Raw genomic sequence first — 57,671 nt, 5'->3', positions numbered from 1 at the left:
TGCACTTAATAAACATATCGACGAAGCTGAAAAGCTTGGCTTAACTTCATTCTATGTAGAGATCGTCGTAAAAGAAGGTTTCCGTTCAGTAAAACCGCTTGGTGAAGACGAAGACTTCGACGAACTTGACGAAGAATAACTTCAAAGCCGATTTAATTAAATAATGAAAATACCTAAAAGACTACAACCCCTGGTTGACGATGGACTGGTTGACGAAGTAATCAGTCAATTAATGAGTGGCAAAGAAGCAACTGTATATATGGTACGTTGTGGCGATGATATTCGCTGTGCCAAAGTATATAAAGAAGCCAATAAACGCAGTTTCAAAAAAGCCGCTCAATACCAAGAAGGTCGAAAAAGCCGTAATAGCCGTCGCGCACGCGCGATGGAAAAAGGCTCAAAGTATGGCAGAAAACAACAAGAAGATGCTTGGCAGAATGCCGAAGTTGAAGCCCTTTATACATTAGCTGCTGCTGGTGTACGAGTGCCTCAGCCATTTGGTTGTTTTGAAAGTGTGCTGTTAATGGAACTGATCACCGACGGTGAAGGCGATGTTGCACCGCGCTTAAATGACATAATATTGCCACGTGAACACGCCATTGAAGACCACCTTATCATGATGAATTATGTAAAGATCATGCTTTGCGAGGGTATCATTCATGGTGATTTATCAGAATTTAATGTCCTAGTTGACGAATACGGTCCTGTTATTATTGACCTACCACAGGCTGTAGATGCCTCAGCCAACAATAATGCTAAAAGCATGTTACTGCGCGATGTTGAAAATATTACTGATTATTATGCTCAATTTGCCCCAGAATTAGCAAAAAGTAAATATGCTCAAGAAATGTGGGCCTTATATGAAAAAGCAGAATTAACACCAGAAACCGAGTTAACGGGCCTATTTAAGGAAGACACAAAATCGGCTGATGTTGATACAATATTAGAAGAAATAAAAGCAGCATTTGCTGAAGAACAGGAACGATTAGAGCGTATTAGTGACGCTGATGAGTTAGATTAATCTATTATTATCAGTTAGTAACAGTCGTTGTAAAAATACCAAGTACTTCATCATCCGTTAAAAATCGACTTTGACCTACAGGTAGATTTTCATCCAAGAATAAGTTTCCGATGGCTTGTCGATGCAAGCCTATAACGGGATTACGAAACCGACCAAACATCCGCTTAATTTGGTGATAACGCCCTTCAATTAACTTAACTTCAGCAATATATTGATTAGTTTGTTGGCCTACAGTATTAGTGATAATTGTTAATTTTGCTGGCTTAGTGGTGATATTTTCAAATTCAAAATACATCCCTTGTGCAAAAGCTGACTGATAGTCATCTGTTAACGGGTTTTGTAAAGTGACTTGATAGCACTTTTCTACTTTATGCTCTGGGGACATAAGTCGTTCAGACCAACGACTGTCGTTGGTCAGTAACAGTAACCCGGAAGTATTTAAATCGAGTCGACCAACAATATGTAAGTTGTCTTTTTCTTCGTTACCACTGTCGCTAAATAAGTTTTGCTCGACAAGTAGGTCTATGACCGTTTTGTGTTGTTTATCTATCGTTGCACTGACTACACCAATAGGTTTATTAAGCATTATATAGAGCGCACGATTATCTTGTAAAATGTGACCATCTAGAGTGATTTTTGAGAACTTATCAATTCGTTGGCCAATATCATCTGCAATAATAGTATCTACCGCTATACGCTTTTTCGCTAACATTAAGCGCACAGCTCTGCGACTAACGCTGCAATTTTCACTAATGAAACGGTCGAGACGAGCAGTACTTAATGACATAAATAGGCATTCATTTTATCTGGGGATTAGAATTATTGATATTTTAGCCGCTTTTGATTCAAAAAATAGCGCAAACCTGTAGATAAGATTAACGAACCAGTTTAAGTATTGTTGTCTGCTTAACCGCTTCAGCTTCAACTTTAATCGGTTTAATATCAACACGTTCAGCAATGAGTTTGTTATTTTTAAAGCGATCGAAATGAGCTTGTTTAACTTGCATTTGCTGACAAAATTTATGGAAAGCTGCGTAATCTTTTCGATTAAATTTTTCATTCTCTCGTGTTAACAAACCATCTATGTAGGCGTTATCTCCATTTACTGTTAAATTGGCGATCGCCGTGTAGGGTTTACCATATTCATCAACACGTATAGCTCGTACGGTTTTTATTTCAAAAATCCAATCATCAACTTGTACAAATCGAGGCATTGATTCTATAGGGACACCGTCAGTGGGTTTATTGCTCATAATAGTTTTCGACTGCGTATTAACTAATAAAAATTCCAACTGTTTATTATCTACAGTTGGAAATTAGGGACTATAATTCTAGAGAGATATGGCTTATTTTTCAACCATTAATTGTTAATTTTTACAGCCGCAAGGTAGGTTTTTAGCTCGCTAGCACTGATTTCAGCGTCGGCATTTTTATCGATGTCTTTAAAATGCTTAACTAATTTTTCATCTTTGCTCGCAATAACTTCTGCTTCATTAAGCAAACCATTTTTATCTTCATCGAACTGAGTCAGTATGGCCGGTGTACTTTTTGCTACATTGTCTACCGACAACATTTTAGTTGCCACAGGTTTAGTTGCTGCTTGTTCAGCAATAGGAATATCTAGGCTTGCAACTTTATCTCCTGCGTTGACAAAATACGAAGCTAAGGCACAAGTACCAACAAGTAGAGTCACTTTTGTTAAGCTAATAGAATTCATTTTAATTCCTTTATTTATAGAGTTCATCGGGTTATTTTAATGATTGTAATAATATCATTAACGACATTGCAGGAATCGAACCAAAAATATAAAGCACTGATTTAATTCAATTAATGATAAAACCAAAATAACTAAGCCGCCTAAAGTGTCGCCATTAAGCAACAGATAAAACAGCCCAAAAAAAAGTAAAAAAACAAAATCGTTAATAATTCAGAAAATAACCGATGTAAAACAGTGACTAACTTATAAAAGTCATAACAAAAAACATTCTAGTATCATCTAAAGTACTGTCTCAAATAAGCGACACGCTTGTTTTTTATCTTAATAAAACTAAAATACACTCCTGATTAATACTTGTGATATCTATGAAAAAACTTAGCTTGTCCGAACTTTTTGCAATAAATTTGTATTCGATTAGAAAACTAAGCATTTTAGGTTTTACTTTTGTTGCGTTTCCGCTAGTCATAGCGTTAATTTATAGCGCAAATCAAGTCACTGAGCTTTCTCAACAAAGTACATCGGCTATCTTTAATGTTGCTGAACTCGTTAAAACAAACCGTCAAATTAACTTTACCTTAGCTAAAATGGAACGCAGTGCTGGGCAATTTATCATTCTAAAAGATCAAGACTTATTGAGTGCTTATTTAAAAGACGAACAAGTTATCTTAAAAGCAATGGCAAGTAATAACCTCTTTAAAAGCAACCCAAGCTTACGCTTACTCAGCACAGAGTTTTCTCAAGCGATTGAGTACCTGCATAGCTACTTAACGCGGCACCCTCTAGAAGAATCGTCATTAACATCGTTACAAGAACAATTTACCCAACTAGTTTCGATACGAAAAACAATAGCCGAACAAAGTAATAACTTACTCATTTTACAAGTAGAACAGGTTAAAGATTCTGCCAACGGTGTTAGACACGATATGCTAAAAAGCTTACTTATCATTCCCTTTACTTTACTTATCGCCGCAATTTTTATCTATTTAATCACTAAACCGCTCAAGCAGTTACTCAGTAAAATACATCATTTAGCATTAGGAGACTTTGAAAAAAAGGTCACTTTACATGGCTCACCTGAGATGACAGAAATTGCTGACGCCTTGGAAGTGATGCGTAAGCGCTTGCATGCTCTGGAATTACAAAAATCGAGTTTTATTCGTCATATTTCCCATGAACTAAAAACGCCACTTGCCGCCATTAGAGAGGGAACAGAATTACTGTACGATAACAGTGTTGGTGAGTTAAACGCTGAGCAGCAAGAAATATCTAACATTATCCGTAGCAGTGTTACCCGCTTGCAACGTTTAATTGAAGACTTACTTGACTTTAATATTGTGCTCGACTCAACCAGTTTGCAAGATACTGAAATTGTTGATTTATCATTGTTAGTTACTCAGGTATTACAGCAAAGAACTTTAGATATTAAACAGAAAAACTTAACCATTGACTATAAAAACCACGCAATACAACTCAAGGTCAATGCCAAACAATTAAGTGTTATTTTAGATAACCTCTTATCCAATGCGATAAAATACTCGCACGACAATAATGTTATTAACATTAACTGTTCACTTGATAATAGTCTGTTGTCGATAACCGTTATTGACCAAGGTCGCGGAATAGCCAGTAGCCAAAAAGAAAAAATATTTGATGCTTTTTATCAAGGAACACCGGCAAAGAATGCCAAAATAAAAGGTAGTGGTTTAGGTTTAACCATAGTAAAGGAGTTACTGATGCGCTTAAATGGCACCATTAATATAACCAGTAACACAGGTAAAAATAGTGGCACTGCCATGACAATAACCTTGCCTAATGCTTTTCTAACAAAAAAAATGAGTGGAGTATCAGTGTAATGTTATATTTATTTTATAGAATACTCACTGTTAGTTTTTTACTGTTATTACTGCCCGTGTTAACGGGTTGTCAGTTACTAAACAGCGACAATAAAAGCCATCACATTAACAGTGGCCCCCTTGATTATACAGAATATTATTTGTCTTTAGTCGAGTTAAACCAAGCACAAATTGCCGATAAAATACACCAACATCAATTAGTTTCGTTAGCCGAGAGCATGTTAATCAAACAAGATAAAAATAACAGTGCTGAAACTATTGAATGGCAATTAAAATCAGCACTATTTTTTGCTCTACCTCATTCACCGGTTCACAATCCGTTTACCGCAAAAAGTAAATTAAATCAGCTGTCGCTTATTACCCTGAGTAAAAACAATCTAAGCCAAAGCGACTTTGCCTTTTTTAGTATGTTAAAAACACAACTCAACCAGCAGATATTACAACTGAATGAACTATCGCAAGAAAAAAAGGCGCGACAGCTCATTAAGCAAGCCTATCAAGATCAACAACAACAATTAGAAGTGTTAAAGCAGCAAATAAATCAGCTGAGAAAAATAGAACATAATATTAATGAGCATGGGCAGTAAAAATGATGGTTTCAACAAACAGCAAAAAATTCGATCAGCAAAAAAGTGAAAAAATACTACTTGTTGATGACGATCCCAGTTTATTAAGATTACTTGGTATCCGCTTATCTGCTGCGGGTTATCAAATAGAGTCAGCAAACAGTGCTAAAATGGCTTTAGGTATTTTAGAAACATTTCATCCGCAATTAGTGATCAGCGATTTACGTATGGAAGGTATGGACGGTATGGCATTATTTGAAAAAATCCGTCAGCAACAGCCTAATTTGCCCGTCATCATTATGACCGCACACGGCACGATACCCGATGCTATTAGTGCGACTAAGCAAGGCGTATTTAGTTTTTTAACCAAACCTTTTGAAAGCCAAGAATTACTCTCTACTGTGCAAGAAGCCATTCGCTTACAACCACAAAGTAGCGCTCATAATACCGACAAAAAAGCCGATATTTGGCGCAAGAAAATAATTAGCCGAAGTGCCGTTATGTCTTCGTTGTTACAGCAAACTTATCAAGTTGCCCAAAGTGACTTTAGTTTATTGATCCATAGTCCCAGTGGTACAGGTAAAGAACTCCTGGCAAAAGCCGTGCATTTAGCAAGTAAGCGTCATGATAAAAAATTTACGGCGATTAATTGTGCGGCAATACCTGAACAATTACTCGAGTCGGAGTTATTTGGACACTGTAAAGGTGCTTTTACTGGCGCAGATAAAAATCATCAAGGGCTTTTCCAATCAACCCATGGCGGTACGTTATTTCTTGATGAAGTCGGCGACATGCCGATGAGCTTTCAAGTTAAATTATTACGCGCCTTACAAGAAAAAGAAGTGCGCCCAGTCGGCAGTGCCCAGTCAGTAAAAGTCGATGTCCGTATTATTGCCGCTACCCATAAAAATTTACAACAAGCCATCATAGATAAAAGCTTTCGTGAAGATCTTTACTACCGCTTAAATGTTGTGGAACTCACTTTACCAGCCCTGTCTGAACGACGTGAAGATATTCCTTTGCTTGCCCAGCACTTTTTAACAGTCGCGATTAAAAGTACCAGTCATAAAATAAACGGCTTTAGCCAAGCCGCGATGGAGATTTTAATTAGGGCTGAATGGCCCGGTAATATTAGACAATTACAAAATGTTGTTGAGCAATGCGTCGCTTTATCTACCGAGCCATTAATTAGTGAGAGTTTAATTAATAATGCTTTACGTAATGAAAGTGCACAGCTGCCTTCTTTTCAAGAAGCGAGAGAGCAATTCGAGCGTGACTACTTAGCAAAATTACTAAAAACCACCGAAGGTAATGTTTCACAAGCCGCAAAAATAGCGCAGCGAAACCGAACAGAATTCTATAAACTATTGAAAAAGCATCACTTAAATGCTGAATCATTTAGAGTAGACAACAACATGATTTCACAAGCATAGCCGAGCATAACTAAACGATGAAAAGCTTACACTTAACCAACTTTTTTCCTTATCAGCTGACGCAACTACAAGTAAAAGTGAGTGATAACATTGCTGATATTTACACAGGAAGATTTGAGCTTTCTCGTCAAGAATGGCGAGTGCTAGCCAGCTTAGGTAACGGAGAGTTATTATCCGCAAAGCAGGTAGGTGAACAAACTAACTTAGAAAAAATGCCGGCGAGCCGCGCAATAACAAGGATGCAAGCTCAGGGATTATTGGTTAAAAACACAGATAAATCCGATAAACGCTCTTCGCTATTAAAACTAACCACGCAAGGTTTGGCTATATATCAACAGTTAATACCTATGGTGCTAGCTCGTGAGCAAGAACTATTATCGGTATTAAGTGCTGAAGAAAAAAATCAGCTAGCTAATATTATTGAAAAATTAACTTTAAAATCAGTGGATATAGCGAATCAATAACAATGACAATTGTCGCTGATAATGACTAGCCAAACTCTCCATTAAACAGCCTAGGTGAAATTGGCAGACAATAAATACCTACCGTAGAGCTTAGGTTTTATCGGCTGTTATTGAACGACTCATTATTAATTAAAAAGAAGAAATTGCCGTCACTAAAGTGTCAGTAACTTCAAAAAATGCCTCACCAGATCATCGTTAATACCATCAGATAAAATAGTCTGGCAACAAAATTTTTCTGATAATACGACATGTTTTACCTCTGAACTCAAAGGGCTGGGTCAAAATAAAGAGTAAATGACGTTGCGTTAAACCCGTAGAACGATTAAAGCTAACTAGCCATGAACTATAGATTTAATACTCTAACTGTTGACAAGCTATATTAATAGTCTCAAAATAACGACCATAATTGATTAGGTGCTCAATATTTATATTTTAACAAGGTATGAATTAGAGATAATCGGGAAGTTAGTACATGCTATGCATAATTCTAACGCTGCCCCCGCAACGGTAATACTTTACGCTATGTAAAGTTAAGCCCGGAGACCGGCCTAAATGATATCGAATGACTTGCAGTGCGGTGGGCGCTACGGAATTTAATGACATTAGCAATAGCTAGTTGTCATGATCCTTCCGTACCTCCCTCAAAATTTTTTGAGGTTATTATTTTTTCTTATTTACGAAATATCTTTGTTCTTTTACTCATAGCTATGCCTGTATTTGCGCAAGTAGAAGACGTGTCAACTGACGATATAGAAGTCATTGAAGTTGTTAATGATCAGTCATTTAATACACCTAATTATCAAGTATTACATCGCGAAAGCTTTATATACTCATCGCAAACGCTTGCCGATATTTTACAGTCGATAAATGGCATTCAAATTCGCCAAATAAGTGGAATTGGTAATCCTGTCTCTGTTTCAATTAGAGGGTCGAGTAGTAAGCAGGTCCAACTTTATATTGATGGTCAACTGATTAACGATAGCCAATTTGGTGGTTTTGATTTAAACCAGATACCCACAGAACAAATTGAAAGTATTGAAATCAGTAAAAATCAAGCGATTGGTACCGGCGCTACCCCTATAGGTGGTGTTATTCGCATTAACACTTACAACCCCACTGAAGACTCCAGTAAATTAACCTTGGCCACGGGCTCATTTGGCTATCAAGAAGTTAATGCGCTTTATAATAAAGCATTTAAAACTCACAGTCTGTCTTTTGGTGGTCATTATATTAACAGTGACAACGATTACGATTTTATCGTTCCTGCGGGCTTTAGTAGTAGTGATACGTCTGACAGACAAGCATTAAGAAATAATGAGTTTACAAAGAAGTCTTTTTTTATAAACGACATATTCCAATTTAATCAACATCAGATCAGAGTCAATGTACAATATAACGATCAAGAAAAAGCCCTGCCTAATTACCAAAACAACTCCCCTGAAAACAATTCGACGTTAAACTCTGACAACTTACGCTATAGCTATCAACATCAATGGTTAAGCAAATCCCCTTGGCTAAATTCAATTGAATTTGAAGCCTACGCTGAAAATAAAGATGAGCGTTATATTTCAAGTCCCGACTCGATAAAACTTGATATCAATGATTATGAAACAACAAAAAAACATATCGGCTTTAAACCTTACCTTACATGGAACGAGTTTAATCTAGTGCCATTTGTCAGTTTTAATAAACAAAATTTCAGCTCTGTTAGCGAACACAACGGAAAACCAACGCAATGTAATGGTATAGCGTCATGTGATATTTCAGCAAAACAAGAACAACTCAACATAGGCTCTCGCATTGAGTGGCAACCCGAGTCACTCCCCATAGAAGTGTATGCATTGTTGAGTAACCTACAAGAGAAAAATTCAAACATAGCGATTAATCAATCCAGTGCAGCTAAGTTTGTAGCCAATGATAATTATCAAACAACTGAAGTCGGGTTAAGCTTTAAGCAAGGTAATTTAAAAGTTACCAGTAACTTAAGTAATGGTGTGAGAACACCGACATTATACGAATTATTTGGTGATAGAGGCTCCTTTAAGGGTAATGATAATTTATTGCCAGAAGAAGCAAAAACACTCTCAATGGGGGGGCAGTACCTTTACAAAAGTTTGTCTATATCTTCATCTATTTACCAACAAAAATTAGAAAATTCAATTGTTGCCATTTTTAACTCAAGTAATGTCGGTAGCTATAGAAATGTCAGTAATGCAGACTTGTTAGGCATTGAAATTCAAACAAATTATCAATTATTAACACAATTATCTTTCGCACTACAAGCCAATATTATAGACAGTGAAACCACATCAAAATTTGTCGCATTTAATAAGAAGAAACTACCTGGTATATATCATCAACAGTACAGCGTAGCGTTGAAATACAAGGTGAATTCCGCATGGAACATGTCATTTAAAGTAAGTAAAGATAAAGACTTGTACTTCAATCTCATTAACAGAATTCAAAATAATAACGGTCATGTAGGTAATGGTAATCCAGCCAACCGCACCGTATCAGATTTTTCAGTCAACTGGAAAAAAGGCAAACATAGAATATCTTTTGCCGCCAATAATTTATTTAACGACAAATACCAAGATCTTGCGAATAGAACATCGCAGGGTCGTAGCTTAAAAATAAAATACACAATTAAGGGATTTTAAATGTTAACTAGCTTTAAAAAACACATATTACCATTAAGTTTAGTACTGAGCACTGTTGCTCTTGCAGGCTGTGGCGGAAGTTCAAAAAGTAATGTCGCACCAATAGTTACCGGCGCAAGTAGCCCAACGATAGAAGAAAACACAACATCAGTTGGCACCTATAATGCTACTGATGCCGATGGAGACGCTATCGTACTTTCACTTACGGGTAATTCAAGTGGTTTATTTAGCATCACACAAAGTGGTGAATTAAGCTTTATAGATGCTCCTGATTTTGACAGCGGTGAAGTCGGTCCTTTCGCTGTCACAATTGTTGCAACGGATGACAGTAAAAAGAACTTAACCGGTGAATTGGCTATTCAAGTGAGTGTCGGTGATGTGAAAGACACACCATCATTCGCGGTTGTTCAAACAGTTGCACCTGATTTTTCAGGCTCTGAAGTTGTGACCTTAGACCCAATTACAGAGCAAGTCACCAAAGGCTATTATATTAAAGATGCCTCTGACTATACTGTTCGTAGCTACAATAAAGACGTTTTTCACATTGGCCGTTATAACATTGATTCTATTTCAAAATATAATGCTGATGCCCTTGATACAGAAGTTTGGTCATATACAACCCAAGATACCGGCGATTCAAATACTCGTAATCCCTATGACTTAGTGTCGGTCAATGAAAGCAAAGCTTATCTTTTACGTTACGGTTCAGACAAAGTTTGGATTGTTAATCCTCAGGCAACACAATTTGAAGATTTCAAATTGGGTCAATTAGATCTATCTAGCTACATCGCTGATAACAATAGTAATGGCACACCAAACCCTGCCTCAGCGACAATTGCCGACGGTAAACTGTTTATTGCTATGCAACGTTTATCAGACTCTTTTTCACCAAACACAGCTTATGTAGCCGTTTTTGATACAGCGACAGACCAAGAGATTGAAACAAATGCTGATGAAAATGATAATCTTAAAGGTATTCCGCTTCAAGGCTTAAACCCACTGGGTCATAGTATAGTGAGTCAAGGCGATACGGTATATGTTACAACACGTAACTCATATAGCAGTGCTGACTTAACCTCTAGTCGCATCGAAGCGATAGCGACAAGTGATTATAACTTGAGCAGTGTTTTGTCTGCTGCAGATATTGAAAATAATACCGGTGCTTATATTGGTTCAAGCGTTGTCGTATCCGAAACAAAAGGCTATTTTGTTGCCAGTGAAACATTTTTTACGCCAAGTTATTATGAGCTTTCAACGGTTTATACCTTCAATCCAACAACGGGTGTTATTGCTAATGAAAAGGTAGCGGCTACGGGTACTGAACAAATTAGCTATATTGCTTTAGATGCTGCAAACTTTCTTTGGCTTAGCGTAAGCAATCCAGAGAAGCCAGGCGTTGATGTTATAAATACTGAAACTAACCTTAAAGCATTTCCAAGACTTGCAACAGAATTAAACCCATCTGCCATTGCCTTTATTGAATAAGATTCGCTTAAAGGTAAGACATTAAGAAGTAATTTGATTTAGGGCACATATTTATGTGCCCTTTTTTATTTTTACTCAGTGCTATATTAAGTGTTAGTTAACGCACAATATTAACGGGTTTAATTGCATTCACCCGTATGACTACGAGAACGACCTTATTTAACGTTATATCAAGTGTCTCTTGCTGTTAACCTGCCAATAACCTGTTGAACCTTATAATACAGTCATAGCAATCACGTCTGCAGAACTAATGCAGTAGCGAAACTCAGCAGGTATTTTTTGTTGTATCACTGTGCCATTTAAGATGAATAACCTGCGGTGCTATTAATCGGTAGCTCGATGAATATGAAAAGTGTAATTTATCAAGGCCTGGTCGTGTAAGACAGCATAGTGGACTTAAATTAAGGTCAGTAATAAGCATTACTTTCCCTGCTAATTACCATGGCAGGGGCTGCGCAAAATTATCATTAGCTTAGCCTTTAATTTACTGAGCTGATAGATAAATCATCAATCAGCTCAGTAAATTGAACCGCTATCTTTGCTGATCAATTTTTTCACACATATCTGCAACACCACTTAACATTCTGGTACTGAATCTATGTAATAAATCTGCATCAACGTGAATAAACTTATTGTTTTTCACCGCGGGTATTTCTGGCCATTTTTGCCAGTCAATAATGGGTTGTGGTTTATCGGAGTTTTCATCCGGTAAAATCATTAAGTGCGGCTGGGCAACAATAACGTTTTCCGTGCTTATCTTTGGATAAGGCGTCGGGTTATCCTTAAAAACGTTCACTCCCTGGCACACTTCAATTAACTGATTTATCCAGGTTGTGCCATTAATGGTCATCATTGGCTCTGACCACAGTTGATAAAAAACGGGGATGGCTTGCTTAGTTTTATTATCGAGCCGTAATTTTTTTAAACGTTGTTCATAAGCTAACGCGACACTTTCTGCTTGCTGTTGATGTCCGGTTAAACCGCCAAAATAACGTAATTCAGTGGCAACATCTGCAATATCTACTGGATTACTAAAAACAATTTTTAGTCCTAAGCGTTTCATTTTATCAATGTCACTTTGCGAGTTGCCTGACTTCCAAACAATAACTAAATCAGGATTCAATGCCAATAATTTTTCTATTTGCATGCCGTGATAGCTGCCAACACGCGGAATATCTAGCGCCGCTTTAGGGTAATCGGAATAGGCAACCGCACCGACTATTTTATCGCCAGCACCAATATCAAATAACATTTCAACAATATGTGGCGCTAAGGCAACGATGCGCTTTGCCGATTGCTCAGCAAAACTTTTACTGGGTATGACTATCAGCAATAAGCTTATTACGGCGAAGGATATAAATCTTTTTGTCATTTTATTAAGCCTTTTACTTTTTAAGAGGCGCTTTTCAAGCACTAGGGTGTGGTCGTTTTGCTGTTGTTAATAATATCTTCAATCGCTGATATTTTTAGGTATTGCTGGCAAACATTAGCCAAACGTTCAAGCTGTTGCTCTCGGTGTTCATCAAGATTAATCGTCCGCTGGATGTCATTGTTACTGTCTAACCAGTCAACTAATAATTGTGTCGCAGCCCCTTCATCAAAAATACCATGTAGGTAAGTACCCGCTATTTGATTATCATTTGAAACACAACCATCGCTGGTCTGATTGTCACTTTTATTGAACAACAGAGGCACAGGCGTTTTATTATCAATAGCCGTCATGGTAGAAACACCACAATGAATTTCATAACCTTTAACCTGACAACTTTTACTGCCCAAGGTCATAGTGGCAGAGACTTGTGCTAATTTTTTTGCTGCGGTTAATTCAGTGGTAAGTTCGAGTAAACCTAAACCCGTTATCGCCTCAATCGTTGACTCAATACCTTCAGGATCGCTGATAGTTTGCCCAAGCATTTGATAGCCACCGCAAATACCAAACACTTTACCGCCGTAGCGCAAATGACGTTCTATATCGCTTTGCCAATCTTGTTCTTTAAGAAATTGCAGATCAAAAATAACATTTTTACTGCCGGGTAAAATCACTAAGTCACAATTGTTTATCCGCTCGCCCATTTTGACATAACGTAAATTTATTTCAGGGTTTAAACGTAACGTATCAAAGTCGGTATGGTTACTTATGTGCGGTAATAACGGTACAACAATATTTATTTTGGCTTGTTCAACCTTGTTTTCAATCGCAACGGCATCTTCGGCGTCAAGTGCTAAGTCGTGTAAATAAGGTAATACCCCTAATACTGGCTTACCCGTTTTCTCTTCTAACCAATCAAGTCCAGACGTTAATAAGTTAATGTCTCCACGAAAGCGATTAATTATAAAACCTTTCACGCGGTTTTGCTCTGAAGGTGATAATAGCTCGAGTGTCCCCACTAAGTGAGCAAAAACACCACCCCGGTCGATATCAGCAACGAGGATCACAGGACAATCTACCGCTTCGGCATAGCCCATATTAGCAATATCATTAGCGCGTAAATTTATCTCTGCGGGGCTACCTGCCCCTTCAACCATTAGCAGCTGAAACTCTTTCGCTAAACGGTGATGTGATTCGAGGACAGCGTCCATCGCTACTTTTTTATAGTCGTGGTAGCTGGTCGCCTCCATATTTGATATGGCTCGACCATGAACAATCACTTGTGCCCCCGTATCACTATTGGGTTTAAGTAATATCGGATTAAAATCAACACGTGGTGCAATCTTTGCGGCCACTGCTTGTAGTGCTTGCGCCCGACCAATTTCACCACCATCACTAGTAACAGCACTATTTAAAGCCATATTTTGTGGCTTAAACGGTGCTACTTTATAACCTAAATTTACAAATACTCGGCATAAACCAGCCACCAAGGTACTCTTTCCAGCGTCAGAGGTGGTGCCCTGCACCATTAATGTTTTCATTAATTTTGTTGTTCCGATATTTTACTTATCAACGCGTCACTTTTTAATGTTAGTGGTAATCCAGCGATAACAAAATCGACTTGCTTGGCTAATGTAGCTAGTTCTTGATGCAGCCAACCTGCTTGGTCGACAAATTGTCGCGACAGCTCGCCCATAGGCACAATGCCATGCCCGACCTCATTACTAACAAAAATAAGTTTTTTTGATTGATAGGCGTTGGTATCGCTAATAAATAGCGTTATAAATTCGATAAACAGTGACTTTTGCTGGCGATAAAACTCGCTATCTTGATGGCATAAACAATTACTTAACCAAAGTGTTAAGCAATCAACCAGCACACAATCACTGCTTTGTAATGCTTGTTGAAGTGCCTCAGCTAAATACAACGGCGATTCAAGCAGTTGCCAATGTTGAGGACGTTCGCCTTGATGCTGTAAAATACGTGCGCTCATTTCCTCATCATGGGCTTGCGCCGTAGCGAGATAACATATCGTTAGCCCTGCTGATTCAGCCTGTTTGGCAATATTTTCGGCGAGGCTCGACTTTCCTGAGCGTGCTCCGCCTAAAATTAGATGAAGTGTATTAGCATCACTAATTTTCATAGGCCTGCCTCCGTCAAAAATGTTGTCGCTGGAGATGCTAAGACCAGTAAAATAGTATAAACCGCCACTTCTAAAATTTGTTGCGCAGCTCCTAAACAATCACCAGTAAAACCACCTAATTGACGATTAAACCAAAATATTAATAAAAGACGCATTAGCCATAAGCCCGCTATTAGTACTAAACAATGCACGGCTGGTAATAAGCTAAACATCACCACCGCTGCGGTAATTAATAAGATTAACAAGCCTTTTAGAGATAAATGTTGCGCTAAAGGTTTAACTTTTGATTGTGCATCTTCGCTGACATAAGCCATGCTAAAGATTAAACTGGTACTGACGGCTCGGCTTAAGGTATGCGCTATAATCAATGCCACAAAAAGTGCTAATAAAGGATTGCTGCTATGGCTACTTAATAACACTAAACTCTGATATTTGACCATTAAAATGAAAAATAAGCTGGCTGCGCCATAAGTCCCTAAACGGCTATCTTTCATAATGTTTAGCTTTTGTTCAACGGTCCAACCACCACCAAAGCCATCCCAAACATCAGCCCAACCATCTTCGTGAAAAGCGCCGGTAAGCAATAAGCTCGCCGCCATAGAAATAAGTACCGCTAAAGAAATGGGTAAAAAGCTCGCCAACAACACTAAAATAGAGGCGGTGATCACACCAATAAACAAACCAATTAAGGCAAAATATCGGCTCGCTTGATGAAGCATTTCAGGTTTTACCACCTCAGGTAAACGCACCGGTATACGAGTAAAAAAACTTAAAGCAAGTAACAACAAATAGTATTGTTGTTGGCATTGTTGCCAGCGTGATTGCTTAGTCATTTAATCTTCAGCTTTGTTAGTGTTAGCACCAGTAACATCGGTCACTTGCGCCTGAGTAAAGCTTGCCATATCATTATAAAAAGCCACAGCCGCCTGAATTAATGGCAGTGCTAATGCCGCGCCTGTGCCTTCCCCTAAGCGTAAACCTAAATTTAATAGCGGCTTAACCTGCAAATGGCTAAGCATTATTTGATGACCTTGCTCACCCGAGCAATGGGCAAAAATCATATAATCTTTAACATTTTTATTAATACTAATAGCGAGCATAGCGGCGGCAGTACAAATAAAACCGTCAACAACAACAAGCATTTCTTGTTCGGCCGCCGCTAACATAGCGGCGGTAATTTGTACGATTTCAAAACCACCTAAAGATGCTAAAATTTCTTTAGGGCTGCTGAGACTTCCTTGATGAAGCACTAATGCTTGCTCAATGACCTGTTGTTTGATTTTTACTATTTCATCACTAACGCCAGTACCTCGTCCAACACATTCACTGGCTGGAATCCCCATAACAGCCGCCATAATAGCTGCGGCAGAAGTGGTGTTACCAATTCCCATTTCACCAAAAGCGATTAAGTTACAGCCTTTTTCATGAACTGATTTGACCAAAGCAGTCGCTTTTTCAAAACCGAGTTCAACTTGCGCTAGACTCATCGCTGGTGCGATATTTAATGGTGCGGTGATATTGCCTAAACGTTGATTGATAACGCCTGAACAATTATCAATTGGCGATAAAATACCCGCATCTACCACACTTAACTGCCAACCAAGCTGCTTACAAAAGACATTAATCGCCGCGCCACCGCTGGCAAAATTAGCCACCATTTGTGAGGTCACTTCACTCGGTGCAATAGAAACACCTTGCGCTGCGACACCGTGATCACCGGCAAATATAAATAAACTAGGATGTTTTATACTCAATGATTGTCGGTCAGTATTTACTGTTGATAACTGCACAGCGGCAATAATTTTAGCGGTATCTTCTAGTTGGCCTAATGCGCCGAGTGGTTTAGTTTTTCCATCGATAGTCGACTGGATCTGTTGATTAAACACATCAGTTACTTTTTTAATAGCAAAGTTCATCAATAGCTCCTTTAAGCTTTATTTTTGCGAAAGTACAACAAGGATAAAAAGAATAAGCTCCCCAAAGCAGAAGTGATAACACCTACGGGTAGCTCTTGGTTTTCTAGTACAACTCTCGATAATACATCCACCCAAATCATAAAAATACCACCGACTAAAGCCGTTAACATAATGCCAAAAACAGTACCTTGAGAAACAAAAAATCGTACAATATGGGGTATCATCAAGCCAACAAAGCCTATACCACCACACAAAGAGACTAACGTTGCGGTGATCAGTGAACTCAGTACCAACATCACTAAGCGAAAGCGGTTAACATTAATACCTAAGGTTGTAGCACTTTCATCGCCTAGCAACATTGCATTCAGTTGGCGTCGATACGCTAACATCATAATGACACAGCTAATAATAACGACCGCGGGAAACCATAAAATAGACCATTGCGCACGCGAAAAACTGCCCATAGTCCAAAATAATATCGCCGTAACCGCTTGTGGATCGGTATGATAAAGTAACAAGCTAGTAAACGAGCTGAACAAAAACGATAACGCTACGCCAGCCAATAGCATAGATTCAACTTGTTGACTTTGCCGACGACCAGAGATCATTAGCAACATTAGCATCGCCACTAAACTGCCCGCAAAAGCCGCGACAGGTGTTACAACAGAAATAGTGCTGCCCAATAAAACAATAGATATAACGACTCCTAAAGAAGCCCCTGAAGAAATACCAAAAAGATAAGGGTCGGCTAATGGATTTCGCGTTACCGTTTGTAAAATCAGCCCAGAAACCGCTAAGCCACAACCCGCTAAAAAAGCTAAAATAGCGCGCGGCATACGTAATTCCCAAATAATACGCTCATAAAAAATCACCTCGCTCGCGTCTTTATCTGTGGATAAACTAGCCAGTAGACTCGAAGTAACATCGCTAAAACTAATATCTGCAGCACCTAAAGATAACGACGCAATAAAGCTGATAACACCAAAAGCTAAGGTCAGAAAAATAATCCACGAATGATTGACCTTAAACATGAGGTAACGCTCTACTTTCTGCCGTTTTTTCTTGAGTATCGTAGCCATAGAAATAAGAAATATGAGGAACCTTATGTTGTGGATGAAGAGAGACTTGCGCGCAGACACCAAATACATTTGATAACATTTCAGAGGTGATCACCGCTTGTGGTGACCCTTGCTCAACCAGTTTACCTTTATCTAACACCAGCAGTTGATCGCACATCGCACTGGCAAGGTTTAAATCATGAAAAGACGCAATAACCGTGATGCCTAGCGATTTAGCTAATTCAATAACCTGAATTTGGTAGCGAACATCAAGATGACTGGTTGGCTCGTCCATAATAAGTAAGCTGGGCGTTTGCACGATAGCACGAGCTATAAGTGCGCGTTGTTTTTCTCCACCGGATAAATGTTCAAAATTTTGTAAGTTTTTATCCACTAAGCCAACTTGCTTAATAGCACGGTCTATCTTAAGTCGGTCGCTGGCTTGTTCACGGGTAAATAGACCTTTGTGTGGCAGTAAACCCAGCGCAACAACGTCATGAACAGTTAAGTTAAAATGGGTGGGTGTTTCTTGTAAAACTACAGCGATATCTTGAGCATATTGATAGGCGTCATACTTTTGCCAAATATCTTTTTGATTAAATTGCACCAAACCAGAATCAGGTTTTACGTAACGATATAAGCAGCGAAGTAAGCTAGACTTTCCGGCACCATTAGGCCCTAAAATACCAGTAAAACTGCCTTTTTTAATGGTGAAAGAAATATCATCTAAAATAAGTTGGCTGTCGGCATGCCAAGAAAGATGCTGCACTGAAAGCAATGCGGTATTAGCGGTATTTATTGATGAGGATTGATCCTGGCTACTATTCAAAAATTGCTACTCACATACTATTGACACTTAAGGAGCATCAAACAGAGCACAATCAATCTCTTAGTATATGAAAAACTCAAGAGTCGACAATACAATGTTCGAGTAAACCCGCTCGACTTTGTTGGTTTTGCCTGTCATTTTGATAGGCAAATGACTCTAAATTAATGGGTATCCTGACTTAAGCTTTATGGTTATTAACTACCACTAAAAGGCTTTTACAGTTGCGGGTACAGTTGCGGTTTTTCACCACATTCCCACATTAAAAATGAGTTATATAATTTTGTTTGGAGATTATCGTCTGCTCACTAAAAATAGCAAGGTTTAATTGCCAATAACACCGAATTCATTGACTTATCGAGGTAACTTATCACCACACTATTTTTGGCCAATCAACGCCACTATCATCAGTATAAATATTAACTTTAACTAGCCCTGCATAAGGAATATCAATATGACTCATGTGAACCGTGCCCGGCATAGGCAAATTAAGTACACGCGCAATTAAGTGTTTGATAACACCACCATGCGCAACCACCAAGGTATTTCCTTCGGGTGCGTCTGCGAGCCATTCTTGCCACCAAGTATCGACACGCTTAACAAAATCAGCCATAGCTTCACCATTAGGCACAGTATGCTGCCAAGGGTTTTGCCAAAAATCACCCAGTGAAGGCTGCAGAGCACTGGCTTTTATCTGCCACAAGGCTTGATAGGTTTGTCCATCCCAATCACCAAAATTCATTTCTTTAAGGTTATCGCTTAATTGGAGATTAATGCTGTATTTTAATGAGTATGCTTTGGCAAACACCTGACAACGTTGCAAAGGTGAACTGATACAAAAGGATATCTCTGGTAATTTTTGGCTAACGTCCCACAGCTGTTGCAAGCCATTTTCAGAAAGTGCGACATCTGTTTTACCGGCTAAAATACCCGGTGTAGCAATTTCACCATGGCGTAATAAATATAAAGTCCGCTGTAGCAAAGCATTACCTCTTAATATATATAGTGTAAAAAAGCATAGCGTAACCTTAAATTCAACATTGCGTAAGTACTATGACAAATAGCTGTGCACTTATAAACAACAGCACAGGAGTCAATGTTGTTCACTTTAGCGAAAGTGAGCACTTAACTATCTTGCCATTTAGCCTCTCGTTAACCGAAGAAGCGCACGTTTTAACCTCTTCCTTTCCTTTCATGATGAGGCCTAGATTTAAAGCTGAAATACCTGCTAATTCGTTTGGATCTTGTGATACTGGTGGAAACCAAGGTGGTCCTCCCCCTTAATACTTTAATGTAATAGCAAGAAGTGCCTAAATTCATCTATAAAAAAGCCGCTCAGTTTACCTGAACGGCTTGGCTAATTTAAATATGTTTAACTTTACTATTTAATTAGAAACTATAACGAGCAGTCAGTGTAATTCTACGTGGAGCTTGGTAGTTTACCGGTGTCGTATAGTTAGGGTTAGGCAGTCTCGATGAAGCCGAGCCTACGTCACCTGTTTCATTGTATTCAGTGACTTCTTGAAAGTTAAAGGCATTTCTGACATTGACTTTCACGGTTAAGCCATCAACATATTCCGGCTTATATGTTAAACCTAGGTCAACATTTTTAACCCATGGAGTACGGCCTTGATCGCCACGATTACCTAAGACACCACCACAGTAAAACGATGAAGCACCGTAATTAGCTAAACCGCCAGCATCAACACCTAACTCATCTCTAAGTTCGTCAAGCGGAATAAAACCAACACAGTTTCTTGGACGACCAGATTGTAAACTGAAATTAGCAGATACTGAAATCTCATCATTAACTTGGTATGCACCAAAAGCTTTAAAGGTGTGACGACGATCATTGGGTAAAGCACCATAGGCACCATGCTGAAATAATGCATTATCAATGTCTTGTGTTAAACCTGCATCCTCTTGCTCTAGAGTCGAGTTAACATAACCTTCTGAGTTACCTTCACTTTTAGCTAAAGTATAAGAGCCCTGCAAGAACCAACCGTCAGCAAAAGGCTTCTCGAAAGTGAATTCTAAAGCTTTATAAGTACGTTTGTATTTTTCTAGGCCGAAGTATTCTTCAGGAACACTTTCTACGTCGTAATTACCGTCATTGTTAAGATCCAGCGCAATAGAAAAATCATTACCTGGGTTCATCATCATACAGCCAGCCATTGATTTATAATCGAAATCATTATAACCATTGTCTGTTGCATAATCGATAAATGGCTGATGAGAACAGTAATCATCCATGCCATCTTTAACTTCACGGTAAATAGCCTTGGCACCTAAAATCCAGTCATCAACCTGCTGTTGATAGCCAAGAATAAATTCATCTTGATGCATAGGTTTTAAGTTTGTTGCCGCTACGGTTCTTGAATCAGGCGCTTTCTCATCACCGTTAGAGTTTCTTGTACCAATAGCGTCGCCCACTTTATCAGGAGCAGCAGTGATTGGATTTTCATCAGCACTGTCTACATAAAAGTACTCTTCATAGCTCCATTCAGTGCCTGCAGCACGAATATTTGTATTAGCCGCGATTGGCATAAAGTAACGCCCGGCAGTACCGAAAAGTTTTTTGTTACCATCGCCATCCATATCCCAAGAGAAGCCCAAACGCGGCGCCAATTCACTGTCAGATTTAACAAATGAATCGCCATCACCGTTGCGGTTTTCAAAGCCTTCAGAACGTAAACCTAAGTACACCATCCACTCATCAGTAACTTGCCAAGTGTCTTCTATATAAAATGCTGTGTTTTCAACTTCATAAGAAGCAGAACCCGTATTACTTTCTCTATGGCGAATATATTCTTCACCTGCTGTTACAAATGCACCATTGACGCTTTGTCCGCCTGCTCCGTCAACATCTTGAGCTACATGCCAGCGCCAGTATTCGCCACCTGTAAAGGTAGTGCCTCGTTTAGTCGAGGTAAATTTCTCTTGGTCATAACCGACACGAAGTGTATGTTCACCTAGAATCCATTCTGCGCCTAAACGTAAAGAGTCGCGTTCATCAGTATCAGAAGCGATCCCAGCTTCAGGCACAGTACTTTGGCCTTGAGCAATACCCCAACAACCAATGCTTTGTGAACTTGAAGGTGTTTCACGGCGATCGAATACTAACTCACATTCAGCGCCAGGGCCGATATCAGGGTTACGCGTTTCTAGTTCATTGGTCATGTTGCCCCAAAGAACACTTACTGAGAAATCATCAGTTAAAAATCCGGTATAGTTAACGATAGTAACATCGCCACCTTTGGTGATCTCATAAGGGTCAGCAGCTTCACCATGAGTCCCAGTGTAATACATACCTTCAGGGTTACTGTATGAGGTAAATTCTTGTGTTTCTTCATTATCGATGTAAGTCATCTCTAATAAATGGTCGTCTGAGATATTCCAATCAAGCTTTAACAAGTACATTGGTGAGTCGTCTTTCATTGTCTCACTTGTTTGTTTGCCAAAGGTATTGCTTTCATCATCTTGGCCTTCAAATAAGCCAAAAAAGAATAGTTTATCTTCAACAATAGCGCCTGATGCATAGGCATTATAGGATAAAGAGTCAAATTCATTAGCTGAGCGGAATGAAGAATAACGGTTAGAGTATTCTAAATCAGGATCGCGAGAAGTAACATCTTTGCCATCTTCTCTAAAACTTGCTGGCGTAGATTCAATTGAGCCACCAAATTTCCATTCATTTGAACCACGTTTAGTTACTAAACTAACAACGCCACCTAATGAACGACCGTATTCTGCGCCATAACCACCGGTGCGAACTTGTTGCTGTGAAACAGCATCATAAGGAAGGTCAGCAAAAGAGGTAAAGTTACGAATATTAGTAACATCGAAACCATTAATAAAATAACCATTTTCAGCAATTGACGAACCACCAAAAGAGGCCGTATTACCATTTCCTAAACCAGAATCACCTGCTGTTGCTCCAGGAGCTAACAAAGCAACTGATGTCAAATCTCTTGCTACCGGTAATAAGTCTATTTGCTCAGCAGTAAAGACTGAAGTCGATTCTACCGATGTGGTATCGATACTAACTAAAGAATTACCCACAATAGAGATAATTTCAGAAACTTCTGTAAAATCAACATTACTGCCCTTACCAATAGCGACTAAGATGTTTCGAGTATCTACACCATTGTCGACAGTATATTTGCCTGTCGGCAACTTAGAAAAGTTAAAACGGCCATCTTCACCAACAACAACAACGCGTTTAAAACCTGTCGCTGGGTTCTGAATTGTTACACTTTTACCCTGAATGGCTTTACCGTAAATAGAGCCACTAACATTATCGGCAAAAGTCATCGGAGACGCAGCTAAACATGCCCCAACTGCGATAGCAGCTAACGAGCGATTAAAGCTTCGCTTTATATTTGAATTTTTCATTATTATGTTTATCTCCAGTATTTAATAATTATTATTTGAACAAACCAAAAATGTTACAAAAAAGTAACACCTTATTGCATTCTTACCCAAACAAAGTGACTTTACAAGCATAGTACGAAAAAAGCTGTAGAAAGTACTCAGCAGAATACTCTGATACTGTTGGCATTAGGATAACTTTGATTACCGCTATACAATTTTATTAGCATCTAGATTAAAAAGTTAATATTTACCTTTATTAACAACAAGCTAATAAATATTTAGACGCAGTTGTTTAATAAAAATAATAAATTTTTATTAAACAACTGAAAAAATACCACATAAAAATCAACTTCAACGATTGTAAAAGCAATGAAATTATGGATATTAGAGTTAAAACCCCACTAAACTTCACACTTAAAAATAACATCCTCGTACTTTTAACAAAAAAATAACAATTAGGTAAAATCCGATAAAAAGACAAAATATAAAACTAGTGTAAAGTGTGAAATCAAATCACATGCTTTCAATAAGTCAATTATCTCTTAAACAGAGTTGAGTGTAATTTAGAAAGTAGACATTGATAAACAGAAATAGGGCATTGATTGACGAACGTCATTCAATGCCCTATTCTTTAAATATCAAGGATTTAAATTATTAATATATTCAATTAATAATTTTGGAAAAAAACAACATAAAATATTAAGTGATTTCCTAATAAAGCTTACAAACTGGTTTCAAATCTCTCCCCATTTCGCTTCACGTTTATCAAAAAAAGCACAAACACCTTCCTCACATTCCTCTGAAAGCATCGCTGCAACCATGCTTGCGCCAGCATGAGCAAAAGCAGTTTCAATTGGCATTTCTAGTTGCTGATAAAAGGCTTCTTTACCCGCTTTTATACCGATGGCAGATTTACTGGCAATTTTTTGTGCCAGCTTTTCTGTTTCTTCCAATAGAAAATCAGTAGGTACTGCACGATTAATTAAACCAAAACGTACCGCGTCTGCTGCTGAAAAAAGATCGCCTGTTAACGCTAATTCCATAGCATGTTTGCGGTGAATATTTCTTCCAATGCCTACCAAAGGTGTACTACAAAAAGTACCGATATTAACGCCAGGGGTACAAAACTTAGCATTTTCACTGGCAATCGCTAAGTCACACATTGACACTAACTGACATCCAGCTGCTGTTGCAGTGGCTTGCACACAAGCAATAATTGCTTTGGGTGATTTTACTAATGACATCATCATGTCTGCACAACTATTTAAAACGTCGTTAACACGCTGTTCGCGCGTTAACGGGTCATCTAACGTTCTACCACTCATTTCTTTTAAGTCATGACCTGCCGAAAATACTTTACCAGAGCCGGTGATCACAATAACTTTTACTTCACGGTCATTGTTCGCTAAGGTTATTGACGATTTCAGTACCGAGATCATGGCTGAAGAAAGTGGATTTCTTGCTTCAGGTCTATTTAATGTTAGCCATAGCACTCGACCTGACATCCGAGATAAAACATAGGGCTGTGCTGAGTTACTCATCACTTTACCACCATAGTTGCGGGCATTTTTACAGCGATCACCGTCCCTTTTGCACAAGTAACCCCCTTAGCTGAGACAGTAACTTCTACGATTATTTTTCGTTCTTTTACTTCAACAAATGTGCCTATTAGTTCAAGTTCAACCGCCTGAGGCGTTGGCGCTAGATAATTAATATTCAGCGCAGCAGTAACAAAACGTAGCGCAGGAGAGCTGCCCATTTCTCGATCTTCACACTGATACGCCATGGCAGAGGCACTTCCTGTGCCGTGACAATCAATTAATGACGCAATTAGACCACCATAAACAAAACCAGGGATCGCTGTGTGGTAAGGCTCAGGGGTAAAATGAGCAATTGTTTTCTCACCAGACCAATAACTTTTTAACTGATGCCCCTCGGGGTTATTGGTGCCACAACCATAACAATGACTTAAATCGTCTGGGTAACACGCTTGAAATGCTTTGCTGTTCATATTTATTCCTTAAATTAAGAGAGCGTTCTCAAATCATCAATAACTTTGCCATCATCTTTTAATTGCTTTAGTGGTAATAATTCCACATTACCTGATAATTTGGTAATAGACTTTAGGCTTAACGAAATAGCTAATACCAGCGCGGCTTCTTGCTCAATCGAATAGTTTTCATGGTTAATTTCACATTGTAAAAGCATACTGTCATTAAAGTTTTCACTGGTGATCAACAAACGAACCTTAGCAATTTCAGTATGGGCTTGGCGTACTCGTTCAATTTGAATAGGATGTACAAACATCCCTTTTATTTTAGCGGTTTGATCAGCACGACCTAACCAGCCTTTAATACGTTTATTGGTGCGACCACAGGCACTTACTCCTACTTTTATGGCTGATAAATCACCGGTTGCAAAACGAATTAGTGGGTAATCTTTATTAAAATTAGTGATGACCACTTCACCTACTTCACCATCAGGCAAGGGCTCTGTTGTGCCCGGCCTGACAATCTCAACAATAATATCTTCAGCAATAATTAACCCATCAGACTGCGCACTTTCATAAGCAATTAAACCCACATCTGCTGAGGCATAGGCTTGCAAAGTTTCAACCCCTCGTGCTTGTAATTCACCTCGCAAGCCCTCGGGTAAAGCCTCACCCGTTACTAAAGCTTTAGAGATACTAGAGATGTCTCTATTTTGTTGTTGAGCTTTATCTAATAATATTTTCAAGAATGAGGGTGTGCCGCAATAGCCTGAGGGCTTTAAATTTTCAATTATCTCAAGTTGCTGTTCCGTTTGTCCTGGCCCCGCGGGTATAACAGCACAACCACAAGCTTTCGCGCCCGAGTCCATAATAAAACCGCCCGGCGTAAGATGATAAGACAAGCAATTTTGTATACGGTCTCCTGCGCGAAAACCAGCCGCATAAAAGGCACGACCCATTCGCCACCAATCATTACCATCACCTTCTGGGTCGTTTATCGGCCCTGGTGATTGAAAAATTCGCCCAATATTAGCTGACTTAGCATCTAGACCCGCAAAAATAGGTTGTGCTTGTTGCAAAGCAATTAAGTCTGATTTATGCATTATCGGCAATGAAGCAAGTAAAGCTCTAGAGCTTATTTTTTCAAGGGTAATATCAGCCAGCTTATCTTGGTAATACGGGCATTGGCTTTGAGCAAACAGAAGTTGCGCGGGTAATTGCCCAAATAATGTGTTTTCTCGCTGCAGTTCACTTTGGTGTTCTTTGTCATCATAGAAGCTATTCATATCGTTGTTCATTCCTTAATATTATTTGCGGGTCTTATTATTGAAAAAATCACAACCAACGTTTACGACGCTTATAAGACTTAAGATTCTTAAAGCTTTTGCGGTTTTCATTACCACCGCCTAAGTAGAATTCTTTTACATCTTCATTATTTAGCAATTGATCTTGCGTGCCATCAAGCACTATTTTTCCTGACTCCATAATGTAGCCATAGTCTGCTGCTTTGATCGCGTAATTGGCATTTTGCTCAACCAGCAGCATAGTAATACCTTGGTCACGATTGATTTTTCCAATAATATCGAACACTTCTTTCACTAAAAGTGGTGACAAGCCCATGGAAGGTTCATCAAGACAGATCATTTTAGGGCGCGCCATTAATGCTCGACCTATCGCTAACATTTGTTGCTCTCCTCCTGACAAATAACCTGCTAATCCGGTACGTTCTTTTAAGCGAGGAAAATAGTTATAGACCATTTCGATATCTTGATTAATTTTTTTGTCATTGCGGGTATATGCGCCTAATTTTAGGTTTTCAAGTGACGTCATATCTTCAATAATACGTCGGCCTTCCATTACCTGAAATAGACCACTGCGCACTACGTCTTCAGCATTTTTACTGTCAATACGCTCCCCCATAAAGGTAATGTCGCCGCGAGTAACTTCACCTTTTTCACTTTTCAACAAACCTGAAATCGCTTTTAAAGTGGTCGATTTACCAGCACCATTTGGCCCCAATAAAGTGACGACATCCCCCTCAGGAACATCTAACGAAACTCCGCGTAAAACTTGAATGACGTCATCGTAAACAACTTCAATATTATTCACTGACAATAGCGGTTTAGCTGTTGCTATTTTAACTGCAGGTTGTGACATAAATACTCCGTAAAACTTCATAAAGACAGACGCTTAATTATTTCCTGCCTTTATGAGGCTAAAATAAATAAAAACTAATGAAAATTAGTAACCTAACCAATCATCACGACGATCTAAAGTAACCGACGTCACTTTTTCAATTTTTATATCACCGTCGTTATAATTACCTTTATAGATGTTTACTTGGTTAACGCCTCGGTGGTCTTCATTAGTCCAGTTAGCGGCTAAACAAACGCCCTCTAAACCTTTTGGAACCCAGTCAGTATTTGCGTACATACCCTTTTTAATATTTTCGCCGGTAATGCCGCCATTGTCTTTCGCCCACTCCATCGCTTCTTTCATAAAGTAAGCAGAGCAAACACCGCGCATATAGTGATGTGAACGTGATTCATTTCCTGATTCATCAGACATTTTTGAAATTTCGCGTACTAATTTCATACCTGGGACGTCGTCTGTCCAAAAAGGTGTCATGGTGGGGAAGATATAATCTTTAATACCTGGTCCTGCCGCTTGGAAAACTTGTTTATCGCCTCCCCAGATATTCGACATAAATTGAATATCTGTGCCTATGGTATTACATGATTTAATCAAGGATTGAACTGACCCCCCTAAGTTACCTATGTAACCATAATTAGATTCTGAGCTTTTTAAACTCAGACACTGTGCTTTAAAGTCACCGGGCTTCATTGAAACAACAACCGGTGGTTGCACATCAAAACCGAGCTCTATCGCATATTCTGCACAAGCGGCTTTGGGTGCATTAGGGTAAGGGTGATTAGCACCAATATGGGTAAATTTAGGTTTGCCTGAGCTACCTTTTGTTTTCCAATCTTGTGCTGCCCATTGCACTAATCCCCGACAAGCGTCTGAGTATGAGGCGCCATAGAAAAAATTATAAGGTGCTGGTTTTTTAGTCTCTGGGTTTTTGCCTGTTGGGTCAGTTAAATGCCCAGAGTAGGAAGCTGAAAAAACAGGGACTTTGTCTTTAGCAACAAAAGAAATTAACGCTTCGGTGTCAGCAGTACCCCAACCTTGCATCGCGACCATTTGTTTACGTGACTTCCACTTTTTATAATTAGAAATGGCTTGTGGCACTTTATAAGCATAATCAACAGTTTCAAATTCAAGCTTGGTCCCTTTTATGCCGCCATGCTCATTAATATAGGCTAATGAATCACGTACGCCGTCAGCATATACTTTACCTACAAAAGCGGTTGGTCCAGACATATCAGCCAAATGCCCCACAAATACTGAATCTTCTGACATTGCTTGTCCACTTGATCCTAATACCGCACACGTAATAATTGAACGCACTAATAGTTTTTTCTGCATGGTAATAATCCTTTTGTAATGTGATTGGCTAATACAATTACTGTAGTTGCCATTATTATTTTTTAGTTTATTGAGCCAGCAAGTAAATCTCACTGGCTTTTTATTCTCCCTGATACTTAAGCTTTAATAAGCAAAAGGGTAAAATTTCCAGTAATTTTTAATTTGAGCCCAGCGATGCGCTAAACCTTCAGGCTCGAAGATTAAGAACAAGATAATCACTAAACCAATGGCCATTTCTTTAATGAAAGCTAAACCATCAATCACCATAGGAATATTTCCCCAAGTGGTTTCTTTCATCATGCCAACCCCACCAGCAAGAAATTCAGGTAATAACACCATAAAAATCACCCCCATCATGGTGCCTTTCACTGAACCTAAGCCGCCGATAATAATCATCGCTAAAAATTGAATGGAAAGAAAAATAGTGAAGCCTTCAGCCGACACATAACCTAAATAGTGCGCATATAACGCACCACCAATACCCGCATAAAAAGACGATATACCAAATGACAACAAACGATATTTATTTAATTTAACGCCCATTATTTCAGCTGATAAATAATGGTCGCGTACCGCAACAAAAGCTCGACCATCTCGACTTCTTATTAAATTACAGCCCCAAATAAACATAAAGACAAAAGCAAATAAAGCGATGTAGTAAAAGCTTTGGTCTGTATCAAAAGCGTAACCAAATAAATTAACAGGCTCTGCCATTGAACCTGAAGACCCTCCAGAAAACCAATCAGCTCGAGCAAAGAAATCTTGAAGAATAAACTGAGCAGACAGCGTTGCTATCGCAAGATATAAACCTTTAATTCTTGCTGCAGGCATACCAAACATCATGCCCACAGCCATCGTTAAAAACCCAGCTAAAGGTATACAGAGAAACACGGGGATCTCCATTGACATATTTAGCCAGGCTGATGCAAATGCACCAAAACCAAAGAACGCACCATGGCCTAAAGATATTTGCCCGGTATAACCAACCAAAATATTTAGTCCGAGTGCTGCAATGCCTAAGTACGACATTTGAATCAGTAAACTTAGAATATAACCATCAAAAAATAGCGGTACTGTAATTAAAAACGCGACAGCGATAATTGCCATAATTCTAATGTTTTTTGTTTCGAAAATAGTATTATCTTGTTTATAACTAGTGCGAAAATCTCCGCACGGGCGCATCGTTAAACTCGACATAATTTACTCCTTAAACTGGTTTGCTAAATGAGTGTTCTATTTAACTGCTAGCAACAACTCATTAATGAATAATCCTATCAATGGCTATATGCGTTCAATATCTTTTGTGCCGAATAAACCGTAAGGTTTAAACCACAAGATAATTAACAACACATAAAAAGGAGCGATGTCGTACATGTTGCCAATATGGAAGTATTGACTATCAAAGAACTCAGCAACATTTTCTAAAACACCAATAAACAATCCACCAACGATGGCACCAACAATAGAGTCAAGCCCACCAAGAATTACCGCTGGAAAAACCTTAATACCCATAATAGATAACGAATCTGAAACACCGTTGACTAAGCCAATAACAATACCGGCAGTTGCTGACACCGTAGCAGCAATTCCCCAGCTCATCGCAAAGACGCTTTTTACCGATATACCCAAACTTTGAGCTACTTGTTGATCAAAGGCAGTCGCTCGCATCGCTAAACCATGTTTTGAATATTTGAAGAAAAAGAAGAAAGCCAACATCACAAATAAAGCAATACCGGTACTCAGCAAATAAGCCACTTCAACATTTAAACCAAATATTTCGATACTTTGCTTTTCAAAGACCTGTGGGTAACTTTGTGGGTTTAAGCCAAAAATCCACTTCATTAACGCTTGAAAGAACATGGACAAACCTATCGTGATCATAATGACTGAGATAATGGGCTCGCCGATCATCGGTCTAAGCACAATCATTTGCAGCAACACACCAAAACCTGCCATAAAAAATAACGTTAAGAAGAACCCAACGATAAAGGGCAGTTCCATGTAAATTAAGAATGCCCAACACACCCAAGCACCAATCAGTAAAAATTCACCTTGAGCAAAGTTAACTATTTGTGTTGATTTATAAACCAGCACAAAACACATCGCGACAACGCCATATAACAAACCGACAATCAGGCCATTAGTAATTAACTGAAATAGAAGTTCAAAATTCATGATGCTTTCCTCTGTTCATGTGCAGATGGGGCGCAGACATTGTTTTTATTAGATAATGTTGCGACCTTTAATTGAGTTTGGATACGCGTTTTACCGCCATCTTGGAAGGTGATCACCGTATCAACATCAACATATTCTTGGTCATCATAGATAGAGCTAATGATGTCGCCATACTTGTCAGCAATGACTGAACGCCTAACTTTTCGAGTACGTGTTAACTCGCCATCGTCTGCATCAAGTTCTTTGTAAAGTAATAAGAATTTATTGATTTTTTGTGCATCGGGTAGTGTCTCATTAACCTTTGAAACTTCTTCAGTTAGCTTTTGATAAACTTCCGGTAACGCAGACAAACTGGTGTAGTTGGTAAAGGATAAACCTTGTTGCTCAGCCCACTTAGAAACGATACTAAAACGTATACAAATCATCGCCGACAGGTAAGGTTTGTCTTTACCCAAAATAACCGCTTCGCCAATAAAAGATGAGAATTTCAATTTGTTTTCAATATATTGCGGAGAGTATTGGTCGCCATTACTGGTTTTGGCTAAATCTTTAATACGGTCAATAATAACCAGGTGGCCTGATGGTTTAAAATAGCCAGCATCACCCGTGTGCATCCAACCATCTTTTACGTCATCGTCGTATGCTTTTTGATTATCAATGTACCCCGTAAACATACCAATTGTTTTGCCAAGGACTTCGCCAATACCTTGAGTATCTTCATTAATTATTTTTACATCGGCGCAATCAAAAGCAACACCGACGCTGTCATAATCAATGTCATTTTCTTGATGTACCGTATAAGCACCACACAATTCAGTTTGTCCATAAAGTTGACGAAGCGGCACCCCAATCGTTTGGAAAAATCTAAAGGTATCAGGTCCCATAGCAGCGCCACCTGTTGCGGCAGATTTTAAGAAGGTAAAACCTAAACGATCACGGAGTGCTTTCATTAATAGTACGTCAGCCAACCAAGACTTTTCTCCTTTTGCTTGCGCGCTTTCGGCTAACTTCATCGCGTAATTAAAGATTTTTTGTTTTAGCGGTGTAGAGTCCATCATTCTTGAAGTCACGTCCGCTAAAATACCTTCCCAAACTCTAGGCGCCAGTAAAACAAAGCTTGGGCCTATTTCGCGAAGGTCTGCCATTAATGTTTCTTGCTGCTCAACAAAATTAACAATTTGGCGAGCAATTAATGCCTGACCTACCGCATAAACCTGCTCCATGATCCAAGGTAAAGGCAGTACTGAAACATAGTTATCACCAGGCTGACGAGGGTCAGCACGTAAATACGATGAACAATGTTTGACAAAATTACCACCCGCCAACAAAGCAATTTTAGGCTTAGACGTAGTACCAGAAGTTGTGCAATAAATCGCGGTGTTTTCAGCTTTCGTGGCGTTAACGAGTGCTTCATATTTATCCGGTGATGCTTGGTCTATTGTCTGACCTTGTTTGTAGATGTCTTCAATACTGACTAACCGAGGATCATTATATTTACGCATACCTCGCGGATCACAATAAACAATGCATTTCACATCAGGTATGCCATCACCAAGCTCTAAAAGCTTATCGCATTGCTCTTCATCTTCAGCGATAACAACGGTCGCATTACTTTTATTGAGCAGATAAATTACTTCTTCATGAAGCGAGTCTTGGAAAATACCAATGGAATAACAACTCATTGCGTGTGCAGCGATTTCACCCCAAACCCATTCAGGGCGGTTGTCACCCAGCAAAGCAATCGCGTCACCGGCTTTAATACCACGTTCACCCAAAGCGATCGCTAACCACTTCACACGATTTTGGTAATCAACCCAACTAAATTCATTCCAGATCCCAAACTCTTTTTCTCGCATGGCGATATCATTGGGCCAATTTTTTGCATTTTCTCGAAGTATCTTTGGGAAAGTATCGAGTGCACCCATATCAAAATCATTGGTTATACTCATTATCCAACTCCTTGCAAGTCTTCGAGTTCATCATCTTCAACGCCTAAATAAGCACGTTTTACATGTTCGTTCGCCATCACTTCTTCGGGTAAACCGCACATCAATTTTTTACCAAAGTCGAGTACCATCACTTCATGTGAAATATCCATAACCACACCCATGTCGTGCTCTATCATCACAACTGTAATGCCAAACTCTTCGTTAAGATCTAAGATATAGCGCGCCATATCTTCTTTCTCTTCTAAGTTCATGCCCGCCATAGGCTCATCAAGTAAAATGAGTTGCGGGTTCAGCGCCATCGCTCGAGCAAGTTCTACCCGTTTTCTAAGGCCATAAGATAAAGTGCCCGCGACTGATTTTCTGATATGTGATATTTCTAAAAAATCAATAATCTCTTCAACATAACGTCGATGTTCTAGTTCTTCTTTTTGTGCTTTAGATGCCCAATAAAGAGGGCCCGTGATCCAGTTATTTTTCAACAAATGATGGCGACCCACCATAATATTGTCTAACACAGACATATGCCCAAATAAGGCTAAATTTTGAAAAGTACGTCCCATACCTAAATCAGCACGGTCATTAGGACGTAAGTGAGTAACTTCTTGATTATTTAAAGCAATAGAACCACTGTTTGGACGGTAGCGCCCTGAGATACAATTTAGCATTGAGGTTTTACCCGCCCCATTTGGGCCGATAATAGAAAAGATAGCGCCTCGTGAAACTTCGAAGCTGACATCAGTAAGTGCTTTAACACCACCGAAAGCTAACGATATTTGATCAATTTTGAGTATTGGTTCAGACATACTCACACTCCTGATAGATAATTTTTGTCTTTAGCCGTTTTTTCAAAAATAATGAAAGAGTAACCACTAAAATAAAAGGTGATCTGGTATTTAGCACTGAGCAAAATAAAGATCCTATTTTCAATAGACTTGCGTAAAACTAGCTAACCGCTTCATAACGAGTTAGCTATAACGTTATTACTTTTTACAAGGTGTATTTGAATGATAACTGCAGGTAGTCTGAGTCTTTATTGATTTCGTCCATAGAGAAGTTTCCAACTTCAACACCTACCGCTAATTCCTTAGTGAAATTGGTGAATAAGTTAACACTCCATTGGCTACGTTCAGCACCAGACACATCAGCTTCAGCATACCCATACATTGCTGTTGAACGTAAACTTTCATCCCAAAAATGACGGTAAGCCACAAGATAAGAAGTCGTATCTTCTATCTTGTCATTATTTAGATCTGGCGCAAACGCTAAACCGACATAACGCCCAAGTTCACCTTTGTGAACTTGAAAGCGTAAATCATCTTTACCAACCGTTTTAATACGACCGGCAATTGATACGCCAAAAGCACTTTCTGAGTTACCTAAAGAGGTTGTTAAGCTACGTGCCAAACCTGAAAAAGAGACGTTACCCCAATCACCTTTTAGGTTATATCGGGCAACAACATCAGGTTTATCATCTTGTGAAGCATCGCCCCCCCACGACTCAGGGTTTTCTATAGAAACTTGAAAGTTACCTTGGGTATAACGTATTTGGGTTTGACGAACGAAAACTATACCAATGGTGGCACCAGCAAAATCAGCGGTTTCGGCCAAAGCACTCGTATTCATGAACGTTGACCATGTTTGACCCGCTAATACGTTTTTATAACTGATAAAAGCATGACGAAGACGATTATGAGAAGAGTTTGACCAACGTTGATCACCCCCGCCCCCTAAAAAGTCCATTTCAAGAAAGCCCGTGACATCACCATGTGAATATTTAAGATTAAAGCGAGATTCATTAGCATTCATTTTAAATTGAGATTGACTATCGGTAAGCGGCGCTCCAGCTCCAACCCAAAAGTCTCGATACGCAACATCACCATCAACATAGCGAGCATCAACTTTAATATAGCCACCCAGAGTAACTTTATCAGTATCTGTTAGTTTAAATTCATAAGCTGCATTTGCTGAACCTGCAGCCAATGAACCCAATAAGGTGGCGAGTAATAGTTTTTTATTCTTCTGAATTTTCATTGACCAATTCCCCAAGTAATTTTTATAAGTGTTATGTGTCTGAAACAAATATCACTAAAAAAACAGCGAGTCACAATTGGCAATAAGTATTAACTCTAAAGTTGTAATACTTTAGTATTAAGTCTTTGGTATTAGTATCTTAGCTTTAATTGATTTACTGTGGAATTAGTTAAATAAAAGTCGGAATCAATTGATTTACCGTGAATAATTTGTAAATCTGCAAGCTCATCAAAATAAGATGACTTCTGAAGAATTAATGAGATTGATGTATGTTTCCAAATTGGCAATTAGTGATCACAAGTGTTGGTTATATTGGCTTACTTTTTATTATTGCCTTTTTAGGGGATCGTTATCGGCATAAAATAGCAACGAAATATCACACGATTGTTTATGCGCTATCGCTTGGGGTTTATTGTACATCTTGGGGTTTTTTGGGGACTGCAGGACAAACCGCTAATTATTCGTTTTCTTATCTTTCTGTTTATCTCGCCCCGATTTTATTATTCTTATTTGCTTGGCCCTTTATTCAACGGATGATTAAAGTCAGCTTACAATTAAATATCACGTCAATTGCTGATTTACTCGCTTCTCGATTTGGAAAATCACAACGTTTAGCCGTACTTGTCACGTTTGTTACCTTAATTGGCACCATACCTTATATCGCCTTACAGCTAAAAGCGATTGTGCATTCCTATACCATATTGCAAGAAGATCAATATTTATCTTTATGGCAACTTGGCTTAATTGTTAGCTTAATTTTAGCGGGCTTCACTATTATTTTTGGTATTAGAGCAATTGATGTTACTGAGCGTCACCCTGGGGTGATGATGGCAATAGCTTTCGAGTCTATTATTAAGCTGGTTGCTTTTTTATCAATTGGCCTTTTTGTTTCGTTTTACCTCTATGACTCACCGATTACCATTTGGACACTAGCCACAGAAAACGTTGAGCCAGCCCATCACTTTACGCTTTCAAAGTTTGTTTCTATGCTAGGTCTACTCGTTATTGGTCTGTCTGCTTTTTTATGTTTTCCAAGACAATTTCAAGTAATGGTCGTTGAACTTAAAGAGCAAGCTCATACTAAACTCAGCCGCTGGCTATTTCCTAGTTACGTAGCTATTTTTGCACTCTTTGCTATTCCAATTGGCTTATCCGGAAGATTGCTCTACGGAGACTCTCTTGATGCAGAAGCTTACGTATTATTTTTACCTGCTTATCAAGGTCAATTATGGTTGACATTATTTTCATTCCTTGGCGCGGTTTCAGCAGCCAGTTCTATGGTTATTATTTCGACCATAGCCTTAAGCACTATGCTCAGTAATGAAGTTGTTTTCCCTTTATTATTCAAACACTCGAACATTCAGCAAACTGACTTTAAAAAGTTCAAAGATAAATTACTAATGATACGTAAAGCATTGGTCTTATTTATTATCTTACTTTGCTACGGTATGTTTGTTGCTGCACCTCCTGGTACTTTAGCCTCCTTAGGCGAAGTATCTTTTGGTGCAATTGCACAAATAGGCCCACCACTTTTTGCCACGTTTTATTGGCGAAAAGTGAGTTTGCAGGCAGTATTATTCGCAATAACATCAGGGTTTATGATTTGGTTTTTCCTCAACCTATTACCCCAATTAGGCTTTTATGCTCATCCCTTTGCTGATGCGTCAATATCGAGTACCACCTTAGCCACGTTATTAGGGTTAACCATTAATGTAATTGTACTGATACTGGTCTCTAAAATTAGCCGAGCGACTATCCAAGAGCAATCTCAGATTGAACACTTTATTGAACGACCAAACATCAATGAGAGGCTTCATTTTAGCCATGGAAAAATAAACCAAAAAGAGTTGGCTTTGTTGTTAACAAGGTTTGTCGGTAGTGAAAAGTCTGCGCAGTGTTTTACTGAATTTAATAAAAAATATGATCCACTTAAAACAAATAAACAAATATATAACGAAGCACTAATTTTTCATATTGAAAATACCCTAGCTAAAGTTATGGGCTCAGCTTCAGCGCGCCTAGTGATCTCTTTTGCCATTACCGGTAAAGATATGGCTTTGGATGAAGTGGCAAAAATTGTTGAGGGTGCGTCAAGCCACCGTATTGAATTTAGTCGTAGCGTGTTATCGAGTGCGATAGAAAATACCAACGAAGGTATCTCCGTTATTGATAGCAAATTGAATATGGTCGCTTGGAATAAACCTTATCTAGCGCTATTTAATTACCCTGAAGAGCTTATTTATATCGGTAGCCCTATCAAAGATCTAATTTACTTTAATCTTAAAAGTCGCCCTGAATACGCCCATTCGTTAAATCAGCAAGTTGAAAAGCGCTTACAGTTTTTTAGAGAAGGCAGTAAACACAGCGTTGAAAGAATACAACCCAATGGCAACATCATTCGTATTGAAGGAAACCCAATACCTGATGGTGGCTTTGTGATGATATTTACTGACATCACTGTTTATAAAAAAGCAGAGCAGTTACTTAAAGAGGAAAATCTTGATTTAGAAAGTTTAGTCTTAGAGCGAACCAAGAAATTAGAAGATGCTTATAAAAAATTGGAACAAGGAAATAAAGAACTTGCCATTGCAAGACAAAAAGCTGAACAAGCACATTTAAAAAAAAGCCAGTATCTTAAGGCTTGCAGCCATGATTTGATGCAACCTTTATCTGCGGCACGACTTTTTTCATCAACCTTAGCAATGAGTTCTCATTTAAGTAAAGAAGAAAAAGAAAGCGTGAACTATATCGATAACTCACTAAAAACAGCCAATAATCTCTTAAAGGATCTTAACGAAATAACCCGAATAGAAAGTGGCAATATTGTTCCTAATATAAACCACCTTTCACTTAATGATGTCTTTACGAGTATTGCTAGTGAGTTTTCACCCTTGGCTAAAAAACAAAGTATTGAGTTTCATTGGGTGCAAACGTCCTTGTGGATTAATAGTGATTCAAAATTATTACGAAGAGTTTTACAAAATTTATTATCTAATGCTTTTCGTTACGCGAGCCCTGGAAAAGTACTATTGGGCTGTAGACGAAAGGGAAAAAACATCATTATTCAAGTTATTGATAATGGGCCAGGTATTCCCTATAAGCAGCAGAAAACTGTTTTTGAACAATTTACTCAACTCGAAAGTAACCAGCATGTTGGTGTAAAAGGTTTAGGTTTAGGCCTTAATATTGCTCAAAGTTTAACTCAACTTTTATCGTCTCGCGTGCAGTTAAATTCTCAGCCCGAGCATGGCTGTAATTTCAGTTTATCATTTCCCATTGCTTCAGCAATAAAACAGCGTAATGCCAAAAAATCGCCTATTAAGCAAGTGTCATTAGAAGATGTCAATGTGTTATGTATTGATAATGATCCAGATGTGCTTAAGGGAATGAATAAATTATTGAGTGCTTGGAGATGCAATGTTTTTTGTGCAAAGAACACCAGAGAAGCTACTGTTATTTTTAAAAGATATCAAAGCAGTATTGACATTGTTTTGGTCGATTACCAATTAGATAATAATGAAGACGGTATTAGTTTGTTTAAGCAATTACAAAAAATAAAAAACTATCCGCTGCCCGCCATTTTAATTACAGCTACCACCGATAGTGATGTTTTAGAAAAAAGCCAAGCAGCAGGAATGAGTTACTTAAGAAAATTAATAAAACCTATTGCCTTAAGAGCCTTAATGAGTTCGCTTCTAACCAAGGCATTACAACAAAATTATTCTAATGATGCTGAAAATGACTGATGATTATTCTGATTGAGCATAATGACTGCTTGAGTCCGGCTTTTCACACCCAATTTCAAAAAAATTGAACTGGCATGCGATTTTACTGTAGCTTCTGAAAGTGAAAGCTGTGCAGCAATTTGTTTATTGAGTAAACCATCAGAAAACATTTTCAAGATACGGTTTTGTTGGTTGGTTAAACTGGCGATTTTCTTACCTATTTCTGAAATAGGTAAATTATTTTTATTTTCTTCAAGGTTTGGCGTCCAAAGACCTCCTGCCAAGATTATTTCCAGTGCTGCAAGCATTTGTGGTACATCAGTTGATTTAGGGATAAAACCAACCGCGCCGTGATCAATAGCTTTAGTAATAATATCTTTTTCTTCATAACCAGAGACTACTACCACAGCCATTTGAGGATAACGTTCACGCATAGTAATTAACGTATTAAAGCCTTGGGCTCCAGGTATATTAAGATCGAGTAATAATAAGCCAACGTCTTGATGTTCTGCTAAGGATCGCTCTAAATCATGAACATCTTCTGCTTCAAGTACATCAATATCGCTAAAATGAGCTGAAATCATCAACGTTAATGCTTGACGAAAAAGGGGATGGTCGTCAGCTATTATTATTTTTTCTGACTGGAACATAAAAATACCTCAAACAAAGTTGCTTACATTCTAACCCAATAAAAATTGTAACTCCAAAGGATACTGCGCAATAATATTTCTATTTATGCTTTTATTTTAAAATAGCCCTATTGCCGCTAAATATTGATACCTTGGTATAATAAAACCTGATTGAACACCTCCCAGCCATTCGCTAATTATTGACTAAGAATATAATTTAGCTTAGCATCCGCCAGTCTCTGTTTGTAAATTGAAGAATGCAGTAAAAATGAAAAACATTTGGCTTGGCTTTTTAATAGTACTATCGATTGCCTTGCAATCGTTTGTTGCTGTGGCTAATTCAGACAATAATCATCAGCTTGACGCTCAACATTTACAAACTGAACATTCTCATGAAGTTGACAATCAAGCTCGACTTAATGCAACCTCTGATACTGAGCATAACGTCAAAGACTGTCATCATTGTGGGCACTGTCAAGGTTCACACAGCCAATGGTTTTTAACAAAAAAATTAACTTCGACTGTCACTAAGCTATTAATTCCCAATCAATATTTTTATCTTATCGATATCAACATCAACTTTATAGAACAACTTATACGCCCCCCCATCGCTTAATTTAATTTTATAACAATTTTTCGCAACAAGTTTACTTAACACTAAATATTGAATTTAGTGTTGTTGCAACGTTTACCTTTAAATTAAGAGATAACAATGATCAACACCAATAAAAAGCCAAAGCCACTAAACCTACTGAGTGTTTTATTTTATGGTTTAACCACCTTAGCTATTCCTGCTCTTGCTGTCGAAATCACCGAAAACACGCACAAAGCAGGGGTTAGCTTTACCACGGCACAATTAACACTAGCAAATATTAAAGTATCGATGCTAACACCCAAGATTTTTGCACGACGTGTTTATGCCCCAGGAGAAATAAAAGCGAATGGTTACACTAGTTATATCGTCTCACCACGCACAGAGTCAGTGGTCATAAGTCGTCATGCGACCTTAGGTGAACATGTTGAAAAAGACCAACCATTAGTCACGTTATTTAGTGAATCTGTTGCTGCAGCACAAGCTAATTATCGGGTAACGTATAGTGAATGGCAACGGGCAAAAAAATTAACTAAGGGTACGTTAAGCGAGAGTCTTTTACTAAAAAGTGAGACAGATTACATCGCCGCTTTTAGCCGTTTGACCGCATTTGGGCTAACAAAAAACGCTATTGAAGATATTGTTAAAAACAATTCATCAAACTTAGGTGAATATACCTTAGTAGCGCAGCGCGCAGGAGCGGTATTAAGTGATGATTTTTCACAAGGACAGCGAGTCACACCCGGTGAACAAATTATGATTTTGGCTAACGAAGAAAGCTTATGGGTAGAGGCGCGTGTTTCACCCAACAAAAAACTAAACTTACCCGCGGGGACAAGGGCTGAAATAGAGTTTGCTGGCCAAACTTATCATGCCTTGGTTATTCAAGAAGCCCATACAATCGACCCAACAACCCGTACTAGAATTGTTAGGCTGTCTGTTGAAAATAAAGATGATTCATTACACTCAGGGATGTTTGTAGATGTTAACTTTCAATTTGACACGCAAACTGCCGTAATCGCAGTGCCCGAAACAGCCTTAATGCGTGGGGCTGATGGCGATTGGACTGTCTTTGTTGAAGACCATCCGGGTGAATTTGAGGCTGTTGAAGTTGAATTAGGTCAGCCTTTAGGCAATTACCGTCAAATCATCGGAATTGCCGCCAACACAAGAGTGGTTACCAAAGGTGCCTTTTTTGTGGCTTCAGAAATAGCGAAAAGTGGATTTGATCCACACGGCCACTAATGAGGAATAACACGATGTTAAATAAAATGATTGATTGGTCGATAGATAATCGGCTACTGGTGGTTATTGCACTCATCACCACTATGGCCGCCGCTATTATTGCCATTCCAAATTTAAATCTAGATGCATTTCCTGATGTCACTAATGTTCAAGTTGCGATAAATACCGAAGCACCTGGCTTAGCCGCTGAAGAAGTAGAGCAACTCATCACCTACCCGATTGAAGCGGTGATGTATGCCTTGCCTGATGTTGAACAAGTACGGTCAATATCAAAAACGGGGTTATCTGGCGTTACTGTGGTTTTCAAAGAAGGCACCGATATATATTTTGCTCGTCAATTAGTTTTTGAGCGGCTACAAGCGGCAAAAGCACTAATCCCTCAAGGCGTTGGTTCACCTGCAATGGGACCTAATACCTCAGGCTTAGGTCAGGTCTTTCAGTACTTACTCATTGCTGACAAAGAGGCGGGTTATAACTCAATGACCTTAAGAAGTTTAAATGATTGGCTAGTGAAATTATTGGTTATGCCAGTAGATGGTGTAACTGATGTTTTATCTTTTGGCGGTAGTGTTCGCCAATATCAAGTCAACATTGAACCCAGTAAATTACTTTCTTATCAGTTAAGCCAAGATGACATAGTTACCGCACTTGAAAACAACAATGCCAATGTGGGTGGTTGGTATATGAACAGAGGACAAGAGCAATTAGTTATACGAGGCACAGGTTGGTTTAATAGTGGTGAAGCGGGATTAGCAGACATTAAGCAGGTGCCAGTGAAAACCGTGTCTGGCACGGTAGTCACTATCGCAGATCTCGCCAAAGTAACTTTGGGGAGTGAAATTCGTCAAGGCGCGGCGACCATGACACGCAGAACCAAAAATGGCGAAGTTGAACGCTTGGGAGAAGTCGTTTCAGGTATCGTATTAAAGCGTATTGGCGCAAATACCAAGGCCACCATTGACGGAATTAACGCTCGAATACCCATGATTAATCAAGCCCTACCCAAAGGTGTTCGCTTTGAGCCTTTCTATGACCAAGCCGATTTAATTACTCAAGCGGTTAATACTGTTGTTGAAGCACTTGCCTTAGCTTTTATATTTATTGCGGTGATACTCGCCTTATTTTTAATGAATTTAACCGCAACATTTTTGGTGTTAATTTCGATACCTATCTCGGTCGCTATTGCGCTAATGGTAATGTCTTGGCTAGGGTTATCAGCTAATTTAATGTCATTAGGCGGGATTGCGGTCGCAATAGGTATGTTAGTTGATGGCTCGGTGGTGATGGTTGAAAATATCTTTAAACATTTACACCACTCTAGCGATCCCAACCATAAAAATAGCCAGCAACAAGATATCCCACTACAGCTAAAAGCAGCAGGAAAAGAAGTTGCTCGCCCGGTATTTTTTGCCGCAGCCATTATTTTGGTGGTCTTTACGCCACTGTTTAGTTTTGAAGGGGTTGAAGCTAAACTTTTTCAACCTATGGCTATTAGCATTATTTTAGCCGTAATATCTGCCATCCTAGTAGCACTTTTTGTAGTGCCGGCACTAGCAACGTTTATGTTTAACAAAGGTGTAAAAGAAAGGGAAAGTTTTATATTAACGCCTTTAGATAAGCTCTATCGAACAAGTCTTAAAGCCGCGATGAAACGCCCTAAACTTGTGGTGTTTACTTGCATATCATTACTGGTTGTAGCTATATCATTGGTCCCCCAAATAGGCACAGAGTTTGTACCCGAACTTGAAGAAGGCACCATTAACTTAAGGGTCACTTTAGCCCCATCATCGAGTTTGGAAACAGCGTTAGCAGTAGCGCCTATTCTTGAAGAAAAGTTAATGGCGTTTCCTGAGGTAACCTACGCACTCAGCCGCATTGGCCGGGCTGAAATCGGTGGCGATCCTGAGCCCGTTAATAACATTGAAATATACCTAGGATTAAAGCCAGTATCACAATGGCGTAGTGCTAAAAGTCGCATCGAATTGCAAACGTTAATGGCAGAGGACCTTGAACAATTTCCTGGCTTACTGCTTAATTTTTCACAGCCAATTGCGACCCGTGTTGATGAATTACTGTCTGGGGTCAAAGCGCAACTGGCTATTAAATTATTCGGTCCAGAATTATCCGTACTCGCCAGTAAAGGCGAAGAAATTGCAGCGGCGATAAAAGAGGTGAAAGGCGCGCGTGATGTCGCCTTAGAGCAAATAGCAGGAGAAGCCCAATTAGTCATAGAGCCAAAAAGACAGCAACTTTCTCGTTTTGGTTTGTCGGTTGGCGATGTTATGGATGTCATTAAAGATGGCATTGGCGGGGTGAGTGCTGGGCAGATAATTAACGGTAATGAGCGCTATGATATTTATGTCAGATTAGAAGAAAAATATCGTAACAGTCCAGAAGCCATTGCAGACCTTCGTTTACAATCGCCAACAGGTGCTTGGGTCCGTTTAGGAGATATCGCCACCATCACCTTTGAGTCAGGCCCACCACAGGTACGTAGAGATAATGTTCAACGCCGAGTCGTTATTCAAGCAAATGTACAAGATAGAGATATGGGCAGTGTTGTTGCTGATATTCGTGAAATAATTGCCAGCACAGTAGACTTACCCTCAGGTTATTCTGTGGTTATTGGTGGTCAATTTGAGAATCAACAACGTGCGCAACAGAGACTATTACTGGTGGTGCCACTCTCATTGGCATTAATTGCTTTGTTACTTTATTTTGCTTTTGGCTCGTTGGGTCAGGCGATGTTAATTTTGGTTAATGTCCCCTTAGCGATTATTGGCGGTGTATTCTCGCTTTATCTTAGCGAACAATATTTATCTGTGCCGAGCTCTATTGGTTTTATTACGTTGTTTGGTGTTGCTGTGCTCAATGGCGTTGTTATGGTTGAGCGGATAAACCAGCATATTAGAGAAGGCTTATCAACGTCACAAGCAGTTTTCGACGGTGCGACATCGCGACTACGTCCAGTGTTAATGACCGCGATGACTTCCGCTTTGGGGTTGATCCCGATGATGATGTCTAATGGCGTGGGTGCAGAAATACAACGCCCCCTCGCGAGTGTTATTGTTGGCGGATTAGTCACCGCAACTTTTTTAACCTTATTTGTCTTACCTGTTTTATATAATTTTTTCTCTGCGGCGAAAATTAAACAACTGATAAAAGATTAATCTTATAAAACCCCTGAACAAAAATTGTTGAGGGGTTTTTAGTTAAATTAACAGCCAATATGCTTAATCGATAAGACTATAAATTAGCGGTTATAAAACCAAGAATCACCTAGGTTTACTAATCAAATTTGTAGTCACTATTATTGATCAAATAATGTTTAAATTCTGCTAATGGTAAAGCTTTTGTGTAATACCAACCTTGACCAAATTTAATATCCATTTTCAGTAATTCGTCTACTTGTAATCTATTTTCAATACCTTCTGCAATAATACTCGCGCCTAACTTATCCGCTATTGAAACAATATTTGGTATTAGGGTTGATCTAATTGAGCCTGTCTCAACTTCATCAATAAATGACTTATCAACTTTTAAGGTATCAATATCTAACAGCTTTAATTGAGATAGATTAGAGTAACCGGTGCCAAAATCATCAATAGAAATTTTAATACGACTTTTTGACAGTACTTCTAAGGTATTGCCCACTTTACTGTAATGTAACTCTTCATCTTCTGTTACCTCAAAGCAAACTTCAAGATTCGGTGTTATATTTTTAAACAGTTCGACTCCTTTGAGGATATTACCGTTATTGATATCTTTAGGATAAACATTAATGGAAAGATAAAAGGGTTCATTGATAATCTTAATATCTTTAAAATCGTCAATGGCTTGCAAGATAAGGTCTTCCGTCATCGACCAAGACATATCTAATTCAGCCACCACTGAAATAAATTGATCAGGGTAAAGCGGACCAATATGGTCTTCAAATCGAGCCAGTAATTCACAGCCAATAACCTTACCCGTTTGTAACTCAACAATAGCCTGATAATGTGGCTTAATACTTTTAAAAGATAAGGCTAATTTTATTCTTCTTTTGGTACTATAAATGTAACTATAAATCGATTGATAAGCATGTAAAGTTGCCACACCTGAAATCAAAGAAATAAACATTAAAATTAATAAAACAGGTGCAAGTTGGAATTCTGAAAAGTTTTTTTGCACAATAGCCACACAGATTAATCCTTTAGGGCCACAAAATTCAAAAGAGTGCGATAGTAATCCTGAGCTAAAATAAGGCTGACTACTTGTTGATTTTTTTTGATATATTCCAGGTTCACCAAAAAGATGAATAATTTCTTCACCTTTGAGTGCTAGCAGTTCATAGTTTTTAAATTTTCTGTGTTCATACAAAACACCTTGAAATGATGCGACTAAATTATAATTGTCCTTACGAATAACAATACCTTGTACCTTTCTATCGAAAGTGATCAACTTATGGTTAAACCAGAATTCATGGCCGTCCAGCATAAAGTCATAGCTAGGTCCCTTGATGGGTGTTTTTAAGATGCCAATTCCTGTGGTACAGGTCAATACGCCATTTTCGAGGAAGCCTATGTCCCTAATGTCATTTGATTCAAATTGAGATTTTCGCATTGCTAATAAATTTTCATCAGAGCAATAAGTAAAGTTTTGGTTATTTAATGACTCAATAACATCATATCCATAAGCTGTGGTATCCATTAAATCGCTAAGTATATATTCTCCTTGCTCTAAAAGCTGACTTTTTAAAATGTAGGAGTAGCTATAAAATATCAGCGTTAAACTAAAAATTATCCCACTTAAAAATGCCAAATACTTGGTAATTGAACCCATTCTTTGCATATACACAGCCCCAACTCAATTTATAACGTAATGATAATAATCATTTTAATATTTAGTTATAGGTCAATTTTTATGATAATACTAGCGCTCAAGTGATTAGTCATCGCTATAATTGCCTCTTGGCAAGTCAGTAGGTATTTTTAATCAATTGAGGCTTCTTTGTGGCGAGCACTTCATTAAGATATTAGCCTATTAATGAAAGTATTACAGATTAGTAGCGTAAAATTAAAGTGCTTAATTGATACTGGTTAACGGTATTGCTAAATAGCCCCACAAAAGAATGCCTGTTACGGTGGTGTTCACTCTGCTAATAACAGAGTTGTAAACGTTAGCAATCATGTTACGCTTTGGGTTTGAAGTGAGCTGAAAAATCAAGTAATTGCTCGGCTGGTTTTGGTCGGCTAAAATAATATCCTTGCACTAAATCACAATTTAACTCTGCTAGTAAAGCAAGCTGTGACTGAGTTTCAACGCCTTCGGCAACAACAGTCATACCTAAGCTATGTGCCATAACAATAATAGTTTTAACTAACTGACAATCAGCCTTATTTATTGTGATCCCTTGAATAAAGCTTCTATCTATTTTGAGCACATCAAAGGCATATTCTCTTAAATAACTTAATGATGAATACCCAGTACCGAAATCGTCCATTGATAGTTTTATACCCAGTCTTTCAACTTCAATCAAGGCGTCATGAATATAAGATTGACCACTCATTAACACCCCTTCAGTAATTTCAATTTCCAAACTGCTCGCATTAATCACTTCCTCATCAAGACAGTTTTTAATAAAAGTGAGTAACTCAACATCTCTAAATTGCCGAGGCGATATATTCACAGCCATAGTGTATGTTTTATGATCTTGTTTTTGCCATACATTTAAAAAGCTTAATGCTTGTTTAATAACAAACCGCCCAATCGGCACAATAAGACCGGTGTGTTCGGCAATAGGAATAAATTCAACTGGCGCGATATTACCTAAAACAGAATTATGCCATCGCAACAGTGCTTCAACACCAATAACATGGCCACTTTTGACATCTAATTGAGGCTGATAATATAGCTCAAATTCATTACGTTCTAGTGCGCCATGCATTTGTTCTTCAATTTCAAAACGGCGCAACATCACAATATTCATTTCTTTAGTAAAAAATGAATACGTATTGCGACCTAAAGATTTTGCTTCATACATTGCCGTGTCAGCATTACGCAGTAGATCAGAGCTAGAACAGCCATTTTCAGGGTATACAACAACACCAATACTTAAGGTAAGTATTAATTCTCTGCTATCAATATTAAAAGGTTCTCTAAAGGCTTGGAGTAAATTTTCAGCAATAATTGTTGCATCATGGTGGCAGGTAATACCGCGTAACAGTACAATAAATTCATCCCCTCCTAAGCGGCCAACCGTATCTTCTTTTCGAACAACGTTATTTAAGCGCTTTGCCGATTTGATCAGTATTTTATCCCCCATCTCATGACCCAATGAGTCATTAACTTTCTTGAAATCGTCTAAATCAAGAAAAAGGACGGCTATTTGCTCATTATTTCTTTCGGCTTCAATCAGCATTTGTGATAAACGGTCGAGTGATAAAAACCGGTTAGGTAATAAAGTTAAGGTATCAAAATAAGCTTGGTTGCGAATTATTTCAGCAGACTTGTACTGTTCGCTAATATCCCGAATAATAGTTACTATTTGGTTATATTTTGCCAAATAGCTCATTCTAGCTTCAAAATATGCTAATCCATAAGGCATATTTAGCTCATATTCGAAAGTTATCATCTCTTCTTGCTGTTGTATTTTAGCCAAATGAGTTTCAAATTTTTTAACGACCTCACTAGGTAATACATCAGTCATACGTTGGCCAATAAAGTGCGCTGGTGAAACGTAAAGTTTTTTTTGTTCGCTTGCACGATAATCGATAATGGTCCCATCAACTTCCATTAAGAAGAATAAATCAGGGATAGCATCAATAATGGTTTTAAGCATATGGTCTTTGAATAGCGCTTGCGACTGTGCATACTTAACATCAGCTAAATTGACATCAATACAGTACATTTGTTTTTTATTATATTGATTAGTAAACATTACATGACTTGAAAGGACATTAATATCATTGCCATTTTTATGAGACAAGATGATCTCTGCAGTAGGAATTTTTATATCTTTGTTTATCCAATCATTGTGTGCCGCAACAACTGAATCACGCATAGCGGCGGGGATAATTAAGTCTTCTAATTTTTGTCCGCGAGCTTCTTGCTGGGTAAAACCGTAAAGTAATTCACTACCTATATTCCAATAAATGACCCGCCGATTTTCATCATATCCTTGCACAGAAACAACATTCACTGCATCAAATAATTGGTGCAGTGAATCATTAGTCACGTATTGTTGGGGCGCTATTGTGTTAACATTTTTTGATATCATATTTAGCTAAATCCAAAAGTTCCTTCTATTTTATAATAGACGTCAACTGTCGATTTGACAGCTAAAACATAATTAAATTTGAGCGCTATCAAGGTATTAATAGCTATATAATATTAGAACAACAGTCTGTTTATAGCAAAATCCGCTAGGATTAAAATTATTCAAAAGTAATCTTAGGGTAAATCTGAAATATTAAGAAGATGTTTAACTGGTAAGAGAAAAAGCATGTCGATAAATAAACGATTTCTTGTGGTTATTTATCTCCCCTAAAATTGGGCGGTTAAGCGTAAAGTAAAGATGAGTAAATCACTTACTGATTTGTCACCAGAAGGTGATGAAATAAATTGAAGATCAGGTTTGATATTTATTTTGTCATTTATTGGAAATAGATAAAATAACTCAGTAACTTGCTCACTATCCGCTCCAACAACATCCGCTTGGGTGAACCCTAGGCCCAAGGTATCTTCTTCACTGAAAAGTCCTTGGTAATTAACGCCAATACTAAAATGCTGATCTACAGCAACGACTTTTTTCTTTGCTTGTCCCCATTGCATAAAAGCACTAAATTTTTCATTAAAATAATGATCAGCAACGATATAGATATCTGTTGAGCTTGCTGATATTCGATCGCTACTTTCAAGATATGAATGATTCCAAGCCCCAAATTTCACCGAACTATTACCTTGGTAGTGCCACTGCACTTCGGCAATAGAGAAAAAATCATCAAAGTGATTATACTTAGCACTACTTTCGTAATAACCAAGTCGAGTTGTTATCGCTGAATTCAACTTATATTGGCTATAAATGCCTATACTTGGCTGAGGATAGGTGGGAAGACCTTGAATTGTTGGACTCACCCCCATAGAAGAGTTAATAAATTCCAGACCATATTCTGTAAAGGCAAAATCACTATTGGCGTCCATCTGTCCTAGCTTAATAAATAATTTTTTGTTGAGTTTTACCGCAAAAATAACTTCATATGCATGGTTAAAGTCTTGTTCATCAATATTACTAAACCCTTGAATATCAATAGCAATATCAGAACCTTGTTCACCACGTTGTACAGCATACCCTACTGAAATATAACTTTGCTTGCCAATAAGGTTAGTTAGATTTGTTTCAAAGCCAACATTGAGCAGACCGCGTATTACATTTTTAGAAAAAGTATTATTATCAATAAAAGAATTGTCGACAGTAATATCTGCATTAAATATAGTTTCTAACGCTTCAACCTCGGTTGTAGCAATTGTAATAAAAAAGAGTGTTATTGAAGAAATTTTATTTAACGTTTTTTTTAGCACAGTTCTGATACTCGTATTTTAAACAGACTTACATTAATTTTTTAAATTATACACAAATTAACTAATGGGTAACGTGCAATTAATGAAACGACTAGCGAAACCATACCTTTATCTAAATAACGATCTAACGCTATATAGCAGTTAAAAAGGTAAAATTACTGTTTAGATCAAGCAAGTTATAGTACATAGTTGCAATATATAGAAAATTTGCTAAGGTTTTCTTGGTGTTTATTCGTAGTGCCATTGAATTAACTTAAGGTGCGCTGCAACTCGTTGTTTGTTAAAAAAGCTGTTAAGCCTATTACTACAAATAAGTCATCAGATTAAAAACTATAGTAACAAGCTTGACCGAAAAATCCTGTTATTATCAGGGACAACGTAATTTCGTACTTAGCCCCTTTTACTGTAGTAATTAAGTAAATGTAACCCGGTATTTCTGATGATAGATAACGAGACGTATTATTGCTATTTATAAGTTATTTTTAGGACAATTAATTAATAAAATCATTCTATTGATTTTATTGGCTAATATTTTTTTTGTTTCACTGCCTGCTCTCGCTCAACAATATCGTTTTACGTTACTCAATGTTCAAGATGGCCTTCCTTCACTTAATATCAATCAAACATTCCAGCAAAGCAATGGCTTTATTTGGCTGGCAACAGATGCTGGAGTTAGTCGCTTTGATGGTAAAGCATTTGAGCATTACAAGTTCTCTCCAGGTAGCCCACGGCACATAAGCCACAATTTTATTACTAACATAGTAGAAGACAATGACGGTAATATTTGGTTAACAAGCGAACATGGGCTAAATAAAATTCGTCCTGATGGTAGTGTTGTCATTTACTTACAAGATGCTAAAAATCCTAATAGTTTATATTCAAACTGGGCTGTATCTCTGCATGTTAATCATCAAAACGAGTTATGGATTGGCACAGGTAGCGGACTAAACCTATACAATAAAATAAAGGATAACTTTCAATTTATACCTTACTTTTCAGATGGTAATAAGTACCTTGTCACTATTTACGCTATGGTAGAAGATAAACTGGGACAGATATATACGATAACATCTAACGGTCTCGCTTTATTAAATAGAGAGCAAATGATTTTACAAGCAGTAGTGACCGATAATGCCGAGCACACAACACTTCTTGGTAAAGTAACGATGACTGCCGTTACTGATAACCAAGGCATACTTTGGATGGGTAGTGAAGCAGACGGTCTTATTTCATACAACCCTAAGACGAAAGCGGTTAAAAACTTTAAGCATACGCCAAATAATATTAATAGCCTTGCCGATAACAGCATTTATGCTTTGTCTTTGAGCGAGCAAGGTGATTTGTGGATTGGTCATGCCTATAAAGGAATAACAATATTTACACCACAAACGAATACTTATCAACATATTATAAATCAACCCTTTTCTCTTTCAAGCCTTCCTTCTAATATGATCACCCACATATTTTTTGATCGTTCAGGCATGGCATGGATCTCAACCGACAATGGTATAGCCACCTATAGTCCATATACGAGCGCAAGCTATATATACCCTAGAAAAGCTGACAACAAAGGTCTTTCAAGTAATTTAATTAACCACATAGTCATCGATAAAAATATAGCATGGTTAGCCACCGGACAAGGGCTTAATACCCTCGACTTAGAGACCAGTGAAATTAGCCATATAAATTTAGATGGCCTGACTCAATATCAATTTTCTCATGATAGCATTTGGAATATTTCTCTCATAAATAATAAACTCATGTGGTTATCATCTGATCAAGGTATTAGCTTATTCAATCATCAAGCCAATACATTAAATCACTTTGATAATGCTAATGGCAATTCACAAGGCTTTCCAAGTCATGAATTTTATACGCTCACCCAAGATAAAAACAATGAGATGGCTATATGGATAACAGGCTATATAAACGTTGGATTACTATTGTTTGATCAAGAAAAGGGCATCAATAAACAATTTCTCAATACCGAAAATAATAAATATTACGATGAAGGAAATTTTACCTATCAAACGCTTATCGACGATAATGGCGCTATGTGGATGGGAACCACTGACGGTATATTTAAAGTCGACCTTAACACTGGCGCATCAACCCAATACAATCTTGGTATTAACGGCGCAAATGTCAGGGTCAGTGGCATAATTCGTCTAGCATCTGGAGATATTTGGGCAAGCACACAAGGCGGTGGGCTGGTTCGTTTATCTTTTTCGGGGCCTGATAAACGCACCGTTAATATTAAAACAATGACCAAAAAAAATGACCTGTTCAACGGTCAATTAAAATCAGTTATCGCTCAAGGAGAGAGTCGACTTTGGTTTACTACCAGCAATGAACTCTACATGTATAACATTTATACTGAGCAAGTAACTCAGTATAAGTCTTTACTCTTGGACAAAAATTTTAACTTCATTGAAGCGGCTATTGCCATCGTTGATAACACCTTACTATTAGGGACCAACAAAGGCTTAATTCGTGTTGAAACAGATAAGTTATCGCAAAATAACTTTAACCCCCCGATCCAAATAACTGAGATCCTAGTTGCCAATAAGAGCACGGTAATAGTCAGTGATAAAACATTTTCTGAAAGCTTGGTTCTCGATGGTGAAAACCCCAATATTCAAATTTATTTTGCTTCGCTTGATTATACAGCACCTAAAAACAACCATTACCGATATCAGCTTAAAGGTTTTGATAGTGATTGGGTTTACAGTGAGAATACTAATTTTGTTCAATACACTAATTTAGATCCGGGCAGTTATCAGTTTGTTGTCCAAGGAACAAACAGTGATGGCGTATGGAGTCGAGATCAATCGACAATGATGATCGAAGTTGCCATGCCCATTTGGTACTACCTCTTTATGGTGTTATCACTTATTACGCTTGCTATTTCAATTCGTTACATCATGTTTAAAAAACAAAAGTTGATAGAGCTGCATCAACGAGCAAACTACGACGCCTTAACAGGATTGGCTAATCGCTATTATTTAAACCAAAAATTAAACGAATTAGTTGCTAAAAAGGACAGTTATTTTGCCATTGTCTTTGTAGATATCGACCATTTTAAAGAAGTTAACGATACCTTGGGCCACGACGCAGGTGATCAGTTGATTATTCAAATAGGTAAACGATTGCAATCATGCTTAAGAGCTCACGACCTTTTAGCTCGCTTAGGCGGTGACGAATTTGCCATTATCATTATTACCTCCCCTGATGATGATGGCCTTGCGCATATAGTTGAAAGAATGCACAAAAGTATTAGTGCTTTGTATCATATTGATGATCAACGGGTTAAAAGTTCAGCAAGTATTGGTGTCGCCAAATTTCCTCATGACGGAAATGACAGTAAAACGTTACTTAAAAATGCCGATATTGCCATGTATGCAGCTAAAAATTCAGGTAGAAATAACGTTAACTATTACAGCCCGATTTTAAGTAAAAAAATGTTAGAAAAGTTTGAAATTCGCAATGCCTCAACACCAGAGTAACTTGAACCTTATTGTTTCTATAGTAGTGAATTAATTGTCTTGCATCTTTATTTTCATACTTATTAGACTGGTCTTCTTAGCGGTATTCTAGAATAAATGATTATTAATATAACCTCTAGCCTCAGCGCCGGTTGTGTAAACTGCTGAGCCGGTTTTGTCGCCAAGAACATTCCAGATAATGGTGCTGTTATCGGTAACATCTTTCAATATCACTGTTGAGTTTGCAGAGAAAGTTAGATAGTTGGCGATATTAAAAATCCAAGAGCCATCGATACCTTTACCATCAAGCGTTAAGGTTTTACCTATCGCTATGGTTAAATAATTTATTGTGCTGTAAATACCCCCTCAAGTGTTTCGTCGTTGGTACCAAAAGTGGTTGATACGAGTTCTGTTCCTGTACCCATATCTTTTATATCTTGTTGCACAGACGTAATAAGCGCTTCCTGATTGTTAATGATGGGCGTCAGCTCAACAACTAGCGCCCAGCCAAATTACTTGTTCAGCCATTCACCTCTGATATTGTTACTAGTCATTTATCAAAGATAATACAGTGCTGAGCTAACTAACTAAACTCGTCAAAGCGAGTACTGTATTTACAAAGAACATGAGGATATAACTAGACTTTATTTGTTATCATTCACTGGTAGATGTAACTTTTTTACTGGAATTAAATGTCACAATAAAATGTGCTAATCCAGATTTTTCTTTGGCGGTTAAATGTAGGCTAAGTTTGCTTCTGCGCCAAATAATATCTTCAAGATCAACAGCCCATTCTTGTTGAATTAAGTACTCTACCTCGCGTTGATATAGACCGGCACCAAAATACTCTCCCATGCCTTCTAGTGAGTTAATTGCACCCAAGATTTTATGACTTAACGTACCGTAAGAGCGAACATAACGCTTAATTATTTGACAGGGTAACCAGCTATATTGGCTTTGCAAGCTGGTTTGTAAATTGTGTTGATTGTCAAAGTCTCCCCCTGGTAAAGCAGTATCTGCTGTTATACATTCACCCGCATCGGGAAAATGATCAATAATTCCATTAACTGCAGCTTCAGATAATTTCCGGTAAGTGGTAATTTTTCCACCAAATACTGATAACAAAGGCGCTTTTCCCTTAGGTGCATCTACTTCGAAAGTATAATCACGGGTTACCGCTGCAGGCGAATCTGATTCGTCATCGAGTAAGGGCCTAACGCCTGAATAAGTCGCGATGATATCTTTGTTTGATATTTGGTGTTTAAAATGGTCATTAACTACCGAGATTAAATAATCAGTTTCTTCTTTTGAAATACAAGCTGTCGCTGGATCGCCGACATGCTCTATATCCGTTGTTCCAATCAAAGAAAAGTCATCTTCATAAGGAATAACAAAGACAATACGTTTATCTTCATTCTGTAAAATATAAGCCTGCGACTCGTTATGAATACGCGGCACTATAATGTGGCTGCCTTTAATTAAACGAATTTTTTTAGGTGATGGCTTTTTTAATGCTTCATCGAAAATACTTGTTACCCATGGACCGGCAGCATTTACTAACGCTTTAGTTTTAACAAGCTGTTTTTCTCCGGTGATATTATCATTGAGTGTTACTTCCCAAATATCACCAACTCTTTTTGCATCTGAGCAACGAGTACGCGTCATAATATTCGCGCCTTTATCTCTAGCGGCAATGGCATTGAGAACCACCATCCGAGCATCATCAACCCATGCATCAGAGTATTCAAATCCCTTAGTGATTGTATCTACAACGGGACTATTTTTATCAAATTTAATTCCCTTTGAGCCCTTTAGTGTTGCTCGTTTAGCTAAGTTATCATACATAAACAAGCCAATTCTTATCATCCAAGAAGGGCGTAGATGACTACGATGAGGTAAACGAAAACGTAAAGGCCATATGATATGGGGCGCATTTTTTAATAAGATCTCACGTTCAGCAAGCCCTTCTCGAACTAAGCGAAACTCATAGTACTCGAGATAACGTAAACCGCCATGAATAAGTTTACTGCTATTTGATGAGGTTGAGGAGGCAAGATCATTCATTTCACAAAGTAAAACATTTAACCCTCTACCTGTTGCATCGGCAGCAATGCCTGTACCGTTGATCCCCCCACCAATAACGAGTAAATCATAAATAACGCTTTGATCTTTCATATTGTTCCTTAGTTGCGACCAGAGGAAATTACTTTAGCCCTCACTATTTTGTCGCTTGCCTTTACTTAACGTTGATATTATTTGCTGAACAATACAACCAATGTGAAAACAAAGCAACAAATTACGAACATAAACGAACATATCTTTATACTTTTTTGATAATTAAAGAATTGTTGATTATAAAAAATTTATTTAGCAAGTAGGCTTTAAACTAAACCTTAGGAGAAGGAGCTATATATTGCTAACAGTTAGTGCTAATAAATAACGATTATAAATTAAACTAAATGTAAAGTGACGTTATGATCTGAAAGGATTTTCTGTATTTCATCAGGAGGAGGAGCATCGGTAAAAAAGTGATCTGCTTGATTAATATTACCTAAGCGTACCATAGCGTTACGACCAAATTTTGAGTGATCGGCCGCTAAAATCACTTGCCGTGAATTGGCAATAATAGCTTGAGCTACTCTAACTTCTCGGTAATCAAAGTCTAAAAGTGAACCTTCGATATCAATACCACTGATGCCAATAATACCAAAGTCCATACGGAAATTTTTAATGAAGTCTTCCGTTGTTTCACCTATGACGCCGCCATCTCTATGGCGAACTTCGCCACCAGCAATAACAACAGAGAAATCTTCCTTGGCACCAAGTATAGAAGCAACATTTAAGTTATTCGTCACAATTTGAAGGCTTTTATGAGCCAATAAGGCACGCGCAATGGTTTCTGTGGTTGTACCGATATTGATAAAAAGAGATGCTCCATTGGGTATCATGCGCACTAACTCAGCAGCAATTTTTTCCTTGGCCTGAAGATCCATAATTTTTCGTGTTTGATAATCAGTATTGACAGTACTTGATTCAATGCCGGCACCACCATGATGACGTGAAATTTTTTGTACTTTAGCTAACTGATTAAGATCTCGGCGAACCGTTTGTGGTGTCACCTTAAAGTGTTCAACAAGTTCATCAATGCTGACAAAACCGCTTTTTTTAATCATCTCTAAAATTAACGCTTGTCGTTGCTGTTGTGTCATTAAACTTATACTTTATGAATTAGATGTCGCTATTTTGCCACCTGCATCGATATAAGCAAACAAATTAACTAATAATATTTTATATAATCGTTTAGTTGTTATGTATAAACCACAAAATGAACATAAGTGAACTTAAGTGAAAATTTAACAACGCATTGTAATTATTCAGCACTGACGACAATTTAGAAGCACTATCTGAATAGAAATAACATTATTTATTATCCTTTGTTTAGATAACAAAAGTTGTTTTAGGCAGCGTTGATGGCGCTCACAACACTGTAAAATCGTGTGCTAGCTTTGACAGTGTTAATAGTGAATATTGTCAAAATGAACCTGTGGTAAAGACATTACACTGCGGCAACCAGTACATCAGATAATGTGTTATTGGTATTCATGTACACGAACGGAATAAAAAAACACTTACCCTTTTAAAAATTACCCATGCTTTAATACCAGCAGTTATAGAGAGGCTTCTACTATCTTTATTGTTACCATTAAAACATTATAGGTATCGAAAGAGTCATAGCAGATATAGATTCTATCGCGTGACCTAGGGCTGTGTTATATAATTCTCTTGAGGGATTAGCAGATATGTAGCAAAGAGAAAGGCATTTCGATTCCAATTAGATAAAACAACTTATGATAATTTATAAGACGACTGAAAATTTCCGTACACTCCATACAAAGTAAGTAAAAGCATTATCTAGATCAAAACCTATCAGTCAAATAAGTAATGATTTTTAACTAATGATTAGGCTAAAAAATGTCCGAATTTATAGTTTATAATAAAGCATTTATTAAACGAATAAATGCTTATTGATAATAAAAAAGCTGATGATATATATAGGATTATCAGCTTTTAAAATCGACGATAATTAATTATGATATAAACTATTTTAAGACTGTTTTTTAAATTTACGTGATGCAAAACCTGTCATTGCCAATAAAAAAATAGCAAATGTCGATGGCTCAGGAACCGTAGATGGCTCACGAACGTCAACACTACGTACAAAAAATGCTCCTACAGTATCGTCAACGTTATTGGTTAGGAAACCTCCTCCCCAAATATCTATACCTAGATTAACGGCTGCAATACTTGATATTGCATTTAAACCGCCTAAGTTGCTTAAACCATCGTTGTCCGTATCAGCGAGTATCCCCTGTATTAAGGGTAATCCGCCAGGACCTCCGCCAAATTTTTCATGGAGATCTTGCATAGCTACTATGCTAGCCGTTGAATGTCCTAGCCCGAATCCTAGAGAACCGGTTCCGTCTACTCCCAGTGTGATACCAACATTTTTAAATAGCGAGATTAATTCTACGTCTGTAGCCAAATGAAACCCATCAGCCGCCCACTGATTAGAACCTTGGAGAGCATCTAAGTTCATACCATAAAAAATTGATACATCTAACCACTCCGTTTGACCAACAGTATCGACAGTCAGTAATCCATCTGCTGCTGCTGAGTAATCTTTACTTATTAATCCTGCATTCGCATATACACCTGCAACCATAGAGCACATTATTATTAATTGCTTTAAAAGTTTAAATTTCATTGGGTTTACCTCTTATAATAAATAATCTATTAGACGTCAACTAACTTGTCCGGTTGGCGTCAATTAACTTGGCCGGTATTTGAATTTAGTTGCATAGCTTGTTTTTTTCGGTAACTTTCTCCTTTTATTTGATAGATATCACTGTGGTGAAC

The 57,671-nt window shown here is 38.1% G+C and carries 44 protein-coding genes and 2 riboswitches (1 of these 46 running past the window's edge); of the genes, 14 read left to right on the top strand and 30 right to left on the bottom strand.

Features of this window, described 5'->3' with window-relative positions; translation table 11 throughout:
* On the top strand, positions 1–139 hold the final stretch of the coding sequence (locus H4J56_RS16170) for a DUF6172 family protein (protein WP_070375914.1). Its footprint begins 188 nt before the window's first position; only the last 139 of its 327 coding nucleotides appear in the window; the start codon falls outside the window, past its left edge; the stop codon is at positions 137–139.
* 24 nt (positions 140–163) lie between these two features.
* Complete coding sequence (locus H4J56_RS16165) at positions 164–1,021, top strand: PA4780 family RIO1-like protein kinase (RefSeq protein WP_182221863.1); 858 nt, start codon at positions 164–166, stop codon at positions 1,019–1,021.
* Positions 1,022–1,031: 10 nt separating this feature from the next.
* Here H4J56_RS16165 and H4J56_RS16160 read toward each other — a convergent pair whose 3' ends face one another.
* From H4J56_RS16160 to H4J56_RS16150, 3 genes are all read right to left on the bottom strand, one after another.
* On the bottom strand, positions 1,032–1,808 hold the full coding sequence (locus H4J56_RS16160; RefSeq protein WP_182259606.1) for a pseudouridine synthase: 777 nt from the start codon (positions 1,806–1,808) through the stop codon (positions 1,032–1,034).
* An 88-nt stretch (positions 1,809–1,896) separates the two neighbouring features.
* The gene (locus tag H4J56_RS16155; RefSeq protein ID WP_070377181.1) at positions 1,897–2,274 is read right to left on the bottom strand and encodes a hypothetical protein; all 378 of its coding nucleotides are present in this window, start codon (positions 2,272–2,274) and stop codon (positions 1,897–1,899) included.
* 107 nt (positions 2,275–2,381) lie between these two features.
* Positions 2,382–2,738, bottom strand: a complete 357-nt coding sequence (locus H4J56_RS16150) for a hypothetical protein (RefSeq protein ID WP_182221865.1) — start codon at positions 2,736–2,738, stop codon at positions 2,382–2,384.
* A gap of 365 nt (positions 2,739–3,103) precedes the next feature.
* Here H4J56_RS16150 and H4J56_RS16145 point away from each other — a divergent pair, with 365 nt between their 5' ends.
* From H4J56_RS16145 to H4J56_RS16120, 6 genes are all read left to right on the top strand, one after another.
* Positions 3,104–4,591, top strand: a complete 1,488-nt coding sequence (locus tag H4J56_RS16145) for a HAMP domain-containing sensor histidine kinase (protein WP_182259605.1) — start codon at positions 3,104–3,106, stop codon at positions 4,589–4,591.
* On the top strand, positions 4,591–5,178 hold the full coding sequence (locus H4J56_RS16140; RefSeq protein ID WP_182216664.1) for a hypothetical protein: 588 nt from the start codon (positions 4,591–4,593) through the stop codon (positions 5,176–5,178). The genes H4J56_RS16145 and H4J56_RS16140 overlap by 1 nt, the downstream gene beginning before the upstream one ends.
* Before the next feature lie 2 nt (positions 5,179–5,180).
* A complete protein-coding gene (locus tag H4J56_RS16135) occupies positions 5,181–6,590 on the top strand; it encodes a sigma 54-interacting transcriptional regulator (protein ID WP_310733515.1) in 1,410 nt (469 codons plus the stop codon).
* A gap of 17 nt (positions 6,591–6,607) precedes the next feature.
* Positions 6,608–7,054 (top strand): MarR family winged helix-turn-helix transcriptional regulator, encoded by a 447-nt coding sequence (locus H4J56_RS16130; protein ID WP_182216662.1) that lies wholly within the window; start codon positions 6,608–6,610, stop codon positions 7,052–7,054.
* A 395-nt stretch (positions 7,055–7,449) separates the two neighbouring features.
* Positions 7,450–7,621: riboswitch (cobalamin riboswitch) on the top strand.
* A 29-nt stretch (positions 7,622–7,650) separates the two neighbouring features.
* The gene (locus tag H4J56_RS16125) at positions 7,651–9,714 is read left to right on the top strand and encodes a TonB-dependent receptor (RefSeq protein ID WP_259366828.1); all 2,064 of its coding nucleotides are present in this window, start codon (positions 7,651–7,653) and stop codon (positions 9,712–9,714) included.
* Positions 9,715–11,199, top strand: coding sequence for a cadherin repeat domain-containing protein (locus H4J56_RS16120; protein WP_182259604.1), 1,485 nt, complete (start codon positions 9,715–9,717; stop codon positions 11,197–11,199).
* A gap of 532 nt (positions 11,200–11,731) precedes the next feature.
* Here H4J56_RS16120 and H4J56_RS16115 read toward each other — a convergent pair.
* The 8 genes from H4J56_RS16115 to H4J56_RS16080 form a co-directional block, all read right to left on the bottom strand.
* Complete coding sequence (locus tag H4J56_RS16115) at positions 11,732–12,571, bottom strand: cobalamin-binding protein (protein WP_070375906.1); 840 nt, start codon at positions 12,569–12,571, stop codon at positions 11,732–11,734.
* A 41-nt stretch (positions 12,572–12,612) separates the two neighbouring features.
* Entirely contained in the window at positions 12,613–14,109 is a 1,497-nt protein-coding gene (locus tag H4J56_RS16110) for a cobyric acid synthase (RefSeq protein WP_182221869.1), read from the bottom strand.
* The gene (gene cobU, locus H4J56_RS16105) at positions 14,109–14,711 is read right to left on the bottom strand and encodes a bifunctional adenosylcobinamide kinase/adenosylcobinamide-phosphate guanylyltransferase (protein ID WP_182221870.1); all 603 of its coding nucleotides are present in this window, start codon (positions 14,709–14,711) and stop codon (positions 14,109–14,111) included. Before cobU ends, H4J56_RS16110 begins: the two co-directional genes overlap by 1 nt.
* Positions 14,708–15,544, bottom strand: a complete 837-nt coding sequence (locus H4J56_RS16100; RefSeq protein WP_182259603.1) for an adenosylcobinamide-GDP ribazoletransferase — start codon at positions 15,542–15,544, stop codon at positions 14,708–14,710. Before H4J56_RS16100 ends, cobU begins: the two co-directional genes overlap by 4 nt.
* On the bottom strand, positions 15,545–16,627 hold the full coding sequence (gene cobT / locus H4J56_RS16095) for a nicotinate-nucleotide--dimethylbenzimidazole phosphoribosyltransferase (RefSeq protein WP_182259602.1): 1,083 nt from the start codon (positions 16,625–16,627) through the stop codon (positions 15,545–15,547).
* 11 nt (positions 16,628–16,638) lie between these two features.
* Positions 16,639–17,658: an iron ABC transporter permease gene (locus H4J56_RS16090; RefSeq protein WP_182216649.1), complete on the bottom strand. Its 1,020-nt coding sequence runs from the start codon at positions 17,656–17,658 to the stop codon at positions 16,639–16,641.
* Positions 17,651–18,514 (bottom strand): ABC transporter ATP-binding protein, encoded by an 864-nt coding sequence (locus H4J56_RS16085; protein ID WP_220465963.1) that lies wholly within the window; start codon positions 18,512–18,514, stop codon positions 17,651–17,653. The genes H4J56_RS16090 and H4J56_RS16085 overlap by 8 nt, the downstream gene beginning before the upstream one ends.
* Positions 18,515–18,659: 145 nt before the next feature.
* A riboswitch (cobalamin riboswitch) is annotated at positions 18,660–18,809 on the bottom strand.
* Between the two features lie 72 nt (positions 18,810–18,881).
* Positions 18,882–19,493 (bottom strand): histidine phosphatase family protein, encoded by a 612-nt coding sequence (locus H4J56_RS16080; RefSeq protein ID WP_182216647.1) that lies wholly within the window; start codon positions 19,491–19,493, stop codon positions 18,882–18,884.
* A gap of 71 nt (positions 19,494–19,564) precedes the next feature.
* On the opposite strand from H4J56_RS16080, the gene H4J56_RS16075 reads away from it, so the two are divergent.
* Entirely contained in the window at positions 19,565–19,795 is a 231-nt protein-coding gene (locus H4J56_RS16075) for a hypothetical protein (protein WP_182250753.1), read from the top strand.
* 105 nt (positions 19,796–19,900) lie between these two features.
* Here H4J56_RS16075 and H4J56_RS16070 read toward each other — a convergent pair whose 3' ends face one another.
* The 11 genes from H4J56_RS16070 to H4J56_RS16020 all read right to left on the bottom strand — a co-directional run bounded on the left by H4J56_RS16070 (position 19,901) and on the right by H4J56_RS16020 (position 34,519).
* A complete protein-coding gene (locus H4J56_RS16070) occupies positions 19,901–22,906 on the bottom strand; it encodes a TonB-dependent receptor (RefSeq protein WP_182250752.1) in 3,006 nt (1,001 codons plus the stop codon).
* A 713-nt stretch (positions 22,907–23,619) separates the two neighbouring features.
* On the bottom strand, positions 23,620–24,426 hold the full coding sequence (locus H4J56_RS16065; protein WP_182259601.1) for an enoyl-CoA hydratase: 807 nt from the start codon (positions 24,424–24,426) through the stop codon (positions 23,620–23,622).
* On the bottom strand, positions 24,426–24,896 hold the full coding sequence (locus tag H4J56_RS16060) for a PaaI family thioesterase (protein ID WP_182216640.1): 471 nt from the start codon (positions 24,894–24,896) through the stop codon (positions 24,426–24,428). The genes H4J56_RS16065 and H4J56_RS16060 overlap by 1 nt, the downstream gene beginning before the upstream one ends.
* A gap of 14 nt (positions 24,897–24,910) precedes the next feature.
* Positions 24,911–26,161 (bottom strand): phenylacetate--CoA ligase family protein, encoded by a 1,251-nt coding sequence (locus H4J56_RS16055; protein ID WP_182216638.1) that lies wholly within the window; start codon positions 26,159–26,161, stop codon positions 24,911–24,913.
* Positions 26,162–26,210: 49 nt separating this feature from the next.
* On the bottom strand, positions 26,211–27,032 hold the full coding sequence (locus tag H4J56_RS16050) for an ABC transporter ATP-binding protein (RefSeq protein ID WP_182216636.1): 822 nt from the start codon (positions 27,030–27,032) through the stop codon (positions 26,211–26,213).
* 84 nt (positions 27,033–27,116) lie between these two features.
* Positions 27,117–28,364 carry an ABC transporter substrate-binding protein gene (locus tag H4J56_RS16045; RefSeq protein WP_182216634.1) on the bottom strand — a complete coding sequence of 416 codons (1,248 nt, stop codon included), beginning with the start codon at positions 28,362–28,364 and terminating at the stop codon, positions 27,117–27,119.
* A gap of 123 nt (positions 28,365–28,487) precedes the next feature.
* Positions 28,488–29,561 carry a branched-chain amino acid ABC transporter permease gene (locus H4J56_RS16040; protein ID WP_182216632.1) on the bottom strand — a complete coding sequence of 358 codons (1,074 nt, stop codon included), beginning with the start codon at positions 29,559–29,561 and terminating at the stop codon, positions 28,488–28,490.
* A gap of 84 nt (positions 29,562–29,645) precedes the next feature.
* Positions 29,646–30,539: a branched-chain amino acid ABC transporter permease gene (locus H4J56_RS16035; protein WP_182216630.1), complete on the bottom strand. Its 894-nt coding sequence runs from the start codon at positions 30,537–30,539 to the stop codon at positions 29,646–29,648.
* A complete protein-coding gene (locus tag H4J56_RS16030; protein WP_182216628.1) occupies positions 30,536–32,488 on the bottom strand; it encodes a long-chain fatty acid--CoA ligase in 1,953 nt (650 codons plus the stop codon). Before H4J56_RS16030 ends, H4J56_RS16035 begins: the two co-directional genes overlap by 4 nt.
* Positions 32,488–33,291, bottom strand: coding sequence for an ABC transporter ATP-binding protein (locus tag H4J56_RS16025; RefSeq protein WP_182216626.1), 804 nt, complete (start codon positions 33,289–33,291; stop codon positions 32,488–32,490). Before H4J56_RS16025 ends, H4J56_RS16030 begins: the two co-directional genes overlap by 1 nt.
* A 184-nt stretch (positions 33,292–33,475) precedes the next feature.
* Entirely contained in the window at positions 33,476–34,519 is a 1,044-nt protein-coding gene (locus H4J56_RS16020) for a DcaP family trimeric outer membrane transporter (RefSeq protein ID WP_182216625.1), read from the bottom strand.
* Positions 34,520–34,788: 269 nt separating this feature from the next.
* Here H4J56_RS16020 and H4J56_RS16015 point away from each other — a divergent pair, with 269 nt between their 5' ends.
* Positions 34,789–38,265 carry a PAS-domain containing protein gene (locus tag H4J56_RS16015; RefSeq protein WP_182216623.1) on the top strand — a complete coding sequence of 1,159 codons (3,477 nt, stop codon included), beginning with the start codon at positions 34,789–34,791 and terminating at the stop codon, positions 38,263–38,265.
* On the opposite strand, the gene H4J56_RS16010 is transcribed toward H4J56_RS16015, so the two are convergent.
* Positions 38,238–38,894, bottom strand: a complete 657-nt coding sequence (locus H4J56_RS16010) for a response regulator transcription factor (protein ID WP_182216621.1) — start codon at positions 38,892–38,894, stop codon at positions 38,238–38,240. The genes H4J56_RS16015 and H4J56_RS16010 overlap by 28 nt on opposite strands.
* A gap of 247 nt (positions 38,895–39,141) precedes the next feature.
* On the opposite strand from H4J56_RS16010, the gene H4J56_RS16005 reads away from it, so the two are divergent.
* From H4J56_RS16005 to H4J56_RS15995, 3 genes are all read left to right on the top strand, one after another.
* Positions 39,142–39,489 (top strand): DUF2946 domain-containing protein, encoded by a 348-nt coding sequence (locus H4J56_RS16005; protein WP_182259600.1) that lies wholly within the window; start codon positions 39,142–39,144, stop codon positions 39,487–39,489.
* 96 nt (positions 39,490–39,585) lie between these two features.
* Positions 39,586–40,710, top strand: coding sequence for an efflux RND transporter periplasmic adaptor subunit (locus tag H4J56_RS16000; protein WP_182259599.1), 1,125 nt, complete (start codon positions 39,586–39,588; stop codon positions 40,708–40,710).
* Positions 40,711–40,724: 14 nt separating this feature from the next.
* The gene (locus H4J56_RS15995) at positions 40,725–43,880 is read left to right on the top strand and encodes an efflux RND transporter permease subunit (protein WP_182259598.1); all 3,156 of its coding nucleotides are present in this window, start codon (positions 40,725–40,727) and stop codon (positions 43,878–43,880) included.
* A 118-nt stretch (positions 43,881–43,998) separates the two neighbouring features.
* Here H4J56_RS15995 and H4J56_RS15990 read toward each other — a convergent pair whose 3' ends face one another.
* The 3 genes from H4J56_RS15990 to H4J56_RS15980 all read right to left on the bottom strand — a co-directional run bounded on the left by H4J56_RS15990 (position 43,999) and on the right by H4J56_RS15980 (position 49,269).
* Complete coding sequence (locus H4J56_RS15990; protein ID WP_182230274.1) at positions 43,999–45,399, bottom strand: EAL domain-containing protein; 1,401 nt, start codon at positions 45,397–45,399, stop codon at positions 43,999–44,001.
* A 481-nt stretch (positions 45,400–45,880) separates the two neighbouring features.
* Complete coding sequence (locus H4J56_RS15985) at positions 45,881–47,968, bottom strand: EAL domain-containing protein (protein WP_182244204.1); 2,088 nt, start codon at positions 47,966–47,968, stop codon at positions 45,881–45,883.
* 266 nt (positions 47,969–48,234) lie between these two features.
* The gene (locus H4J56_RS15980) at positions 48,235–49,269 is read right to left on the bottom strand and encodes a carbohydrate porin (protein ID WP_182259597.1); all 1,035 of its coding nucleotides are present in this window, start codon (positions 49,267–49,269) and stop codon (positions 48,235–48,237) included.
* Positions 49,270–49,790: 521 nt separating this feature from the next.
* Here H4J56_RS15980 and H4J56_RS15975 point away from each other — a divergent pair.
* The gene (locus tag H4J56_RS15975; protein WP_182259596.1) at positions 49,791–52,775 is read left to right on the top strand and encodes a diguanylate cyclase domain-containing protein; all 2,985 of its coding nucleotides are present in this window, start codon (positions 49,791–49,793) and stop codon (positions 52,773–52,775) included.
* An 87-nt stretch (positions 52,776–52,862) separates the two neighbouring features.
* On the opposite strand, the gene H4J56_RS19790 is transcribed toward H4J56_RS15975, so the two are convergent.
* From H4J56_RS19790 to H4J56_RS15955, 4 genes are all read right to left on the bottom strand, one after another.
* Positions 52,863–53,081 carry an ice-binding family protein gene (locus H4J56_RS19790; protein ID WP_310733847.1) on the bottom strand — a complete coding sequence of 73 codons (219 nt, stop codon included), beginning with the start codon at positions 53,079–53,081 and terminating at the stop codon, positions 52,863–52,865.
* 327 nt (positions 53,082–53,408) lie between these two features.
* Entirely contained in the window at positions 53,409–54,929 is a 1,521-nt protein-coding gene (gene glpD / locus H4J56_RS15965; RefSeq protein ID WP_182259595.1) for a glycerol-3-phosphate dehydrogenase, read from the bottom strand.
* A 275-nt stretch (positions 54,930–55,204) separates the two neighbouring features.
* Positions 55,205–55,963: a DeoR/GlpR family transcriptional regulator gene (locus H4J56_RS15960; protein ID WP_182259594.1), complete on the bottom strand. Its 759-nt coding sequence runs from the start codon at positions 55,961–55,963 to the stop codon at positions 55,205–55,207.
* 896 nt (positions 55,964–56,859) lie between these two features.
* Positions 56,860–57,519: a PEP-CTERM sorting domain-containing protein gene (locus H4J56_RS15955; protein ID WP_182259593.1), complete on the bottom strand. Its 660-nt coding sequence runs from the start codon at positions 57,517–57,519 to the stop codon at positions 56,860–56,862.
* Positions 57,520–57,671 lie beyond the last annotated feature (152 nt).

The sequence above is a fragment of the Colwellia sp. BRX8-4 genome (assembly GCF_014077345.1).
Lineage (GTDB): Bacteria > Pseudomonadota > Gammaproteobacteria > Enterobacterales > Alteromonadaceae > Colwellia_A.
This window is presented reverse-complemented; position numbering and strand designations above follow the sequence as displayed.

What these genes read in the sequence shown, in the direction of transcription:
- H4J56_RS16165 (WP_182221863.1), top strand. Translation starts at nt 164, where the DNA reads ATGAAAATACCTAAAAGACTACAACCCCTGGTTGACGATGGACTGGTT.
- H4J56_RS16160 (WP_182259606.1), bottom strand. Translation starts at nt 1,808, where the DNA reads ATGTCATTAAGTACTGCTCGTCTCGACCGTTTCATTAGTGAAAATTGC.
- H4J56_RS16155 (WP_070377181.1), bottom strand. Translation starts at nt 2,274, where the DNA reads ATGAGCAATAAACCCACTGACGGTGTCCCTATAGAATCAATGCCTCGA.
- H4J56_RS16150 (WP_182221865.1), bottom strand. Translation starts at nt 2,738, where the DNA reads ATGAATTCTATTAGCTTAACAAAAGTGACTCTACTTGTTGGTACTTGT.
- H4J56_RS16145 (WP_182259605.1), top strand. Translation starts at nt 3,104, where the DNA reads ATGAAAAAACTTAGCTTGTCCGAACTTTTTGCAATAAATTTGTATTCG.
- H4J56_RS16140 (WP_182216664.1), top strand. Translation starts at nt 4,591, where the DNA reads ATGTTATATTTATTTTATAGAATACTCACTGTTAGTTTTTTACTGTTA.
- H4J56_RS16135 (WP_310733515.1), top strand. Translation starts at nt 5,181, where the DNA reads ATGATGGTTTCAACAAACAGCAAAAAATTCGATCAGCAAAAAAGTGAA.
- H4J56_RS16130 (WP_182216662.1), top strand. Translation starts at nt 6,608, where the DNA reads ATGAAAAGCTTACACTTAACCAACTTTTTTCCTTATCAGCTGACGCAA.
- H4J56_RS16125 (WP_259366828.1), top strand. Translation starts at nt 7,651, where the DNA reads ATGACATTAGCAATAGCTAGTTGTCATGATCCTTCCGTACCTCCCTCA.
- H4J56_RS16120 (WP_182259604.1), top strand. Translation starts at nt 9,715, where the DNA reads ATGTTAACTAGCTTTAAAAAACACATATTACCATTAAGTTTAGTACTG.
- H4J56_RS16115 (WP_070375906.1), bottom strand. Translation starts at nt 12,571, where the DNA reads ATGACAAAAAGATTTATATCCTTCGCCGTAATAAGCTTATTGCTGATA.
- H4J56_RS16110 (WP_182221869.1), bottom strand. Translation starts at nt 14,109, where the DNA reads ATGAAAACATTAATGGTGCAGGGCACCACCTCTGACGCTGGAAAGAGT.
- cobU (WP_182221870.1), bottom strand. Translation starts at nt 14,711, where the DNA reads ATGAAAATTAGTGATGCTAATACACTTCATCTAATTTTAGGCGGAGCA.
- H4J56_RS16100 (WP_182259603.1), bottom strand. Translation starts at nt 15,544, where the DNA reads ATGACTAAGCAATCACGCTGGCAACAATGCCAACAACAATACTATTTG.
- cobT (WP_182259602.1), bottom strand. Translation starts at nt 16,627, where the DNA reads ATGAACTTTGCTATTAAAAAAGTAACTGATGTGTTTAATCAACAGATC.
- H4J56_RS16090 (WP_182216649.1), bottom strand. Translation starts at nt 17,658, where the DNA reads ATGTTTAAGGTCAATCATTCGTGGATTATTTTTCTGACCTTAGCTTTT.
- H4J56_RS16075 (WP_182250753.1), top strand. Translation starts at nt 19,565, where the DNA reads ATGACAAATAGCTGTGCACTTATAAACAACAGCACAGGAGTCAATGTT.
- H4J56_RS16070 (WP_182250752.1), bottom strand. Translation starts at nt 22,906, where the DNA reads ATGAAAAATTCAAATATAAAGCGAAGCTTTAATCGCTCGTTAGCTGCT.
- H4J56_RS16065 (WP_182259601.1), bottom strand. Translation starts at nt 24,426, where the DNA reads ATGAGTAACTCAGCACAGCCCTATGTTTTATCTCGGATGTCAGGTCGA.
- H4J56_RS16060 (WP_182216640.1), bottom strand. Translation starts at nt 24,896, where the DNA reads ATGAACAGCAAAGCATTTCAAGCGTGTTACCCAGACGATTTAAGTCAT.
- H4J56_RS16055 (WP_182216638.1), bottom strand. Translation starts at nt 26,161, where the DNA reads ATGAATAGCTTCTATGATGACAAAGAACACCAAAGTGAACTGCAGCGA.
- H4J56_RS16050 (WP_182216636.1), bottom strand. Translation starts at nt 27,032, where the DNA reads ATGTCACAACCTGCAGTTAAAATAGCAACAGCTAAACCGCTATTGTCA.
- H4J56_RS16045 (WP_182216634.1), bottom strand. Translation starts at nt 28,364, where the DNA reads ATGCAGAAAAAACTATTAGTGCGTTCAATTATTACGTGTGCGGTATTA.
- H4J56_RS16040 (WP_182216632.1), bottom strand. Translation starts at nt 29,561, where the DNA reads ATGTCGAGTTTAACGATGCGCCCGTGCGGAGATTTTCGCACTAGTTAT.
- H4J56_RS16035 (WP_182216630.1), bottom strand. Translation starts at nt 30,539, where the DNA reads ATGAATTTTGAACTTCTATTTCAGTTAATTACTAATGGCCTGATTGTC.
- H4J56_RS16030 (WP_182216628.1), bottom strand. Translation starts at nt 32,488, where the DNA reads ATGAGTATAACCAATGATTTTGATATGGGTGCACTCGATACTTTCCCA.
- H4J56_RS16025 (WP_182216626.1), bottom strand. Translation starts at nt 33,291, where the DNA reads ATGTCTGAACCAATACTCAAAATTGATCAAATATCGTTAGCTTTCGGT.
- H4J56_RS16020 (WP_182216625.1), bottom strand. Translation starts at nt 34,519, where the DNA reads ATGAAAATTCAGAAGAATAAAAAACTATTACTCGCCACCTTATTGGGT.
- H4J56_RS16015 (WP_182216623.1), top strand. Translation starts at nt 34,789, where the DNA reads ATGTTTCCAAATTGGCAATTAGTGATCACAAGTGTTGGTTATATTGGC.
- H4J56_RS16010 (WP_182216621.1), bottom strand. Translation starts at nt 38,894, where the DNA reads ATGTTCCAGTCAGAAAAAATAATAATAGCTGACGACCATCCCCTTTTT.
- H4J56_RS16005 (WP_182259600.1), top strand. Translation starts at nt 39,142, where the DNA reads ATGAAAAACATTTGGCTTGGCTTTTTAATAGTACTATCGATTGCCTTG.
- H4J56_RS16000 (WP_182259599.1), top strand. Translation starts at nt 39,586, where the DNA reads ATGATCAACACCAATAAAAAGCCAAAGCCACTAAACCTACTGAGTGTT.
- H4J56_RS15995 (WP_182259598.1), top strand. Translation starts at nt 40,725, where the DNA reads ATGTTAAATAAAATGATTGATTGGTCGATAGATAATCGGCTACTGGTG.
- H4J56_RS15990 (WP_182230274.1), bottom strand. Translation starts at nt 45,399, where the DNA reads ATGGATACCACAGCTTATGGATATGATGTTATTGAGTCATTAAATAAC.
- H4J56_RS15985 (WP_182244204.1), bottom strand. Translation starts at nt 47,968, where the DNA reads ATGATATCAAAAAATGTTAACACAATAGCGCCCCAACAATACGTGACT.
- glpD (WP_182259595.1), bottom strand. Translation starts at nt 54,929, where the DNA reads ATGAAAGATCAAAGCGTTATTTATGATTTACTCGTTATTGGTGGGGGG.
- H4J56_RS15960 (WP_182259594.1), bottom strand. Translation starts at nt 55,963, where the DNA reads ATGACACAACAGCAACGACAAGCGTTAATTTTAGAGATGATTAAAAAA.
- H4J56_RS15955 (WP_182259593.1), bottom strand. Translation starts at nt 57,519, where the DNA reads ATGAAATTTAAACTTTTAAAGCAATTAATAATAATGTGCTCTATGGTT.